Below are 57671 nucleotides of genomic sequence, written 5' to 3'. Positions count from 1 at the left end.
AATTGATAACGGTTACCAAGCAACAATAATGGCGCCGACCGAAATTTTGGCAACCCAACATTATCACGGAATCGTAGAGCTATTAGAAGGAACAACGATAAAAGTTGAATTACTTACAGGATCTAGTAAAATAAAAAAACGTCGTGAAATTCACACTGGTTTAGAAAACGGATCTGTGCATATTTTAATAGGAACGCATGCCATTTTAGAAGATAAAGTACAGTTTAAGAATTTAGGTATTTCAATAATTGATGAACAACATCGTTTTGGAGTAGCACAACGTTCTAAATTATGGGAGAAAAACCCGATAACTGCAATTTCTGAAGAAAAAGGAAAAGCAGTTCGTGAAAAATATCTAGAAACACATCCTTCGGAATATAAATTATTAAAAGAGATTGCGTTAAAGCGTAAAAATAAAACAACCAAAGAAGAAAGAGCTTTATGGGAAGTTTTAAGCACTAAAAAAAACACTTTTAAATTCAGAAGATATTATATTATTGATGAGTTTATGGTCGATTTTATCTGTTTAGAGAAGAAGTTAATTGTAGAGGTTGATGGGAAATACCATGTTACACCCGAACAGATAGAAGCTGCTAACTTAAGAACCACAATTTTAAATGAATTTGGGTATCAAATTATTCGATTAAGCGAAAAAGAAATTACAGAAGATTTAGAAAGTATTATATCAAAGCTAGAAACTAGTTTAAAAAATCTTCCTTCGGTAAGAGTTGATAAATCTGTGCCACCGCATGTTTTGGTAATGACCGCAACACCAATTCCGAGAACATTGGCAATGTCGGTTTATGGAGATTTAGATATTTCGGTAATTGATGAATTGCCTCCTGGTCGTAAAGAAATTAAAACAGTACATCGTTATGACAGTAACCGTTTAAGTGTTTTTAAGTTTTTAAAGGACGAAATAAATAAAGGACGTCAAGCATATGTAGTGTATCCGTTAATTCAAGAATCTGAAGCGATGGATTATAAAGATTTAATGGATGGTTACGAGAGTATTGTTCGTGATTTCCCGTCTCCAAAATATCAAATTAGTATTGTGCATGGGCAAATGAAGCCTGCGGATAAAGAATACGAAATGAATCGTTTTGTAAAAGGCGAAACTCAAATAATGGTAGCAACTACAGTAATTGAAGTTGGAGTAAATGTACCGAATGCATCGGTAATGGTTATTGAAAGCGCCGAACGTTTTGGGTTGAGTCAGTTACACCAGTTACGAGGTAGAGTAGGGCGTGGTGCAGAACAAAGTTATTGTATTTTATTATCGAGTTTTAAATTATCTTCTGATAGTAAAACTCGTTTGCAAACTATGGTTGAAACTACTGATGGGTTTAAAATTGCAGAGGTAGATTTAAAACTCCGTGGTCCTGGCAATATTATGGGTACGCAACAAAGTGGCGTCTTAAACCTTAAAATTGCAGACGTTGTAAAAGACGGCGCTATTTTGCACAAAGCACGACAAACAGCTAGTCGTGTTTTAGAGGAAGATGCAACTATCTCTAAGCCTAAAAATGCTAGTTTATTAAAAGTATATAGTCAAATACAGAAAAAAAACGGACTTTGGAGTAATATTAGTTAAGGCCTCTTATTTTTTGGAGATAAAAATAAATTTTATTCTTTTACTAAAGTGTCTATAAAGCTCTTAAATTCATTTTTAAAATCAATGTATTTTTGTCCGGTAGCTGGTCCGTTAAAACCTGTATGTATTTTACTTACTTTACCTTTTTTATCAATAAAAACAGTTGTTGGGTAGGAAAGTATATGGTTTAACATTGGCAATTTTTCAGCAGCTACTTTTTTATTAACACCTTTGTATTGGGCTAATAAAATAGGGTAGGTTATTTTTAATCGTTTTTTTAATCGATTAATCTTTTCGAAAGCTTTTTCAGGAGTTTTATCTATTTCGAAGGCGAGTGCTACAAACTGAACATTTTTGGTTGAATTCTTTTTTAAATAATCTACATAATACTTAGTTTCATCTAAACAGTTAGGACACCAGGTACCCATAATTTGTACTACAGTAACCTTGTTTTTAAAAAGCTCATCAGAATAAGAAACCAATTTACCAGATTCATCAGGGAAAGAAAAATTGAAACCATCGTAATCTTTGTTTAAAGTGGTAAGCGTATTCTCACTTGGTAATTCATAATTTGCATTTAATTTTGCTGTAAATGGTTCTTTCCAATGATTACCAGAGTAGAAATTACCTGTTAGTGTTGAGTCAGTTACTTTGGCGGTAAATAAGAAAGCATGTGCACCATCAAAAGTAGATAATTTTAAGGAGTCTCCATCTACGACCCCCTCTAAATAACGATAATCACCAGTAGTTGTTCTAAAAGTACCAACTACTTTATTTTTACTTTGAGTAAATATACCTTTTGCAATATAACGGTCTTCTTTTTTATTAGGACTAAAAATTGTTTGCCAGTTTCCTGTAATATTATATAATGGTTTTTTCGTTGTTTTAAATCTTGATGTATTTTGTGTTGTAGCTTTGAGTAAAACAGATCTGTTTAAAGAAGGTTTAACAAAATAACCTTTTAATGACTTATCATCAGAAATTTTGGCGACAATATAACCTTCAAAAACGGGAGTTTGTATATAAATAGAATCATTTTTATATGTGATTTCATCTACAATAATAACTTCATCAGCATTAGATATTTCAATTAAATTACTAGATTTAACTTTAAATGTAAACGGTATTTCTTGATTATCTTGTGTTTTTAAGCTCGCTCTATAAGTTGTTAATTCTAATAAGTTGCTATGTTTTTTACAAGAAGCAATACATAAAAGTATAGTAACAAAGGCAAATATTTTCATTTTAATAGTCATGTTAAAAATGTATTTAGGTTTCTCTTTTTTGAAGAAAGACAATATTTAAAAAGAAGAATATAATTTTTTATTTAATAAAACGTTATTTTGTTTAATTATAATCAAATATATTTATATCAAACTTTAAACTCTAATATTTATGAAAAAACTATTTTTTTTAGCAACATTCTTTGTTTCTGTTGCATCGTATTCTCAAATTGAATTTATTGAAACCGCAAGAGTTGAAATTGTAGGTAGGGTAGAATTTGTTTACTTAGAGAAGTTAGGAGACGAAGCATATAATTTATTTTATAAAAATATAAATAATCCTATAAACGAGTATGTTTCATTTACGTTTAAGAATGTAGATAATGATGCTGATAAATTACACGCAATAATGGTTAGAGGTTTTGAAGAAGCAGCAGGAAGTAAATACCAAATAAAAGCAAATGGTGATGTTGTTTACTTAAAGTACGAACGACATGAAGGTGTAATTAAGCTACAAATTGAACAGTATGTTAGTAGAGAGCCAGATGTTTTAACAGAATCTAGATTGTTAACATTAGATGAAATTAACAAGTTATTTAAAAAATAATAAATATTAAATGTAAATAAAAAACCCGCTATTATAGCGGGTTTTTTGTGTATATAAACGAAAGTAAATGTTATTTTTTTACTTTATTTTTAAATTTATCAAACTTGTTAGCTGTTTTCTTTGGCCAGCTATTGTTAGATGTATCAACATCTGCAGTTTCAAAATCAGGGTCTACAGTAATATTTGTAACTTCTTTAGCAGAAGAAAATACTCGGTATACTTTTGCATCATCGTTCATCCAAATTTGTGCAGGAAAAGTTTCACGCTTTTTAGTTCCATCAGCATATGTTAATTCAACTATAATTGGCATTGCTAAACCTCCTGGCTTTTCAAATTCCACTTGATACATAAACTTAGGAACTTCTTTTAACTTAGCTTTTTCATCGCTAGATAAAGTATTTAAATGCTTTTCTAAAACTGAAGAATTAGCATCTTCTTTATTAGTTGTTAAAAACATTAATTCCCCTAAGTTGTTAAAATACTGTGGGTATTTTTTAATTAAACCAGCTGTTCTTTCATTTGGCTTATCAGTTAAATACATTGGCTTAACTTCTTTAATTCCTATATCAGTATAGTCAGTTGTATAAAACCATCCTCTCCAGAACCAGTCTAAATCCATTCCAGATGCATCTTCCATTGTTCTAAAGAAATCAGCAGGAGTTGGGTGTTTAAACATCCATCTTTTAGAGTAAGTTCTAAAAGCGTAGTCAAATAATTCTGGTCCCATAATAGTTTTACGTAACATATATAAACCAGCAGCTGGCTTAGAGTATGCATTTGGTCCGAATTGTTTTACATAATCTCCTTGAGACATAATAGGAGAGATATTACTTTGATCTCCGCCCATATATCTTGTAATATCTTTTGCTGGGTTTGAAGCAAATAATACTGGATCATATACGTCTTCAGCTAAAATTTCAACAAAAGAATTTAAACCTTCATCCATCCAAGTCCACTGACGTTCGTCAGAATTTACAATCATTGGAAAAAAGTTATGTCCAACTTCATGAACAATAACACCAATCATTCCTTTTTTAGTTCTGTCAGAATAAGTTCCATCAGGATTTGGTCTACCAAAGTTGAAACAAATCATAGGATATTCCATACCTTGTCTTTCTGAGTGTACAGAAACAGCTTTAGAATAAGGGTAATCGAATGTTAATTTAGAATATTCGATAAGTGTTGTAGCAACGGCTCTTGTAGAGTGCTCTTCCCATAAAGGATTTCCTTCTTTAGGATATAAAGAAGTAGCCATAACTGTTTTACCATTAATATTTGTTGCCATAGCGTCCCAAATATATTTTCTTGAAGAAGCAAAAGCATAATCACGTACACTGTTTGCTTTATAGTGCCAAGTTTTTGTTTTTGTAGCACGACCTTTTTCTGTTTCTTCAGCTTCAGCTTGTGTAACAATCATTACAGGGTTTGCAAACGATTTTCTAGCTTTTTCTAAACGGTTACGTTGTTCTTTAGTTAAAACATCTTTTTCGTTTTGTAACTCACCAGTAGCTTCCATAATATGATCTGCAGGAACTGTAATTTTAACATCGTAATCTCCAAATTCTAAAGCAAATTCAGAACGACCCCAAAACTGCATGTTCTGCCATCCTTCTACGTTATCATAAACTGCTAAACGTGGAAAAAACTGTGCTATTGTATAGTTTTTATTTCCATCAGGAAATGTTTCTAATCCAGAACGACCTCCGTCTGCATTAATATCGTTGATTAAATAGTTCCACTTAATTTTAAATTTAAATACTTCACCAGAAGCCAAAGGCGTTGGTAAATTAATACGCATCATAGTACGATTAATTGTATGAGGTAAATCTCTACCGTCTTCATACTTAACAGCTTCAATTTTGTAACCAAAATCTTTAGCTTCATCCATATTACTGCTTACAAACTGCTTTGGTGTTTGAAAACCACTAGCTCCTTTAGATTGTGCTAACGGAGTTTTAGAGTCTGGTGCACGCATATTTTGATCTAACTGAACCCATAAATATTCTAAAGCATCTTTAGAATTGTTATGATATGTAATGGTTTCATTACCATAAATTCTATTATTTTGCTCGTCTAAACGAATGTCCATTACATAATCAACTTTTTGTTGTGTGTATTGGTGTCCAGGAGCTCCAGAAGCAGTTCTTTGGTCGTTTGGAGTTGCTAATACGTCTTTTAGTTGACGGAATTTGTTTTGATCGGTATGACCTTTTTGAGGCTCTTTTTTGGGTGTTTCTTGTGCAAATATTGATGCAGAAACAAAAAGGGCTGAAAGTAATAGCGTAGCGTATTTTTTCATTTTTTGTTTGATTTAGTTAAAATATGCGGGAAGTTACTAAATTTTGAGAAGTAGAAAACGGTGTTTGTTAAAATTTTAACAAACCTTTATACAATTTAGGTGCAAAAAAAAGCGGTACAATTATCTTGTACCACTTTTAACTTTAAATATGTTTATTTTAACCTTTAACTTTATTCTTAAATTTATCGAATTTAGTTGTTGTTTTTTTAGGCCAACTATTGTTAGATGTATCTACATCTGCAGTTTCTAAATCAGGATCGATTGTAATATTTTGTACTTCTTTTGATGAAGAAAATACTTTTGTAACTTCCTTATCATTGTACCTCCAAATTTGTGCAGGATATGTTTTCTTTTCTTTTGTTCCGTCTTTATAAGTAAACTCAACAATAATAGGCATTACTAAACCACCTGGTTTGTTATAAGTAATTTCATAATGATATTTACTTTGTTTTTTAGTAAAACCTAAACCATTAGAAGTGTCTTCTGTAAAATTAACAGAATCATCTTCATTTGTAGTTGTATAAAATTTCTTTACTTCTTTTACACCAATATCAGTAACATCGGTTGAGTAAAACCATCCTCTCCAAAACCAATCTAAATCCATTGCCGAAGCATCTTCCATAGATCTAAAGAAATCAGCAGGAGTAGGGTGTTTAAATTTCCATCTTTTAGAATAGGTTGCAAACGCATGGTCAAATAATTCTTTTCCCATAATGGTTTCTCTTAAAATCCATAAGGCAGTTGCAGGTTTACCGTAAGCGTTGTTACCAAAACTATATACATTATCTCCTTTAGACATAATTGGTGCAATTCTGGCTTGATCTCCGCTCATATATTTTACAATATTCTTCGGATATCCTCTTGTTATAGGAAAGTCTTTGTCGTAATCTAATTCAGCTAACATTTCCATGTAAGAGTTTAAACCCTCATCCATCCATGTCCATTGGCGTTCATCAGAATTTACAATCATCGGGAAAAAGTTATGTCCAACCTCATGAATTGTAACTTTTACCATTCTATATTTTACTCTATCTGAATAACCTCCATCAGCAAGATCTGGTCTTCCTGGATTGAAACAAATCTGCGGATATTCCATTCCCATTTGTCCGTCAACAGAAATTGCCTTGTGATACGGATAATCAAATGTATATCTCGAATATGTTTTTAACGTTTGTGCTACAGCTCTTGTAGAATGATCTCCGTATAACGGATTTGCTTCTTTAGAGTATAAAGATTCAGCCATTACTGTTTTACCATTAATATCAACAGCCATTGCATCGAAAATAAATTTTCTTGAAGTTGCAAAAGCATAATCTCTTACATTGGTAGCTTTAAATTTCCAAGTTTTTGTTTTTTTAGAACGTCCTTGCTCAATTTTTTCAGCTTCTTTCTGAGTTCTAATAATAACAGGTTTGTCGAAAGTTTTTCTAGCGGTTTCTATTCTCTTTAATTCAGTTTTAGAAAAAACATCTTTCTTGTTAAGTAAAACACCAGTTGCACCTAACATATGATCTGCAGGAACAGTAATATTTACATTAAAGTCACCAAATTCTAAAGCAAATTCACTTCTTCCCCAAAACTGATCATTTTGCCAACCTTCAACATTATCATACACACATAATCTTGGGTAAAATTGGGCAATTACATAATTATTGTTATTATCTTCAGGAAAATGTTCGTAACCAGATCTACCACCTTGAGTTCTGTGGTTATTGATGTTGTACCACCAATTAATATTAAACTTAAATGTATCGCCAGAAGCTAATGGGTGGGCTAAATTAATACGCATCATTGTTTGGTTAATGGTGTGCGATAATTTTGTTCCGTCTGCATTGGTAACGCTTGTAATTTTAAATCCACCATCAAAAGCTTTTTCAGGATAAGTTCTTTCAAATCTACTTTTACTTAGTTTTGTTCTGATTTTACCTGTACTTACATCTGGAGTTTTAGAATCTGCCGCACGCATATTTTGATCTAACTGTACCCATAAATAAGTTAATTCATCTGTAGAATTATTATGGTACGTAATAGTTTCATTACCGGTAATACTTTGTTTATCGTCATTTAAAACGATATCCATTGTATAATCAACTTTTTGTTGTGTATATTTTATACCAGGAGCTCCAGAGGCTGTATGTTGGCTATTTGGTGTTGGTAATTCTTGTTTTAATTGTCTGAATTTGTTTTGATTCGTATGTCCTTCTTTAGTAATTTGCTGAGCAAAAGCAGTAACTGCAACAAAAAAAATAGAGAAAACAAATAAAATATTTTTTTTCATTCTGTGTAAATTATTTAATAGTTTTTAAAAATAAGAATTAGTAACTGGTATTGTTAAATAATGTTAAAATTTTAACAAACCTTTATCATTTTTTTTGTCTAAAAATAGACTCTTTCGCGCCTTTTTTATCGACGTTTTAATTAAGTTTTGTTGCTCAGGAAAATGATTTATTAATACATCGTTTTGTATTTCGATGGTTTTTATATTGGTAATGTTTTCAATCTCTAAATAGAAATAAACAATATCACCATCGTATTCTTTACCAATAAAACGATAGGTTACATTGGCATCGTTTATTTTAACTTTAAAATGTTTTTGTAAATAGTTAAAGAAAAGTTCATCTACTTTTTTTAGCTCATCTTTTGTAGTTAGTTGTAAATCTACGTTATAGTCTTTATTAATGGCATTTTCTATATCATCAATAAAAACATTCATAATCATTTGAACAGATTGTGTTTTTTCTTTGTATTCTATTTCTGTTAAAGAAATATAGTATTTGTGAACACTAAAAGAGAATAGTGGAAGGATAAATAATAGTATAAATATTTTTTTCATAACTTTTTATAGACCAATTATTGCGCCAAATTACTAATTATAATCGTTTGAATGTAGTTTTTTAAAGGCTTCGGATTTCTTTTTTAAAAACAGAATCATATTTATGTCCCCGGAATTGTAAGTCTGATTAAAATCTTCATCCGCAGTACAAAAATAAATAAACTTATAAACGTCTGATTCTTTGATATTATACTCCTTTACAATATGTTTAGAATACGTGTTTTTTAAATTTTTTACTTTTACCTCTAAAGTTTCAATAGATTTTAGTTTTCGGAGTTTAGTTATCCTTCCGGAAATACTGTTAAGAATATAATCTAAAGAAACAGAAGTTAAGCCTATCGGATGACTTCCACCCATTGCAGTATGAAGTTTCCTTTCAGCAGGCGTTATTATTCGAGATCCGGCATAAGGAAGTTTTAATGTTTCTGCATTTATTTCTTTCTTGATTTTTATGTTTTTGCTATCCGAAGATAAGTAGCCCAAAAGATTATTTTTTTTTAAGGCTATTTCATCTAACTCATACAATGTTTTTTCTAATTCAAAGCTGTTTTTTTGTATTCCGAAATACTTAATTTTCACAACAAAAACAGCTGTTTTATAACCCATGAAAGATATTTGCAAAGAATCGTTTACTTTTGCTAAAACTCTAAACTCGCCATTTTCATTGGTAAAAGTTCCTTGTTTAGTATGTAAGTTAACAACATGCGCGTTATAAACACCGCCAATCTTATCTTTTACATCAGCATACAAGAATTTTCGATTTTCCTGAGATTGTGTTTTTAAAAAAGAAATTAATATAATAAGAAAGATTAACCGTTTATTCATTCGGGTGAATTTATAATTTTTAAATAACTTTTACTTTCTTGTTGCAATATTTTTAACATTTCTAAGACTTTACCATCTTTATATAGTCCTTCTATATTTAAGGAATTACAGTAAGCTAAAAAATGGTAATATTTTTCTTTTGGAATTTTTAATTCACCAAAAAAGAATTTTTCACCAAACTGAGAAATTAACATGTTAGGAAAATTCTCTTTATATTTAATTTCTTTTCGAACTCTTCTTTTTTCTGCAGCATATTTATCGGGACCAGAATTAAAACCACCACCTACACCAGCAAATTTAGCTGTAGGATCCGTTTGTTTTTGCATGTTTGGCGCTTTAGAGCGATCTATAGCATCAACAGTAGTACTAACCACTTTTTCAAAATCTATCATCGAAAAATCTAAAGCACTTTTAGATTTGTCTTTTCCAATATCTTTAGGTGTTTTTTTTGCATCAACATCTAATGAGCCTATTAAATCATGTTTTTTTAATATAATTTCATCAAGCTCAAGAGCCTCTTTTTCTAAAATAATTTCATTCTTAAGTAAGCCGAAATTCTTAATTTTCACCTTAAAAAAGGTTGTTTTATAGCCAACAAACGATATTTGTAAGGAATCATTAACTTTTGCTAAGATTCTAAACTCACCTTCTTCATTAGTATAAGTTCCTTGGTTTGTTTTAAGATTAATTATATGTGCGTTAGAAACTGCTCCGATTTTATCTTTTATTGTAGCATATAAAAATTTTCGATTTTCTTGTGCAAAGATTTTAAAAGAAACGGTTAAAAAAAATAAAAGTAGGAGTAGTTGTTTTTTCATAGATTTATTTTTGAGTAATCCGAGTGTTTTCTTCATATAAAAGATACGGAGAGTTTTTACTGTTATCCAATAAAATAGTGGTAAGTTCTAAAAATTTATCTTTTCTATATAAATTGATAATACCTTTTGAGATACAAAATTCTAAAAAAGTATTGATGTTTTCTTTTGTTATTTTCAGCTGATGAATAAAGAAGCCATCGGTAAAGTGCTTTCTTATTTTAAGTATATTTTTATCTTCTATCTTTAATTTTTTTAAAACCTTTTTTTGTTTTGTATTCCCGTTTAAAGCATTTATTAGCCCACCTAAACTAACAGATAAACCTGAGTTAATAGCTACCGTTTTTTCATCATTAATCTGTTGATTTTTAGCGTACGGTAATTTTAATGTTTGGGCATTAACAATCGGGCCTTTGTATATTAGTATGTCTTTGTCAACTTCAAAAATACCTCTCTTTTTTTTAAGAACAATTTCATCTAACATATAAGTTTTACTATCTAAATGAATATTAATCTGTTTAGATCTTAAATCATCCTCTGTAATAACATGTTCTTTGTATTCGAACTTTACGTGAGAAATTATTAAAACATCACCTTTTGCAGCAAGAATTTCAAAACGACCTTTTTTATCAGAAACCGAACCGATATCTAATTTAGGATTGATAATATGTACGTCTTCCAAAGCTAAACTATCTAAATAAATGGTTCCGGAAACAATTTTAGCATTGTTTTGAGCAACGATAATTAGTGATGTTAAACAGCATATAAAAAATAAAAACTTTCTCATTTTACAAAGAAACTACCTACTTGTCTTAAAAATGTTTTAAAAGGATGGTAAATTTTTGTTAATTTGATGTATGAAAAAACTTATTATAGCTAGTACATCAACGATTCACGGCAGTGGATATTTAGAATATATATTACCAACGCTTACTACTTTCTTTAAAAAAGCGAATACTATTTTATTTATTCCTTATGCAAGGCCTGGCGGAATAAGTTACGACGAGTATACCGCTATTGCTAAAAAAGCTTTTGCTACGATAGATAAAAAAGTAATAGGTATTCATGAGTTTGAAAATCCGAAGGAAGCATTAAAACAAGCGGAAGGAATTTTTACAGGTGGAGGAAATACATTTGAACTGGTAAATCAACTGTATAAAAACGATGTAATAATCGCTTTAAAAGAGGTTGTAGAGAACGGAGTACCTTATTTAGGAACCAGTGCCGGAAGTAATATTTGCGGAGTAACGATGATGAATACCAACGATATGCCAATTGTATATCCGCCAAGTTTTAAAACGTTAGAATTTATTCCGTTTAACATAAATGCACATTATTTAGACCCTATTGAAGGTTCTACGCATATGGGTGAAACCCGTGAAACTAGAATAAAAGAGTATCATGTATTTAATACGACTTCAGTTTTAGGCTTACGAGAAGGAAGTTGGTTAGAGGTAAACGGAGATTCAATAGTTTTACGAGGAAGTTTACCTGCTCGTTTATTTCAAAAAGATAATACGCCTGTTGAATTGTCAACAAATAAAGAAATAAGTTCGTATTTTTAAGATTGTATATCAAAATTTGACGTCAACCTAAACTTGTTGCAGGTTCTCATGACAATAAATATTTTAGTATAAAATGAGTAAACTCATTAATTTATGAAAACTACTTTACACATATTTGTTCTTTTTATTTCTGTATCAATTTTTTCTCAATTTAAGTATGATGTAAATAAAGAGAACCCGTTTGGAAAATACAATCCGAAAGCACCAAAACAAGTAAAAGACTATAAAGATTTAATTGGTAAATGTGATTGTATTTCTGAAAATAAAAAACCTGATGGAACTTGGGCCAAACCTGTAAAAATGACATGGGAGTGGAAGTATATAATGAACGGAACTGCTGTGCAAGATTTAACTTTAAAAGAAGACGGTAATCACTCAGGAAGCATTCGCCAATATAATAAAGACAGTTTAAATTGGTATGTGCATTATTACAGTTCTAAAGCAGCTACACCAAAACTGAGAGCTTGGAAAGGAAACAAAACTAAAGAAGGTAAAATTGTGCTTTATTTAGATCAGAAAGCGCCAAACGGAACCGCTGGTTTCTCTAGATTAACTTTTTATGATATCGATAAAAAAGGTTATAAATGGATAGGTGAGTGGGTAGATAAAACGGAAACAGTAGTGTTCCCGTTTTGGAAAATATCTTGTACTAAACCAAAAAAGTAAAGTATTAGTTTAATTCTCTTCTTTTACAAGCGAGTAATGTGTTTTTTAGTAACATGGCTATAGTCATCGGACCTACGCCACCTGGAACAGGTGTTATAAATGCTGATTTTTCTGATACTTCATTAAAAGCAACATCACCAACTAAACGAAAACCTCGTTTTTTAGAAGAGTCGGCAACACGTGTAATTCCAACATCAATAACAGTAACATTATCTTTAACCATGTTGGCCTTTAAAAATTCAGGAATACCTAAAGCAGCAATAATAATATCAGCTTGTAAAGTAATTTCTTTTAAGTTTTTTGTTCTACTATGTGTTAAAGTAACAGTTGCGTTACCTATTTTTCTTTTCTGAGCCAATAAAATACTCATTGGGCTACCTACAATATGACTACGACCAATAACGACGACATTCTTTCCGCTAGTTTCAACATTATAACGATCTAACAATTCTAAGATTCCAAACGGCGTAGCAGAAATAAACGTAGGTAAGTTTAATGCCATTTTACCAACATTTGTTGGGTGAAATCCGTCTACATCTTTATCCGGATTTATAGCCATTAATACTTTTTGTTCATCAATATGATCGGGTAGTGGTAACTGTACAATAAAACCATCAATATCATTATCGATATTTAAAATGGCAATTTCATTAAGTAATTCTTCTTCGGTTGTTTCTTCAGAAAGTCTAATTAAGGAAGATTCAAAACCTACACGGTCGCATGCTTTTACCTTTGCGTTAACGTAGGTTAAACTAGCGCCATCGTTACCAACAATAATAGCCGCTAAATGAGGTGTTTTTTTATCTTGATTTTTTAAATCTAATACATCAAGAGCAATTTCTTCTTTAATATCTGCAGATGTTTTTTTACCGTCTAGTAAAATCATTGTGTTGTTGTGTTGTAGTGATTGTTAAACTTATGTGTAAAAAAAAAGAGAAGCCACAGCTTCTCTTTTATATTATTTCATTCCTTTCATCATTTGCATCATTTTTTTTCCGCCACCGCCTTGCATCATTTTCATCATTTTGCTCATCTGATTAAATTGCTTCATCAATTGGTTTATTTCTTGAACAGAAGTTCCAGAACCTTTAGCTATTCTTTTCTTACGACTAGCGTCTATCGAAGTAGGTGTACTTCTTTCTAGCGGAGTCATAGATTGTATAATGGCTTCGATACCGGTAAAGGCATCATCTTCTATTTCAACATCTTTTAGGGCTTTTCCTGCACCAGGAATCATACCTACAAGATCTTTCATGCTACCCATTTTTTTGATTTGTTGTATTTGACTTAAAAAGTCATCAAAACCAAATTGATCTTTAGCAATTTTCTTTTGTAATTTTCTAGCTTCATCTTCATCGTATTGTTCTTGAGCTCTTTCTACTAAAGAGATAACATCTCCCATACCCAAAATACGATCTGCCATACGATCTGGATAGAATACATCAATTGCATCCATCTTTTCACCAGTACCAATAAACTTAATTGGTTTGTTTACTACAGATTTTATCGATAAAGCAGCTCCACCACGTGTATCACCATCTAATTTGGTTAATACAACACCGTCGAAGTTTAAAATATCATTAAAGGCTTTTGCTGTATTTACAGCATCTTGCCCTGTCATAGCATCTACAACAAATAATGTTTCTTGCGGATTAACAGCTTTGTGAATGTTAGAAATTTCATTCATCATTTCTTCATCAACAGCTAAACGACCGGCAGTATCAATAATAACTACATTCTTACCGTTTGCTTTTGCATGCTTAATTGCATTTAAAGAAATTTCAACAGGATTTTTATTTTCTACTTCAGCATATACATCAACGCCAATTTGTTCTCCAACAACTTGTAGCTGATTAATAGCGGCAGGACGATAAACATCACAACCTACTAATAAAACTTCTTTAGATTTTTTAGTTTTTAAAAAGTTAGCCAATTTACCAGAAAAGGTAGTTTTACCAGACCCTTGCAAACCAGACATTAAAATTACACTAAGAGAACCGCCTAAGTTAACACCAACAGTATCGCCACCCATTAATTCAGTAAGTTCGTCTTTAACCAACTTAACCATTAATTGACCTGGGTTTAACGTTGTTAATACGTCTTGACCTAAGGCTTTTTGCTGTACCCTTTTAGTAAAATCTTTAGCTATCTTAAAGTTAACATCGGCGTCTAATAAAGCTCTACGAACTTCTTTTAGCGTTTCAGCAACATTAACTTCAGTAATTTTTCCGTGTCCTTTAAGCGTGTGTAACGCTTTATCTAACTTTTCACTTAAATTATTAAACATGTATCGGCTTCATTTTTAGAGGCACAAATATAGTAATTAGACTTTAGATGTTAGACTTTAGATGCTAGATTTTTAGTCTTTTTTAAGAAAAAATAATTGATAAATAAAATTAACGAAATGAGTATTATGATAAAATTTTGTCAATTCGAGTGAGTTTTACGATTAAATGAATAAAACTTGTGTCGAGAATAAAATTTTTAGATTAAAATATTAGCTCTTGATACGGTTTTTTAAGAACGATAAATATTGATTAGATTAATGCTTCTCTTTTAAAATATTGGTGTGATGCTCAGTATGATATCCTGTCCACATAATAATTTCTCTAATAGGCATTTTACCCATTAATGGATGTGGAAGAATTAAAGTGTTTAAATCCTTGTCTTTCCAACGTTTCGTTTTATGTTGTAGTTTTTTGTTTTGTACTTGAAGCGTTGCTAGTAATTGTTTAAATTCAGCTTTGGAAGGAGTTTCGACAGCAATATTAAATTTTTTGGATCTTTCTTGATTTTTAGAAAGTTTCTCTTGATAACGTTTTGCAACTTCATCATAAGAACGAACTTCTCTATTGGCGCTTCCGAATTTATATTTCAATAAAAATTTAGGATAACTCAATGCTTTATTCACTTGTTTTATTGAGGCTACTAAATGAACAATATGCTGCCCTGTAGTCCATTTGTCTTCAGGTCCCTTTTTAAAAGAATCTTCTGGTTGTTTATCTATCCAATTAAATAATTCTTGATGTTTTTCTTCTAATAAAGAAATTATAGCTTTTTTTTCCATTGTAAAATAGGTTTTTTAGGTAAATCTGAAATTTGTTCAGGTAAAGGGATTTGTTTTTTATAAATCGTCTGTAAAATGTTTACGAGATTTTTTTTGCTGAATTTTTCAGCATTGCAATCTTTAAAGTTATCTTTTACTACAAATAAAGATTTTCGGGTTTCTCCAATTTATAATTCAGCTAAAAACACAATTTGACTTATACTGTAAGATGAATTAAATACATAAAAAAAAGAGCTGATTATATCAGCTCTAATGTACTATTTTAAATTGAATTATTTTTTAGGAATAAAATTTAGTGCAGCACCGTTAATACAGTGACGAATACCAGTTGTTTCTCTTGGACCATCTCCAAAAGCATGTCCTAAATGACCACCACATGTATTACATTTTAACTCGGTACGCGCATGGCCTATTTTATAGTCAACATCTAATTCTACATTCTTTTCTATAGCGCTATCAAAAGCAGGCCAGCCAGAACGAGAATCATATTTGTTTTTAGATTTATACAAAGGGGTGTTACAAGCGGCACAAACATATAATCCTTTTTTATAATTATTATTTAATGGACTAGATTTTTGGCGTTCTGTACCAGCTTCTCTAAGAACGTAATATTGTATTGGTGTTAAAATACTTTTCCATTCTTTAGCTGTTTTCGAAACTTTATAAGATTTTTTTTCTTGGGCAATGCCGGAACAATTAACAAGTGTTATTAAAAATAAAGCTATTAGAATTTTTTTCATAATTACTGAATAATAAAATCAACAATATCAGAAGCTACCTTTTTGTTACGAAGTATTTTAGTATGACCCAAACCTTTGGTAATTAAAAGTTTTCCTTCTTTAGTATTTTGACGAATATTTATTGCACTACTTACAGGAACATCGCCATCATTAGAATCATGAACTATTAAAATAGGAATATTTATATTTTTAGCAACAATACTCGATGAGTGAATATCTATATCTGTATTCCATTTTTTATCAAAAATATTTTTCATTTTAGAGGCAACAATCGACTTTACTTTTAAGTTTTTAGTAAAGTTTAAAATAACGTCAGAAATTTTATCAGCAGCACCAACAGTTACTAGCTTATTAATTTTAAAATTATCAGCCACACTGTTGTATAAACACATACCACCAAAAGAATGCCCTACGGCAGCATCAAAAGGTCCAAACTGATTGTCTATTTCGGTAATTGTGTCTAAAAATTCGGGCATCATGGTTGTTTTACCTTCAGAATTACCATGAGCAGGACCATCAAAAGAGATAACCATGTATCCTTTTTCTAAAAGTTTATCAGCAATCATAAACAACTGTGTACTTCTTCCAGCCCAACCGTGCACTAGCAAAACTTTCTTTTTAGAATATCCGTAAGATAAAATTTCTGCTTTTTTAGAAATATTAGGAATGGTTATTGTACTCTTCTGGGCGCTTTTTAGCATTACTTTTTCTCTTTTCGGAATAGTAAATTTTATAGGAGTGCTAAACAACTTTATGCCAAACTTAGCTGTTAAACAGGTTGAGAAAAACTGAGTAGTTTTTGCTACTAATATAATTGGTTTAGGAATAATTAAACTAGGAGGAAATAATATTGAATTTTTAAAATTCATGTAAATAATTTTTAAGATAAAGATAGAATTTGTAAATTTAAGCAAACAAATTGTTTATTACTTTTGTGACACTATTTTTTTTAGTGTGTCTTAACTAAAACAATCAATAATAAATAAAATCAATAATAAATGAAACGAATTGTAGCCTTAGGAATTGTAGCAATATTTTTAATACAATGTAGTACAGTGCCTATTACGGGAAGAAAGCGACTTAACTTTGTGAGTGATGCACAAGTACTACCTGCTAGTTTTGCACAGTATAAAGGATTTTTAGCGGAAAATAAACTATCTAAAGATGTGTCTAAATCTAACGAGATTAAAAAAGTAGGTAAAAATATTTCAGAAGCTGTAGATCGTTTCATGAGAGCAAACGGAATGAAATCTGAAGCAGATTCGTATAAATGGGAATTTAATTTAGTAGAAGATAAAACTGTAAATGCCTGGTGTTTACCAGGAGGTAAAGTTGTTTTTTATACCGGTATTTTACCAATTTGTGCTAACGAAGATGGTATTGCTGCGGTTATGGGCCATGAAGTAGCACATGCTTTTGCAAAGCATGGTCAAGAACGTATGTCTACTGGGCAATTACAACAATTAGGTGGTGCAGCAGTTGCTTTAGGTACTAGAAATAGTAAAAATTCAGCTATCTTTAATACTGCTTATGGTTTAGGAACTCAAGTAGGTGTAATGTTACCTTTTAGTAGAAGTCATGAAACAGAAGCAGATAAATTAGGTTTAGTGTTTATGTTAATGGCAGGTTACAATGGTGCAGAAGCTGCCGAGGTTTGGGTAAGAATGAGCCAACGAACAAAAGGACAAAAAGCTCCAGCAGAATTTATGAGTACGCACCCTTCTAATCAAACACGTATTGAAACACTTAGAGCGTATTTGCCAGAAGCAAAAAAATTAGCAGCAAAATTTAATGCACCTGGAAAATAATAAGAGAGTAAAATATTTTACATTATATTGCAAACCGTTCATTTTATGAACGGTTTTTTTATTATAAGATATTTCATACATGTATAAGAGAGGAGATAAAAAATTAATTAATGCATGGGCATTTTACGATTGGGCTAATTCGGTATATTCATTAGTCATTAGTACTGCTGTTTTTCCGTTATATTATAGTGCTATAACAAAAGGTAAAACAGTTCGTTTTTTAGGAATGGATTGGGAACACCCAGATAGTTTGTATAGTTATGCATTGTCATTTTCTTTTTTAGTGGTGGCGCTTATTTCTCCAATTTTATCAGGAATTGCTGATTACACAGGAAGTAAGAAAAAATTCATGAAGTTTTTCTGTTGGATGGGAGGTTTATCTGTAATCGCATTGTATTTTTTTGATGGCGTAGATACGGTATGGATTGGTATCTGGTTTACCATTTTGGCAAGTATTGGTTTTTGGGCAAGTTGGGTTTTTTATAATGCTTATTTACCCGAAGTAGCTATGCCAGAACAGCAAGATAGAGCAAGTGCAAAAGGTTTTATCTACGGATATATTGGTTCAGTGATTTTATTGATAATAAATTTAGGAATGATTATGTTTCCTGAAACATTAGGAATCACATCAGGTATGGCATCTCGACTCTCTTTTGTGATGGTTGGTATTTGGTGGATTGGTTTTGCTCAAATAACCTTTCGTCGTTTGCCAGGAGATATTTATAATAAACAACCTGATAATGATTATATATGGAAAGGCTATAGAGAGCTTAAAATTGTATTTAAAGAAGTGTTAAATTACCCTACATTAAAACGGTTTTTATTAGCTTTTTTCTTTTTGAGCATTGGTGTGCAAACCATAATTTTAATGGCTGCTATTTTTGGTTCTTCAGAATTGGGCTTAGAATCTACCAATATGATTGCTACTATATTACTGGTACAAGTTGTTGCTATTTTTGGAGCTCTAATTTTTTCTAGATTTTCAGATAAATATGGAAATTTTAAAGCTTTAAAATTAACTATTGGTATATGGATGCTTGTTTGCTTTTTTGCCTTTTCATTAGATAAATCTCAAGAAAATGTAGCACTATATTTTTACGGATTAGGAGGTATGTTAGGTTTGGTACAAGGAGCGATACAGTCGCTAACACGATCTACGTACTCTAAGTTATTACCAGATACAGAAGACCACGCAACCTACTTTAGTTTTTATGATGTAACAGAAAAAATAGCAATTGTTTTAGGAACTTCTGTTTACGGAGCATTATATGCAATTACCGATTCTATGCAATGGTCAGTTTTGTGTTTAGCTATTTTCTTTTTAATATCATTCATTATTTTAAGCACACTAAAGAGAACTAAATACGTAGCTTAATTTTAAAATGGAGTAGGAGAAGTAAATTGTACTTCTTTTTTGCTAATAGGATGCCTAAAACTTAAGTTTTCTGCGTGTAAATATAACCTGTTAGCTTTTGTCCCATATAAATCATCACCTAGAATTGGTATGTTTAAACCTAAAAGATGTGTTGCATGTACTCGTAACTGATGTGTGCGACCTGTAATAGGATAAAAATATACTTTTGTTTTGTTATCTATAACTTCTATAACCTCCCATTTAGTAAGCGCTTTTTTACCGTATTCGTAACAGACTAATTGTTTAGGTCTGTCATCTAAATCAACTCTTAACGGCAAGTTTATTTCACCCTCTTTTTTTTGTAAAATACCATCTAATAAAGCAACATAGCGTTTTTTTATAGTTCTTTTGATGAACTGCGCTTGTAAATTTTTATGAATAATTTCGTTTTTAGCGATCAATAAAATGCCGGAAGTAGACATATCTAAGCGATGAACAATCAATGGGCCGGTAGCATTTGGATATTTCTTTTTAATTCGACTATACACCGAGTCTTTAACTTCTTTTCCTGCTACAGATAATAATTCGTGTGGTTTGTTAATTACAAGTAGATACTCATCTTCAAATATAACCTCAATTTCTTTTTTAGCTTGAAGTCGCGCTATTAGTGGATTCTCATCAACAGTTAATCCTTGCAACATATGATGTAAAATAGGTTTGCATTTACCTGTACATGCCGAATAATAATGTTGGTGTTTTCGAATAGCTGTAGCCGATGGTTTTCCCCACCAAAATTCTGCCATGCAAATAGGAGTGAGGTTGTTTAAAAAAGCGTATTGTAGTAATTTCGGAGCACAACAATCACCAGCGCCTGCAGGAATATTTTGAGACGAATCTTTAAAAATAGTTAGTAAATTCTCCTTTTCATTATTAGCATTTAAGAACTCATATTGTTTAAATATTTTTTGCTGACCAGCAGCTGAAAGTTCTTTTCGTTGTTGCTTTAGTTGCTGTACTTGTAGCAGGAATTCACTGTAATCTTCTTGTAGAGAAGCTATTTGAGTATCTAAATAAACTTCATATTCACGTAAATAAAACTCCTCATTAATATTAAGCTGATTGTCTTGTTTATACAGCTCTTTTCTTAATTTTCTGCGTGCTTTAATTACCTTTTTTTCTTCGTTTAAAAGAGTTTCATTTCTTGATGCCCTTTTTAAATATGTTTTTTTAATTTTTAAATAATCAATATTACTTTCTAACTCAGAAAGTTGAAGATTAATTTGATTGTTGTTCTCTTCTGTTTTTAAGAACACTCCGTTTTTAACTAAAACATCGTATACTGGTGGTACAAATTTTTTATGATGAGTAGTCTCAGCAATTTTACCTGAAAAAGCAGCTAAATAGCCTACTTCTCCATCATTTTTTTTAACGACCAATACTCCAAACATTTTACCCAAAGCATCTTTGGTATTTGGGTTTTTTAATCCAAAATTATGATTAAAATCTGTTTGATTTTCTAAATATTCTTGCAGTTCTTTAGCAGCTATTTTAGCTAAAAAATGTGGTGTGTAGTTATGCGGGTAATCAAAGTTTTTAGGTTGTGATACTTTACTTACTTGAGCAATAAAAGAGATGAATTTATTCATGATAAAAAAAATAAAGTGTTGCTTTCACAACACTTTATAAAGTTAAGACCTATATATTTTATTGTATAAGTCTTTATAAATTTCTTTGATAATTTTACGTTTCATTTTCATGGTAGGAGTAAGGTGACCTCCGTCAATAGACCATTCTTCAGCAGTTAATTCAAATCGCTTAATAGTTTCCCATTTTCCAAATTTAGAGTTACAAAGAGTAACTTCTTCTTGAATACGTTCAATTACTTTTGCGTTATTAATTAAATCAGTATTATTTTCGAAATTAAGATTATGTCTTTTAGCCCATTCTCTTACAAAATCGAAATTTGGTTGAATAAATGCAGCTGGCATTTTTTCTCCTTCACCAATAACCATAACCTGTTCTATGAAACGAGATTGTTTTAATTCACCTTCTAATAATGGCGGAACGACATATTTACCACCTGATGTTTTAAACATTTCTTTAGTACGACCAGTAATTTTTAAAAATCCATCTTTGTCTAGTTCTCCTTTATCACCGGTATAAAAATAACCATCTTTTATAACTTCAGCTGTTTTTTCAGCATCTTTATAATACCCTAACATTACATTAGGCCCTTTCACTAAAATTTCACCAGTTTCAGCAAATTTTAATTCTAAGCCCTCTATTAATTTACCTACAGTCCCAGCTCTAAATCCGCCGTTTCTAACATCATTTACAGAGATAACAGGAGAGGTTTCGGTAAGACCATAACCTTCCATGACAGGCATTCCTGCAGCAGCAAATATTCTTGTTAAACGTGGTTGTAAAGCGGCAGAACCTGAAACCATTAATTTTAACTCACCTCCTAAGGCAGCTTGCCATTTAGAGAAAATTAATTTACGAGCTACACTTAATTGTTTCTCATACCACCATCCGTTAGCTCCGTAAGGTTCATATTTTAAACCTAAATCGATAGCCCAAAAGAACAGTACTTTTTTAATTCCTGTTAAATCAGCTCCTTTGGCATAAATTTTATCATAGATTTTTTCATAAAGTCTAGGAACGGCAGTCATTACATGTGGTTTAATTTCTTGCGCGTTTTCACTTAGTTTATCAATTCCTTCTGCAAAATAAATAGAAACACCACAGTATTGATATAAATACAATATCATGCGTTCAAAAATATGACAGATAGGTAAAAAACTTAATCCGCGTTCTTTTCCATATAATAGAGGAACTCTCTTTTCGCTAGCTAAAACATTAGAAACAATGTTTCCGTGAGAAAGCATAACTCCCTTAGGTCTTCCAGTTGTACCAGAGGTATAAATTAAGGTTGCTAAACTATCAGAAGTAACTGCATTTTTACGTTCTTCAACTTCGTTTTGATTACTTGTATCTTTACCTAATTCTAAAATTTCTTTCCAACTTTTTTCATTGGCAATATCATCAAAAGTAAAAATATCTTTAAGCTTTGTATTTCCTTTAATTTGATTTATTTTATCTAAAACATCTTCATCAGAAACAAAACAATAAGTAGCTTCAGAATGATTTAAAACATATTCGTAATCTTCTTTTGAAATGGTAGGGTATATAGGTACATTTTGTGCACCTGTTTGTAAGATACCTATATCGCAAATATTCCATTCAGTACGGTTATTTGTAGATATTACAGCTATCTTATCATTTGGTTGTATGCCTAAACGCAATAAACCTCTACTAATGGTGTTCGCTTTATCTATATATTCATTGGTAGATATTGATTCCCATTTACCATTGTATTTGGTCGTAAGAGCTTTTTCTAAATTATAGGTTTCTTGTTGATAATAAGGGAAATCAAAAAGACGGGTAATTTTAATCGACATAAAGTTAATGTTTTTGCGCCTTGCAAAATAGGAAAAATACCCCGGTTGCACAAGTTTAAGCTTAGTGTTTGATTTATTGAGAATTATATATTTTATTATGTAAATTTTTGTATTTATCTAAGATAATTTTCCGTCTCATTTTCAATGTAGGAGTTAAATGACCTGCATTAACAGTCCATTCATCCACAGTTATTTCGAAGCGCTTTATTTGTTCCCACTTACCAAATTTCTTATTGCGATAATCTATTTCTTTTTGAATTCGATTAATTAGTTTTTCATCAGTTGAAACATCAATGAGTATATGGTTGTGCCTTTTGGCCCATTCATTTACAAAGTCGAAAGAAACCTGTATTAGAGCAGCAGGCATTTTTTTACTTTCACCAATAACCATTACTTGCTCTATAAAACGAGATTTTTTTATTTCACTTTCTAAAACTGCCGGAGCAATATATTTACCGCCCGAGGTTTTAAAAATTTCTTTTTTTCTATCAGTAATTTTTAGAAAACCTTCATCGTCCATTTCTCCTATATCACCAGTATGTAAATATCCGTTTTTAATAGTTTCATTTGTTTGCACCGCGTTTTTATAATACCCCATCATAATATTAGGGCCTTTAACTAAAATCTCACCATCTGCAGCAATTTTTATACTAACATCTTTAATTGCTTTACCAACAGTACCTATTTTAAAACCTTTATTACGCATATCTGTTACAGAAACAGCGGGTGACGTTTCTGTCATTCCGTAGCCTTCATAAACAGGTATACCTGCGGCAGTAAACGTTTTTATTAAGCGAGGTTGCATTGGTGCACTTCCGGCAAGCATAAAATCTAATTTCCCGCCCAAAGCTTCTTTCCATTTAGAAAAAATAAGTTTTCGGGCTATTTTTAATTGAAATTCATACCACCATCCGTTTTCTTTATAGGGTTTGTATTGCTCTGCTAACTTTAAAGACCAAAAGAACAAACGTTTTTTTAAACCAGATAAATTACTGCCTTTATCAACTATCTTATCAAAAACTTTTTCTAATAATCGAGGTACAACTGCCATAAAGTTAGGTTGTACTTCTTTTAGGTTTTCTCCGATTTTATCGATGCTTTCGGCAAAATAAATTTCAAAACCCATGTATTGGCAATAGTAAGAAGCTGCTCTTTCGAAAATATGGGAAATAGGAAGGTAGCTAATAGCTCTTTTATTATGTTGATGTAAATCTAGTGATTCGGCTACTGCAAAAATATTGCTAACTACATTTTCATGAGAAAGCATAACACCTTTAGGCGTGCCTGTTGTACCTGAAGTGTATATTATTGTTGCTAAATCTGTGGCTTTTACCGAATCTTTTTTTTCGTTAACAAGATGTTGGTTCTCTTCATTTTCTCCTAAAGATAAAAAAGAGGTCCAGCTATAATCTGTAGCGATATCTTCGAAAGTAAAAATTTTTTTAAGCTGTGTTTGATCTTGAACAGCATGTACTTTTTTGTATAAATCATTATCTGAAACAAAGCAAAAAACACTATCTGAATGATTTAAAACATATGCATAGTCCTTTTCAGAAAAAGTTGGGTAAAGCGGTACATTAATAGCGCCTATTTGTAATATACCAATATCTAAAATATGCCATTTTGGTTGATTGGTATTTGTAATAACGGCTATTTTATCTCCAGGCTTTATTCCTAAGTTTAATAAAGCGCTACTAACGGTGTTTGCATTTTTAATATAATCTTTTGTAGATGTATTAATCCAAGTATTCTTTTCTTTTGAAACAAAGCATTTTTCTTGAGGGTATTGGCTAAGTTGATAATAAGGAAAGTCGAAAAGACGTGTTACTTGTATTGGTTTATGCATATAAATTGGTTTGGCATAAATCTATAAAAAATAAGTTAAACAAACCGTTGTGATTTTTATTCAATAACAAAACAATGATTTGTTTAACCTAAATTAGGAGTTTAAATAATTTTTTAAATCCTGATAAGTACTAATTTTAATAGCTTTTTTTTCTTTTTCTAAAACTGATTTAATTTGGTTTGGAATGCTTAGTTTAATATTTAAAGTATTTTCAACTGTTTCTAAAAACTTAACAGGGTGTGCAGTTTCTAAGAATAAACATAGTGTATTAGGGTTTTCTTGCAGGTATTCTTTAGCTCCTAAATAGCCAACCGCTCCATGAGGATCTGAAATATAACCACTGTTTTTATAAATGTTTTTCATTGCTTCACGTGTTTTATCATCAGTAAAAGAGAATGAAGAAAAAACATTTTTTAAAGCATTGATATCATTATTAAATAGCTCTTGAATACGAACAAAGTTACTTGGATTACCAACATCCATAGCATTTGAAATTGTAGCCTTAGATGGTTTCGGATCATATTCACCGTTTACTAAGTAATTAGCAACAGTATCATTTATATTTGTAGCTGCAATAAAGTGTTTGATAGGTAACCCTAATTTTTGAGCCATAATACCTGCACAAATATTTCCCAAATTACCACTTGGCACAGAAAAAGCGAGTTTTTTTTGCTGTTTGTGTACTTGTTTATAAGCAATAAAAAAGTAAAACATTTGTGGTAACCAACGAGCAACGTTAATAGAGTTTGCTGAGGTTAATACGCGACTAATATCAGTATCTAAAAAAGCCGTTTTTACCATTTCTTGGCAATCATCAAAAACACCATTTACTTCTAAAGCGGTTATATTACGGCCTAAAGTAGTTAATTGTTTTTCTTGAACATCACTTACTTTTCCGCTAGGATATAAAATAACAACATCAACACCTTTTACATCTAAAAATCCATCAGCGACAGCGCCACCTGTGTCGCCAGATGTGGCAACTAACACAGTAATTTGGTTTTTATTATTTCTATTAAAATAACCTAAACAACGAGCCATAAAACGAGCACCAACATCTTTAAAAGCCATGGTAGGACCATGGAAAAGTTCTAAAGTACTAACATTCTCTTCTATCGAAATTACTGGGAAATCAAAAGATAAAGTTTCGTTTATAATTTGCTTCAATATTTTAGTAGGAATTTCATCTCCAACAAATTGTTTAATAACTTCATAAGCGATTTCTTCATTGGAATAATCGCTAATGTTATCGATAAATTTTTTAGAAATAGGAGTGATGCTTTCAGGAAAATACAATCCTCTATCTGGAGCTAATCCGTTAACAACAGCTTCTTGAAAGCTAACTTTTGATGATTTATGATTAAGACTATAATAGTTCATATCGTTAGTTTTGTGCTAGAATTTTAATTCCTTCCGTGTTAATTTTTGATGTAATAATTGAAAAGTCAATCGATTTATCTGAATATGATTTTTTCATTGCGTCATATACTTTTTGAGTATTTTCATCTCCTTTGCATAAAGCAAAGATTGTGGGGCCAGAACCTGAAATTCCAGCGCCTAATGCACCTGCTTTTATGGCTTCATTTTTAACCAAATCGAAATGTGGAATTAAATGTTTACGCACAGGTTCTACAATAATATCTGTTAATGAATTTGATATTAAATTATAATCACTAGAATGTAAACCACTAATCAATCCACCAACATTTGCCCATTGTGTAACTGCGTTTTTCAATGATACTTCTTTTGGCAAAACATCGCGAGCATCTTTTGTTTTTACTTCAATTTCTGGATGTAAACAGACCAACCTTAATTCTTCTGGAACAGGAATTTTGATAATATCTAAAGGATTGTAACTTCTAACTAAAACAAATCCACCATAAATACAAGCAGAAACATTATCAGCAATTGGAGCTCCACAAGTTGCTTCTTCACCTAACATAGCAAATTGAGTAAGTTCTAATTGTGTGAAAATATTCCCTAATAATTGATTTACTCCAAAAGCTGCACCAGCAGCACTTGCAGCGCTACTTCCTAATCCGCTACCTGGTTTATAACCTTTATGAATTGTGATAGCTATTCCGAAATTTACTGGATGTTTTTTAAGCATTGCTAACGCAACAATACCAACAGCATTTTTATTAATATCATAAGGCAAATCTGCTCCAGTAATTTTTATAATCTTTACATCAACATCTTTTGTTTTTGTAAAAATCATAGTATCACCTAAGCTTTCAACAGCTAATCCGAGAGAATCAAATCCACAAGAAACATTGGCAACAGTTGCAGGCGCAAATATTTTTATTTCATTCATTTTTTTGGCAATTAAAAACAAGTAGGTATTTGTATAAATAGTCCTTTCTTGATTTGGTTTTTTATAATTTCTATTATTTGAAAATAACTATTAATTATTACCTATTCGAATTACATCGGCAAATATTCCAGAAGCAGTAACATCTGCACCAGCACCAGCACCTTTTATCTGTAAAGGATTCACAGGATATCTATCAGTAAAAAAGAGTACAATATTATCACTACCTTCTAAATTATAAAAAGGATGATCTGACGGAATGTGTTGTAATCCAACAGTTGCTTTTCCTTTAGAAAATTCAGCGACGTATTTTAAACGGCAATTTTTATCGTTTGCATCTTTAAATATTTGTTGAAAATGAGCTTCAAATTCTGTTAAACTTGCGTAAAATTCTTCATTATTTAATGTGTTTAAACTTTTTTCTGGTAAAAATGAATTGTTTTCAATATCAGACAATTCTAATTCATAACCACTTTCACGAGCAAGAATTAATATTTTTCTAGCTACATCAATACCACTTAAATCAATTTTGGGGTCAGGTTCTGTATATCCTTCTTTTTGTGCTTCAGCTACTACATCATGAAACGTAGAAGTGGTATTAAAGTTATTAAAAACAAAATTTAAACTACCAGATAATACAGCTTGAATTTTTTGAACTCTATCACCAGAAGCTACTAAATTTTTTAGTGTATCAATAATAGGTAAACCAGCACCAACGTTTGTTTCATATAAAAAAGGAGCATTGTATTTTTTTGAAACTTTTTTAAGGGTTTTATAGTTTTTTAAATCTGATGCACAAGCTATTTTATTACAAGTAACTACAGCAATATTATTACGTAAATAATTCTCGTAAACTTCAGATACTTTTTGATTTGCGGTATTATCAATAAAAACTGAATTTCGAAAATTGCAACTTTTAGTTTTATTGAAAAAACCTTTTAAAGTTGTTGGTTCTCCATTCGCTAAAGAATCTTTCCAATTATTTAAATCTATACCATTTTCATCAAAAACCATTTTTCTAGAATTAGCAATACAAACAACACGAATATTCATTTTTAAATGATCTTTTAAATATTGCTGTTGTTGATGTATTTGAGCTAAAAAACGCTCACCTACATTACCAACACCAGTTACAAATAGGTTAAGTTGCTTTACTTTTTCTTCAAAAAACTGTTCATGTAAGGTGTTTAACCCTTTTTTAGCATCGTTACTATCTATTACTGCTGATATATTTTTTTGTGATGCTCCTTGTGCTATAGCTCTAATGTTAACGTTATTTTTACCTAAGGCACTAAACATTTGTCCGCTTAAACCTTGGTGGTTTTTCATGTTGTCACCTACCAAAGCCAAAATAGCTAAATCTTGTTCAACAATAACAGGTTTTACTTTATGTCGCTCTATTTCAATTTCAAAAGTATTGTTAATTGAATTTTCAGCATTTTTTGCATCTTCATCATAAATACCAACACAAATAGAATGCTCTGAAGATGCTTGTGTAATTAATACAATATTTATGTCTTGGTTAGAAAGCGTTTCAAACAAACGTTTAGAAACCCCAGATACACCAACCATTCCGCTACCTTCTAATGTTAGTAATGCAATGTTTTCTATGTAACTAATTCCTTTTACGGGGTTAATACTTTTTGATTTTTTTGTTATTAATGTACCTATATCATCTGGATTAAAAGTGTTTTTAATTAGAATAGGAATTTCTTTTTCTAATGCTGGTTGTATGGTAGGGGGGTAAATTACTTTTGCACCAAAGTGCGATAACTCCATAGCTTCTTGATATGATATTTGCGGTATTGGAAAAGCTTGTTTTACAACACTTGGGTTGGCAGTGTACATACCACTAACATCTGTCCATATTTGTAATTCATTTGCGTTTATTGCAGCAGCATAAATTGCAGCTGTATAATCAGAGCCACCTCTTCCTAAAGTAGTCGTTAAACCGTTTTCTGATTTTGCTATAAACCCAGGTAAAATAGTAACTTGATGTTTGTTGTTATTAAAATAATCTATACACTTTTTATTAGTAAGTGTAAAATTAACCTGAGCTTTATCAAAAACATTAGAGGTGCTAATTAGTTCTCGGCTATCTTTATAAGTAGTATTTAAAGTGTTTTTAGCTACTTCTGAAATTATGTAAGCAGATAATAATTCACCAAAGCCACTGATAGTTGCCATTGTTTTGGGAGTAACCTCATTTAACAAAAAGCATCCTTCTAAAAGGGTTTGTAATTGATAGAATAAAACACCTACTTTTTCTTGAACTTTATACTGTACTTGGTGGTGTATTAAATCGGTGATAACTTGTAAATGATCTTGCTTTATTTCTTCAAAAAGAGCTTTATAATTTAAATCGTTATTTGCAGCTTTATTTGTTAAAACTATTAATTTATTAGTGGTTTTTCCAAAAGCAGATACTACAACGGCTATTTTTTCATTAGCAGCTGCGTTTGATATAATTTGAACGACCTTATTTATGGTTTGACTGTTAGCTACTGATGAGCCTCCGAATTTTAAAACTTTCATTTTAAAAGGGTATAAAAATTAATTATAGAATTTTAATTGCTATTTACTTATTTTTCAGGTTTTATGAAAAATAAATAAATATATAGGACGATATGTATAAGAAGAAGATAACCCCTAAAGGGTTGTAGTGATTGTAGTAATAGTTGTAGCAACAAAAGATGTCGTAAAGTTTACGATAGCTAAAGAGTTTATATTTCTTTTATTGTTTAACACAAAACCAAATATAAACTTTTTTTTTAATAAAAATGAAAAAACTACATATTATGCAGTTGAAATGATTAATTAAGTAGCTTTAAAATATACCCAATGATTATTTTCTTTACAAAAAGAAGAATTTTCGTGTATCATATCAACTTTACCATTTTCTATAAAAAAGGCTTTAAATTCAACCGTTCCCATTAAATCAGTTTGTGCTCCTTTTGTAGTATTTAACACTTCTAATTTAATCCACTCAATAGATTTGGTCCATTGTGAAATTTCTTTATTTTCTTTGTCAGAAGGTCGAATACTTGAGTGGTGACTTTTTTTTAAGTAGTTAATATTAGCCAACACAAAAGCACTGTATCTCGATCGCATTAACATCTCAGCAGTTAAAACGGTTTGTATGTTTTGATGTGCTTTTTTACAGCAATCACTATATTTTTTAGACGGATTACAGGGGCATTGCATAATAAGTAATTAATTTAAAAGTTCATTTTCTTTTATTCTGAAACAACGTTCTTTACCTAAATACAACGGATTACCATGTTTTTCAGACCAAAATCCATCTAAAACATCTTTAGAGATACAACGATAAACAACAACGCCTTTATAAATGTTTTCATCAGCTCCTTGATATTTAAAATTAATAACCAATATATTATCATTAAAAAATCCGGTTCCAATTTGGTCTTGCTCATCATTAATAAGCCACTTCGCAATAATACGATTATTAACATCTAAACTTAAAGATAATACACCTTTGTATGAGTACTCTTCGGCTTCTTGATTGTTACCAATAATAGTATAATCTCCAACTAAATCTTGAATGGTCATTGTTTTTTTAATGTAAAGTTAATAATAGCTTTTTAAACTTTTTTACTCTTGGTGTTATTCAATAACCTTTTTTACGCTACCACATTTAAGCATGGCATCGCCAAAATATGGATTTAGTACTTTTTCTTCTTTACTTAACCAATACGCACCTTTATCACTATTTGCCATAGGACAAAATTGACTATACACTTTTTCGTTTATTCCAAAAGTTTCAACAGCACTTATTAAGTATAACGATAAATGGTTAAAATGACTTCTTTGTTCTTTTATATCGGTGGCTTTAAGAATTAAACTAAGTGCTGCTTTAATTTCCTTTTCGAAAGACATCCATTTTAAATGTGTATCGTTTGTTTTAAGTAATTTCATATCAACCTCAGTTAAATTAGCTAACGTTTTTTTTGTAGCTTCAGTAGCAATAGTAACATCACCTTTAATTAAAGCATCTTTTAGTTCGATATAATTATTAAAAACAACTTTTAATTGTTCTTGAAATTCAACAGGCACTTTAAGTCGCTCATTTTTTGTGGTATTTAACGGCGCTGTTTTATGATGCTTTTCATGATCAGTATTTTTTTTATTCATCATCGATTTTTTTCCTTGTAATTGTGCAGAAGCATCAACAGTAAATGTACCATTGGTTACAACTTCGTCTCCGTTTACGAGTCCATCAATAACCTCATATTGTTTGCCGATTTGTTTACCGATTGTAATTTCTTTCATTTCGAAAATTGGCTCATTAGGGTTTGTTTTTAAATACACTACAGAGCGTTCTCCTGTCCATAAAACAGCCGATGCAGGAATCATTAAATGTTGTTTCTTTTTAGAGATTATACTCTTAATATTTCCTTCAACAAACATTCCTGTTTTAAATTCTCTATTTTTATTATTTAAAACCACGCGAAGTTTAACTGTTCTTGTCTTAGCGTTTAATGTTGGATCGATAAAAGCTACTTTATTTTTATTCTTTTTATTTGGATAAGCATTGGTGGTAACCGTAATATCTTGTCCTTTTTTAAATAAAGAGATTTGATGCTCATACACGTCAAACAAAGCCCAAACGGTAGTTAGATTTGTTATTTTTAATAAAGCTTGTCCTTGTTTTACATAGTCGCCTTGTGCTACTAGTTTTTCAGATACAGTACCAGAAACGTTTGCATATATAGGAAGGTTCTTTTTTACTTTTTTTGATGCTTCAATTTGATTAATTTGACTTTCAGAAATTTTCCAAAGCTTTAATTTATTGCGTACAGCTTTATACAATTCAGATTGTGATTCTTTTAATGTTGAAGCTGTTATTAACTCTTGTTGGGCTGCAAATAACTCAGGTGAATAAATAGTAGCTAATAGTTGTCCTTTTTTCACTTCTTCTCCTATAGAGCTAATATTTAAACGTTCTATTCTTCCTGAAAAATAACTAGCTTGTATTACGTTTGCATCTTCATTTTCACCAATCTTTCCTGTTAATTTAAATGTAGCGTCTTCATTAAGATTATTACCAACAACTGATGTTTTAATGTTAGCCAACGCCATGGCGTTTTTAGTTAATTTAAACTCATCAGCATTTAATCCTTCGGCACTTGTTTCAGCAGGAATTAAATCCATACCACAAATAGGGCAGTCGCCAGCTTCGGGTTGCATAATTTGTGGATGCATAGAGCAGGTCCACTTTTGGTTCGTTTCTTTAGCTGATTGAGAATTCTGTTCGATTTTATCATTAGATGAACCACCAAAAAGCAACCACCCTAAAAGTAACCCAAAGGCTAAAATTGCACTATAAATTAAATACTTCTTCATTTTAAAATATATTTAATAGCATTAATAATGTCATTACAATCATAATCGTATTTTCTATAAACGTAGCTTCTGTCATCGGCAACTTTAAAGCGGTTCCTAAACAAGCACATTGTATTGATTTTTTATCTAATAATGTTTTTGTTACCCCAATTGTTGTTATTCCTAATACAACAAGCGTAATGATTAAAGCGACGTTTATTTCAAATCGCATCAAGAGCATTAAACCTAAAACTGTTTCGATAAAAGGATAAATCCATCCATAAAAAGGAATACGTTTTGCTAAAGGATCATACATTTTAAAAGATTCGGGAAATCCTTTTAAATCTAACATTTTAAAAAAGCTAAATACAATGTAAAATAAACCCATAAAATCGAGCATAAATTCACTCCAACTCCAATTTTTATAATGTAATAATACACTTGCAACGGTGATATAAAACAAGATAAGCAGCAATGGTTTTAGTTGTTGAAGTTTCGTTTTTTCTTCTTTATTTTTAAAGCTTAAAGGTTGAGAAGAAACTAAGGATTTTTCATCTTCTTTCATTGAAATAGCATATTTAGAAGGTAATGCTTTTTGCAATTCATCTAAAGCTATATGACTACTCATGCTAACATCTACTTCTCCTTTTTCAAGATTAACAAAAGCTGATGTTACTTTTTCTAAAGCGTTTAAATTTTTTTCAACAGATGCTTTACAACCGCCACAAGTCATTTTAGATACTTTATATGTGTGCTTCATTTTTATTAATTTTAAAATTCAAAAAAGATATAAACTATAGGTAAAATCTAGCAACATCTTTTTCAATGCAATGTTGCTAGATGTAACATTAATTAATGCTTATGTTCGTTAGCATTATGTTCTTCTTTTTTTACGTAATCCATTCCGCATTTTGGACATTCACCTTCCATTTCGCTTCCGCTACCTTCACAATGCATTGGGCAAACATACGCAGATGTATGTTCTTTACCTTTCTTAGCTACTTGTTCTGTTTCGGTAGTTTTAGTTTCTTTTTTTGCATCTTTACAAGATGTTGTTGTTAGCATAAGACCTAATACGAATACTCCTAAAATTGTTTTTATTGTTTTCATTTTAAATTGATTTTATAGTTAATAATTAATTGAATTTTAATTTGTTAAATAGTTAATAATAATAGTTTGTAAATAATATTTTTTGATGGATACTATTTGATTCATATGAAATTTTAATTGCAATTCTTGAATGTCTAAAACATCCTTAAAACTTATTGTTCCTGTTTCATAGCTTTTTACCAAAATCGTTTCAGCATTTTTAGCTTGTTTTAAGTTTTTAGTTTGCGTTTTATAACTAATTCTAGCTGAGGTTCTATCCTTTAAAGCTTTGTCTAAAATTGTTTCTAAATTATTGAATCGCTCTAGTTTTTGAACCTCTATTTTTTGTTGTTGCAGTTTGTTTTTCTTGGTTTTTGATTTATATTTCTTGTTGAAAATTGGAATAGAAATAGAAATCATTGGCATAATAATATCTTTCCCGTTGTCATTGAAGTTCATTTCCGAGCGCTTTTCAACATTTATATAATCCAAACCAAAACCAATCATTGGACTACTTTCTTTTTGATTCAGTAATTCTGATTTTTCTATAGATTGATAAAGTTTATCATACTTCAGCAATTCAGGGTGTAATGCTAAATTTTCAGAATTTATTTCAAAATCTTCAGAAGGTAAATTCAATTTATGTATAACATTAACTTTAATAGCTTTATCCTGATTTAATAGTTTATTAAATTTAGTTTGTTCGGCCAAAAATTGTTGCTCTAAGATTTCTAATAATTGTTGCATTTCATTCTGACGCATTTGCAATCGCAATACATCTACCACTGATGCTTTACCAACTTCAACAGATGTTAAGGCTAATATTTCATAGGTTTTAAGTAGTTTAATATTTTCAATTAAAATATACTGTTTTGCTTTATTAGCATATAAATCATAATAGGATTGTGAAACCGAAGAAATTAGTTTTCTTTTAGCAATAACTGTATCCTCAAATTTAACATCAGCCAAAGTACTTACATAATTTTCTCTTGCTGTAATGCTTCCAAACCAAGGCATCATTTGTTTTACTGAAATCTTAAAACGTTGTGCTCCTGTTCTTGTTTCTGGCTCACTTACAAAATAACCACCACCAAACTCAGTATTAGGTATTGTATTTACTTCATTCATCTTTTCGGAAGCAATACGATACTGCAACTCAAATTTTTGAATTATCGGGTTGTTTTCGAAAGCTTTATCAATATAGGTTTCTAATCCTTGACTTTGAGTATTTAGAACAAAGAAAAAAGAACCAAGAAGTAAGAGAGCTTTGTGTATAATGTATATATTTTTCATGGTATATTTTTTAATCTATTTTAGAAGCTCTTTTTTTCTCTAATCTCTTTAGTTTTATCTCTTCTCTCCAGCTATATAAAACAGGTACAATAAAATAGGAGGTAACATCAATTACCATTCCTCCAAAAATAGGAATTGCCATGGGTATCATAATATCACTTCCTTTTCCTGTGGATGTTAATACAGGTAATAATGCTAAAATTGTAGTTACGGTAGTCATTAAACACGGACGAATACGTTTCTCGGCAGCATGCAAAGCAGCAACTCTAATACTCTTTTTATCAGCAGGTTTCTCGCGCTGAAAAGTTTGTGTTAGATAGGTTGCCATCACCACACCATCATCTGTAGCAATACCAAATAAAGCAATAAAACCTACCCAAACTGCCACACTTAAATTAATGGTTTTCATATTGAAAAGCTCCCGCATATTCTCGCCAAAGAGATTAAAATTAAAAAACCAATCTTGGCCATACAACCAAATCATAATAAAACCACCTGCAAAAGCAACGGTAATTCCTGTAAATACCATTAATGATGTGGTTACAGATTTAAACTGAAAATAGAGAATTAAAAAGATGATAGCTAATGCTAACGGAACCACTACAGATAATGTTTTTTCTGCTCGTAACTGATTCTCATAAGTTCCTGTAAATTTATAACTGATCCCTTTAGGAACCGTTAATTCTCCTGAGGCTATTTTTTGTTGAAATAAAGCTTGTGCATTTTCAACAACAGCTACTTCTGCAAAACCATCTATTTTATCAAACAAAACATAACCAACTAAAAAAGTGTCTTCACTTTTAATAACTTGCGGACCTTGCTCATAACGAATCGTAGCCAATTCGCTTAAAGGAACCGGATTACCTTTTTCTACAGGAATATAAATATCTTTTATATTTTTGGGATTACCACGTAGCTCTCTAGGGTAGCGAACACGAACAGCATAACGTTCTCTGCCTTCAACTGTTTGTGTTAAAGACATACCACCAATGGCAACTTTTAAGACGCTTTGTACATCTTCAATAGAAATTCCGTAACGCGCTATTTTTTCTCTGTTGATATCAATTAATAAATAAGGTTTACCAACAATTCTATCAGCAAAAACAGCTTCTACTTTAACACCTTCAGCTTGTTTTAAAAGACTTTCTAACTGCAAACCAAAAGCTTCAATTTGTTTTAAATCTTGTCCTTTTATTTTAATTCCCATAGGTGCTCGCATGCCAGTTTGTAGCATAACTAATCGCGTTTCAATAGGTTGTAATTTAGGCGCAGAAGTAACACCTGGTAATTTAGTAACTCTTACAATTTCATTCCAAATATCATCTGGATTCTTAATTACTGGTCGCCAATTACGATAATATTCTCCATCAGTATCTTCGATAAGTTGATCGTTTGTCACATTGAGTGTAGTCGAAATGTTTGTCGTTTTATTATCGGCTGTACTCGAACTGACAGCTATATTTTTATTATGGATTAGGCTTCCATCTTTCAATTCAAAAAAACCATCATTATTCACTTTATAACGCTGTCTTTTTCCTTTGGCATTTCGCATGTATTCTGATTTATACTGAATCACGTTTTCATACATCGATAAAGGAGCTGGGTCTAAAGCAGATGCTGTTCTACCTGCTTTTCCTACTACAGTTTTAATTTCTGGAATGGTAGCAACAGCCATGTCTAATTGTTGCAATACACGTTTGTTTTCTTCTACGCCAGAATGTGGTAAAGAAGTAGGCATCAGTAAAAAAGAACCTTCATTTAAAGATGGCATAAATTCTTTCCCTGTATTATTCATTATCCAAGCTCCTGAAATAAGAACGGCTGTTGGAATGATTAAAAACAATAATTTGTTGGCTAAAGCCCACTTTAATATTTGTCCGTAATAGATTCTTAAAACAGAAAATACACCTAAAATTCCGAAGCAAATAATAGCGACAAAAACTAAGTTAATTAAAATGCTACGATCGAAACCTAAAGGTCTCCAATATGCTGCGAGTAGAAATACAATAGCAGCCGATGAAATAATGATATTTACTAGGTTGACTTTTTTCTTATCAAGTTTGCCTAGAACACCAAGTAAACCTGTAACTCCAAAAGCAATTACAACAATACCTAACCAATGACCACTTATAATAATAGCAAATCCTGCAATAATTAAAGCTCCATTTATAATATGTTTAAACGAATTTTTAAGTGTTGTTTTTCTGAATAAATACGCTGCAAATGGCGGAATTAAAAACAAAGCAATTACTAAAGAAGCTGCTAAGGCCATTGTTTTTGTAAAAGCTAAAGATCTAAAAAGTTTTCCTTCGGCACCAATCATTGTAAATACAGGTACAAAACTTATAATGGTTGTTAAAACAGCTGTTAAGATAGCTCCTGAAACTTCTGATGTAGCATTATAAACTACTTCGTTTATTGTATATGTTGTACCGTCATTACGAAGACGTAATTTTTTATCATCGAGATGCCGAATCATATTTTCGGCAAGTATAACGCCGACATCTACCATCGTTCCAATAGCAATTGCAATACCTGATAATGCTACAATATTAGCATCAACATTAAATAGTTTCATGGCAATAAAAACCATTAAAATAGCAACAGGTAATAATCCAGAAATTAATAGCGATGCTCTTAAATTAAAAACCATCACAATAATTACTAAAATGGTAATCAATATTTCTAAAATCAATGCTTCGTTAAGGGTATCTAAGGTTTCTTCAATAAGTTCAGTTCGGTCGTAAAAAGGAACAACTGTTAATTGAGAGGTGCGTCCGTCTACCAATACTTTAGTAGGTAAACCACCTTTTAGTTCTGCAATTTTTTCTTTTACATTGGTAATTACTTCCATCGGATTAGCTCCGTATCTAGCCACTACAACACCTCCAACAACTTCTGCACCTTCTTTATCTAATAAACCTCTTCTGGTTGCTGGACCTAAAGATACTTTAGCAATATCTTTAATTTTAATGGCGGTATATTCTTCGGATGTTACCACTGCATTTTCAATATCTTCAACTGATTTTACGTATCCTAAACCGCGAACTAAATATTCAACTTGATTGATTTCTAAAGTCTGTGCACCAATATCTTGATTACTACTTTTAACAGCTTTTACAACTTGATTTAAACCAATATTGTATTGACGTATTAATTCTGGATTTACATCAATTTGATATTCCTGAACATAGCCACCAATAGAGGCAACTTCAGAGACACCACTTGCAGATGATAAGGCATATTTAACATAGTAATCTTGTATACTTCTAAGTTCATGCAAATCCCAACCACCGGTAAGATTACCTTTTTCATCACGACCTTCTAAAGTATAACAGTAAATCTGACCTAGTCCTGTGGCATCAGTTCCTAATGCAGGGTTTACGCCGTCCGGTAATAAATTGCTTGGAAGTGAATTTAGTTTTTCTAAAATTCGACTACGGCTCCAGTAGAACTCAATGTCTTCTTCAAAAATAATATAGATACTCGAGAAGCCAAACATAGACGAGCTACGAATGGTTTTTACACCAGGAATACCAAGTAGGGAAGTGGTTAAAGGGTAGGTAATTTGATCTTCAATATCTTGAGGAGATCTACCATCCCATTTGGTAAATACAATTTGTTGATTTTCACCAATATCAGGAATCGCATCTACAGCAACAGGGTTACTTGGTAAAAAACCAATATTCCAATTAAACGGTGCGTTTACAGTACCCCAACCTATAAAAAGAATAAGTAATAATACTGCTACGAGTTTATTTTCTATTAGAAACTTAATGCTTTTATTTAGCATACACTTAATATTTAAAACAATTAGATAATGGTATTTATAAGAATACCGAATACAAGAAATTATCCTAATGATAAAATCATAGGACAATGCAGTTTATTGTTTTAAAAATTAAATTAAGTACGTCTCGTCTAATTTAAATAACTCCTTTGTGACGAGTGGTGGTTTGTATGCTTTAAAAGGAGAGATATCATTATTAAATCCTTTAAAAAGGTTAATATATGTATATAAAAAAGAAGTAATAAATTGCTGTTGCTCAAAGCTAAGAGAATTAAAAGATGCTTGTAAGTTATCTTTACCTTCAAAAGCAATTTGTTTATCGTTACAACAATTTTTCTTTGTAATAGAGCATTCTTTAATAGGTGCTTTTTGCATTTTCATTCCGCATGTTTTTGCTTTGCGAAATAATGCAGTATCGACTAAAGTATCGCCACAAAAGTGCATATCTATAGTAAACGACATTGTAGATAGTAAGACTATCAAAGCCATTAAAAAAGATATTGTTTTATGGGGATTTTTTTTCATATGAATAACAAAGATACTAAACGTTTAGTAAATAGTATATTAATAAAAATGTAAAGATAAATAGTGAAAAAATATAGTTGTTACTTTCCGATACAATATGTAATACCCCTTTTGTTTAAAGGGTTTAAGGTGTGTTGGGGTGGAGTAGTGGTGTAGTGTTTTGTCTTCTTTTGATTGGTTTAGTCAAGTAAAAGAAGACAAATATAAAATTATATCTTTTTTATATTCAATTCATAACGACTACTTTTTAAAGTTCCTGATTTTGTTAAGGCACCTTTATCTACCATATCTTTTAAATCTCTTGTAGCGGTAGAAGCAGATGTTTTAGCAATTTTGGTGTATTTTTCGGCGCTCAATCCACCTATAAAACCAGTATATCCAGCTTCAAATACTCTTAACAATACTTTATGTTGTCGTTCGTTTAGTTGATTTTTATATCGTTCAAAAAACTTTGCTTTTTCTACAATAAAATCTACACGTTTTAAAGTGTTTTCTTGAGCGCTTAAAATAGTTTGGCTAAAGTATTGTAACCAATTAGTAATTTCTAAAGTTGAATTGTTAGTTTCAAGTGATGTATAATACATTTTTCGATTACCTTCTATAATGTGTGATAATGAAATTAATGTAGGTTGTTTAGAACTGATGGCAATAGATTTTTCCGCCAATGCTCTAGCAATTCTTCCATTTCCATCTTCAAAAGGGTGAATACAAACAAAATATAAATGCGTGATACTAGCTTTTGTAAGTGGTAATAAACTTGTGTTATTAGGATGATGAACTTGATTGAACCATAGTATAAATTGTTCCATTTCAGTAGGCACTTTGTTCGATGGAGGTGCTTCAAAATGAACAGTGGGTCTATCAAGTCTTCCAGAAACAACTTGCATTGGATCTGCATGTGTTCTATAGCTTCCAACATTTGCTAAATCTCTTCTACCATTGGTTAACATTTTATGCCAATCAAATAGTAGATTATGACTTAATGGTTTATTGAAATTATGATACAAATCAACCATCATTTCAGAAATACCAAGTTCTGCGGGTGCTATTTTTCTTTTATCCGTAGCAAAACCAAGATTTTTTTTAATTGAAGATTGTACACTTTCTCTATTTAGAATTTCCCCTTCAATTTCTGAAGTTTTTATAGCCTCTTCACTAAGTATTTCTACTAATAAATCATCTTTAGAAATTCCTTCTATGTGTTTTATGGCACCTAATACAAGTCCTGAGTTTTTAGAAAATTGCATTTCTAATTGTTCAAGATCTTCTTTGTTATAAGTAAACTGTGGCCAATTTTTGTGTAACCAATTCCAATTTTTATACGCCATGAGCTATAAATATGATTTATATAGCTCAAATATAACTAAAAATTGAGCTATAATTTTGATTTTATAGCTCATATTTTATTTTGAATTAACTTATATGTGTTTTAAACCAACTTAACAAAATGAAACAAGCAAAGATTTGAGATAAGGAAGAGCAACGACTTAGTGAGGATTTTGCACAGTTGAATGAGGTAAGGTTATTTTAATTACTTTGTGAATCTATTTTACAGAAGCTCTAAATCGATTAAAATACGTTTGCCAATCGCTTCATCTAAGATGTTATCTTCACTGAAAATAGTTGTTTTTGAAACTTACATTCATGGTGTTTTTCTTTACTTTCTATTTTATTAAATGTACCAAAATCTGTTTTTGAAAATTTCTAATAATATAACGTGTAATATATTACTCAAAAACACTATATTTGTGTAATTATATACACGTTATGAGTAAAAAAACATCAATCATATTACCGAAATTAGAACGTCTATTAGAAGAAATGGGAGAGCAAATAAAGTTTGCTCGTCTAAGAAGAAAACTAAGTACAGAGCAAGTGTCAGAAAGATCTGGGATTAGCAGAAAAACGCTGTATTCGGTAGAAAAAGGGAAGGGGTCTGTAAGCATTGGTGTTTATCTTAAAGTGCTAAATGTACTCGGTTTAGAAAAAGATTTTTTAAATATAGCTAAAGACGATGTATTAGGTAGGAAGCTTCAAGATATTGGCTTGACAACAAAAGAACGTGCTCCGAAAAGAAAATAAAAATGAAAAAAACTATTTACATATATGCTGATTGGTTAGCGGTAGGAGAGCCAGTATTAATTGGAGAATTATATTCGGAGTTATTAAGAGGTAAAGAAGTGTTTTCTTTTGCTTATAATAATGTATGGCTAAAATCTGATTATGCTTATCAATTAGATATAGATTTGGGTATGTTTGAAGGTATACAGTATTTGAATGATGATAAATCTAATTTTGGTTTGTTTTTAGATTCTTCACCCGATCGTTGGGGTAGAGTGCTAATGAAAAGAAGAGAGGCTGCACTCGCTAGGAAAGAGGAAAGAAAAGTAAACAAATTATTTGAGACAGATTTTTTATTAGGTGTTTTTGATGGACACAGAATGGGGGCTTTACGTTTTAAATTAGGCGAAGATGGTTCTTTTTTGAATGATGATGAAAAATTAGCAAGTCCACCATGGACATCGATAAGACAATTAGAACAAATAAGTTTACGTTTAGAAGAAGATGATAGCTTAGATGATCCAGAATATTTAAAATGGTTGCAAATGTTAGTTTCTCCTGGTTCTTCTTTAGGAGGAGCAAGACCTAAAGCAAGTGTTTTGGATGAAAAAGGAAATTTATGGATAGCTAAATTTCCTAGTAAAAACGATGGCGATGATATCGGAGCATGGGAAATGGTAACGTATGAATTGGCAATTCAATCAGGTATTGATATGGCAGTTTCAAAAGCTCAAAAATTTAGTAGTAATCAACATACATTTTTAACAAAACGATTTGACAGAACTACTGAAGGAAAAAGAATTCATTTTGCATCCGCTATGACATTATTAGGATATACGGATGGTGCAGATGCTTCTTCTGGAGTTAGTTATTTAGAGTTGGTAGATTTTATCATAAAAAACGGAGCGAATACAGAAAGTGATTTAAAACAATTATGGCGTAGAATTGTTTTTAGTATTTGTGTATCAAACACAGATGACCATTTAAGAAATCATGGTTTTTTATTGACGGATAAAGGATGGGTTTTATCTCCTGCTTATGATATAAATCCTGTTGAAACAGGAGTTGGTTTAAAATTAAATATTTCTGAAGATGATAATGCTTTAGATCTTGATTTAGCATTAAGTGTTGCTCCTTATTTTAGAATTGAAAAAGAGGAGGGAGGCATTATAATTAATGAAATTAAAGGTATTGTTTCTCAATGGAAAAAATATGCGAATACATACGGTATTTCACGATTGGAACAAGAGAATAAGGCGGAGGCTTTTATGTAATTATATGCATAGAAGTATAAAACTATACTTTTGTTAAAAATTATATTCAATTACATATAATAAATAGCTTATCAGAGTTTGTTAAAGAGCGTAGAAAACAAGTTGATTTTTTAATGACGCGACTTTGTGTGTTTTAATATAGAAACGAAGGGGTTTGCTGTAAGTTGCCTTCGTTTCTATTGGTATACATTTATACAAACTTATAATTATATAAATATAGCTCTATTTTATTTGATGTTTCTTATAATTTTCTGCTTGTGTAAATATTTCTTGATATACCTCGTCTTTATCTACAGGCGGATAACCAAATTCGTCCAGTAATAAAATTAAACCAACTTTTAAAGCGGATTTTATGTCATCTCTTTTACTCCAGTCTGGAAATTTAGCTTGACTATCGACTAATGTTTTTACTTTTTTCGCTAATTCAATTAGTTTTTCTTCGGGATACGTAAAGTCATATTTTTTACAAAGTTCTAATAAGATATCATAAAATGCTTTTTCTTCAAAATCAATTCCAAGTTCCTCACCAGAATCAAATTCATCACGTACTTGCATAATCATGTCAGTTAAAGCATCCGCTATTTCATCGTACACCTCACTACGTAAAATATCATTTTCGCTACGGTCATTATAGTTAGCAACTAATGCTTCCATTTTCTTGGTAAAATCAACACCTTTTACTTGGTTTACCTTTTTGATTTCTCCAATAGCTTTAGCAAGTAGTTGCTGTAAGAGCTTTATTTTAGTGTTGGGCATTTTTATTTTATCTAACTTGGCTAAATAGGCATCGTCAAAAATATCTTGCTGACTATCCGTTTCTTCACCAATCTTAAATATTTCTTCTACACCATCACTTTGCAAAGCATCTTTTATCATTTCTTGCACTTTTTTATTCATTTGTGCTGTATCTGGAGCATTTCCCTTTGTAAGTTTAAATACAATGGAACGAACTGCTAAATAAAAGTGCGTATAATCTCTTTCTATTTGGGTAAGTTTTTCACTTCCAGCACAAATATCATAGGCAGCTTTTAAGCGTTTAACTACGCCCATAAAACGAGTTTCTAGCTCTTTGGTTATTTGAGCATATTCGGAAGCTCTATTTAAAGTGTTTAATTGGTCTAGTGGTGTGCCATTAAAATATTTAGAACTATTAAATTTATGAAATAGTTTACCCAATACATCTAGTTGGTCTCTAACAGCAGATAATGAGGCGTCTATGTCTTCAAAATTATCTTGGTCGCCTTTGTTGTACTTAGCTAATGCCAAATTCATTGCTTTTTTAATACCAATATAATCGACAACTAAACCTTTGTTTTTACCTGCAAATTTTCGATTTACACGTGAAATTGTTTGAATTAAATTGTGTTGTGATATCGGTTTGTAGATATACATACTATCTAAAAAAGGAACATCAAAACCTGTAAGCCACATATCTACTACAATAGCAATTTTAAAGTTCGACTTTTCGTTTTTAAACTGACGGTCTAGTTCCTTACGATAATCTTTAGATCCCAACATATCATACATTTCTTTTGGGTCGTCTTTACCACGTGTCATTATCATTTTAACACGTTGCATTGGTTTTATTTCTTTCCTCTCTTTATCGGTTAATGCTGCTCCGTCTTCTGCTATCTTTATTTCTGCCCATTCAGGTCGTAAGGCAATTAAATTTTGATAAAAAGCATAGGCAATAGTTCGACTACTGCATACAAACATTGCTTTTCCTTTTACGGTTGCTCCTTCATTTACTCTATTTTCATAATGGGTTACAAAATCGTTGGCTATTTTTCTTAAAATATCTGGGTCGCCCAAAACAGCATTCATATTGGCAGATTGCTTTTTACTTTCTTCTACCTGATATTCGTTTGCACCTTCATCAGCAGCTTCATTATAATAGGCTTCTATTTTAGCCAATTCACTATTGTTTAAAATTACTTTGGCTGCTCTACCTTCATATACAATACGAACCGTAATTTCATCTTTTACAGATTCGGTCATAGTGTAAGCATCTACTACTTTTCCAAAGACATCAAGTGTTGCATCTATTGGTGTTCCTGTAAATCCTACGAAAGTGGCATTAGGTAAAGAATCGTGTAGGTATTTTGCAAAACCATAGGTCTTTTTTACACCTTTTTCGGTAACGGTAACTTTTTGGTCTAAATTGGTTTGACTACGGTGGGCTTCATCAGAAATACAAATCACATTGGTTCTTTCAGTTAGTATAGCTAGGTCTTCCGTAAACTTATGAATGGTGGTTAAAAATACACCACCAGATTCGCAACCTTGTAATTTTTCTCTTAACTGTTTACGGCTTTCTACGCTTACAATTCCGTTATCTCCAACGTAGTTTTTGGCGTTTGTAAATTGAGACGATAATTGGTCATCTAAATCAGTTCTGTCTGTAATTAAAAGTATCGTTGGATTTCCAAAATACTGGCTCTTCATTAATAAACGCGTTAAGAAAAGCATTGTAAAGCTTTTTCCGCAACCTGTAGCTCCAAAGTATGTTCCTCCTTTTCCATCGCCACCAGAACCATCTTTATTTTTTTGAGCCAATTTTATATTATCATACAAAGCTCTTGCTGCGTAATACTGCGGATAACGACACACAATTTTCTCGTCCTTTTTACTACTATCTGGTAAGTAAATAAAATTGCGAATAATATCTCGTAAACGGTTTTTATGCAATATTCCTTGTACGAGAGTAAACATAGAATCTATACCATCTACCTCTTTTGCTAAACCTGCAACACGTCTCCAAGCATAATAAAATTCATAAGGCGCAAAAAATGAACCTGCTTTGTTGTTTATACCATCAGAAATCACACAAAAAGCATTGCAAATAAACAGTTGTGGAATGTCTCTTTTATAGCGAACCGTTAATTGCTCATAGGCGTTGTGTATCGTGGCTTCTTCTCTAATAGCCGATTTAAACTCAAAGACTACTAGAGGTAAACCGTTGATATATAAAATTCCATCAGGAATACGTTTTTGGTTGGCTTCAGTAATTTCTAATTGCGTTACAAACTTGTAAATATTTTTGTCTTTCTCGGTGTAATCTACCAAGTTTATATAAATATCTTTTTGAGTATGATCTTCTCTTTTTATGATAAAACCATCCGACAACCAAGACATAAAACGCTTATTACTTTCATATAAATCAGAAGCAGGCAAGGTTTTTATTTGTAAAATAATACTATTTGCTTCTTGCTCTGTTAAATTGTCTGCCTTGTATTTTTGAAGTAAAAAAACACGTAAATCATCTGCTAAAATAACTTCATCTTCGGCACGGTTTAACGTATTGCCAAAATGATGTGGATATCCTTCAATGGCAATTAACTCAGCAAATGCAGCTTCTAATTGTGCTTCTGTAAATTTTTGACTCATGCTTTTTCCTTTTATAGACTTTCGTAATATGCTTTCAATTTTTGAGACATTAATTTTCGTCTTTCTTCTAAAAACTTAATGTAATCTTTATGTGTTGCTTCTGTTATAAATGATGGAATATCGTTTGTTTTAATGTTTTCTATTAAACTATTTTCTGCATCTATTGTGCTTATTTCATTTACATCAGCGTTTACTTGATCTTTAATTTTACCTAAATATTCGGTAGGTGGCATTTTACCCACTTTAATATTTGTTGCTTGTTCTGTATACACAAAATTGGCAACTTGGTTATATGCTTTTTGAGGATACCCATTGTTGATTAAATACTGTTTTGGGAAGATATGATGAATGTCTCCTCTTTGTTCTATTAGACTTTTAATTGTCATTGATTTGGACAAGAAAGCAACCGCATTACTATTTACCTGTGAAGCTAAGTATAAGGTATATGCATTGTTATTTACACTAGAACTTTCTAAATCGTTTATTAATCCAAAATCCCAAAAGCCTTCGCCTAAATGCGCTTGTTCCATTTGTACTAAATAAGCAGCAATACCTTTTTCATTTATTTGCTTAATGTCTTCATCTATTCTCGATTCTGCTGAACCTGAATAACGACCAATAAATATCGATAATATCAACCATCTTTTTACATAACCTTGTATTTCTGGCTCACTCACCCCTTCATCACGAAGTTTTAAGTATAAAGCATAAGCAAAGTTTAAACTGTTTTGAGATGAAATTAACTTTCTGCTAATTAAGCCTGTAGATTGCAATATCATTACAAACCGTTGGTAATTGGTTTGATTTACAAAGGCTTCTAAACCATCTGATAATTTTTGGTAACTAGCTGCTGCAATTTCGTTTTCGTAGGTTCTAGTTTCAAAGTTTCTTCCTGATAATAAGGCTACTAAATCGCTAAATTTACCACGACTGAATTTAAAGGTAAACGCCACACGAAGCATATCAATATAATCAGGGCAATACAAATCGTCATTATTTGTAGCTATCCATTTTATGCTTTTATAATAATTGCTTTCAGCAAAATTGGTGTCGTTATCTACAATATGTTTGATAAAACCTTTATCTACCAATAAACGGCAGAAGTAATCTACCATTTTACGCATTTTGTTTCCGCCGTGTTGCTCGTCTGAAGCAATTTTAGACATTACAAAATCGGCATTACTTAAAACCACCCCTTTTTGATTGATACGAATAAAGATTTCTGTAACGGTATCTATATCTAAACTAGCATCTAGCTCTATAATACCAACTTGTTTACTTTTTATTTTTTTTAGATTTTCAATGCGGTCTTCTATGATATCTTCATCTGCCTCTGGATTATCTTTTAAGTATTGACGAATGGCTTTTGTGATAGAAATTTCATCATTTACAATAGGGTTGATGTTGTTAATCCATTCTGGACTTTTCTCATAGGCTTTATTCAATACCTCAAACCTTTCATTCAATGGGTTAAAAGCAATGCGAATATTAATTTCTTTATAGTTTTTATTTAATACACGTTGCCCAACAATGGCGGCTGTTAAGGCTGTAATACGTTGTTGCCCGTCTATTAAAACTTTTTTACCTGCCGATAATTCTCCGTTCTTTAATTTTACATCAGGATTACGCCAAGTAATAATATAACCGACAGGATACCCTTGATACAAAGAATCTATTAAATCTCTAACCTTTGCTGCTTTCCAAACAAATGGACGCTGAATTTCTGGTATGGCGATATCGCCAGATTTTATCCAACTTAATAAAGTTTCTACAGGTTGTTGGTGTACGCTATATTTTGCCATTTTTTTTTATACTTTTATTTCTTCTTCAATTATATTGTTTTCCCACTCATTTTTATCTATTGTAGGATGTAGGTAGTTAACTATATCAATAAATATTTTACCAAAATCATTTTTAATATTAGTAACTACATTGTCAGCAAAGTTTTCAAATTCTTTAAATGTAATTTTATATTCTTTAATTAAATAATGATGAAATTTATGGTGAATACCTCCTTTATTTAAAGTTATAAATTGTGGATGAGTTTTAAATTTAGTGTTTAGTTCTTCTATTCTTGCTTTATCTTCTCTGTATAATTCTATTATTATAGAGTAGGAGAGTTCTTTTCCTTCAACAATGTTTCCTGCAATGATTGTAAAATAGGTGTCTAATTTGTTTTTATCATCCCAAATATTTTTCCAGCCTAATTCATTACCAAAAGTTTGCATCCCTAGTTTTTCAGCAATTAAATAGTATTGATCATTTAAAAATTTATGACCTTCTTTTTTTGTTTCGCTTGCTGCATTAATTTGTTTTGCATTTTCAAAATAGAATTTAGCAGAATCATTCATATGATATGTGTAGGTTATTTTTTCTATTGTTTCAAAGAAATCTGTAAGGTAAACTTTGTAATTTTCTTTTTTTATTACTGAGATGTCTATTAGTTCTTTTACTTTAGAAATCCATTCCCAATGGGTAATGTTTATAAATTTACCATCAACTTCTTTAGGAATATAATGAGGCGATAAGGTCAATAATACGCCTCTTTTTCTGGCATCACTTACTTTTATAAAATCCCAATATTCAGGTAAGTCATTATCTAAACGATGATAGATTTTGTTTTCTATTATAATGTGATTTTCATTTAATAAGTCTCTAATAACAATATCTATTCTTCCTGTATTTGTAGTGTATTCTGTAATTACCTCTATGTTGGATAATTGGGTTTTAAGCTGTGTTTTTTCTGTAATAATAGCAAGTAGTGCGTTTAAAAAAGCATATTTTATTTCATCTTCATCACAAGATAAAAAGTGTGCATAAATGTTACTATTAATAGTTTCGTTAGTTGTTTTTTTGATAACATCTAAAAAACCTACGTGCTCATTTACAACAGGAATTTCATCCGATTCTTTTAAGAAATCCTTCAAACTATTATAATCTACGTTTTGCATTATTTTATTTTTAATTTCTCAATAAAGAACATTGCTGATTGCTATATCGCCTGATTTTATCCAACTTAATAAAGTTTCTAATTGTATTTTGTTAGACCTCATAATGAATATTAATTATCTAATAAATATTGATCACATTCCTGAATTATTGAATCAGGAATTATTTCATACTCAGTAGGGTCTAACTGACTTATCATTTCATTTTCAATATGATACGTTTCATTTATAAACTTCCTCAATACACTATTTACATCCCTTAATGAATCCGAATAAATCAATCTAAACAATTGGAGTTTTATATACCCATTTTGGTTTGAGTTATATAAGTTTTTTAAATCTTCTTCATCTTGAATTCGTGCAAGCAAGCTTTCATAATTAAATGTGGAAATAATATCAGTAATTTGAGTAACACCTCTATCGAAGTCAACTGAATCCATATTGTCATTTTCTGGTGGCTTTCTAAAGTCTTTGATGTTTTCAGTTTCTCTTTTATGAAAAAGGTTAGAAAGAACTTCATATCCATCAACCGTATTATCAATTATCTCATATTTTCTTCTCAAATAAATTAGTTTCACTAAGAGATCTAATTCAGAGTTATTTAAAACTTTGTCGCAAATTTGTGAAAAGGTAAAAATATCATCTTTAGTAATATCTTTTTCTAGTAGCAAACCATTTTTAGTGGATAGAAATTTAGATTTAGATAAAGTTCCGAATTCCCTTAGAACTTTGACAGTATCAATTACAGGGTCGAAATCGTGAGTAAACATAATTACATTCTTGTTTTTTAAACAATTCTCACCTCTAAAAAGCATATGCATAATTGCATATTTTTTATTTTTATCAAAAGATGAAATTGGGTCGTCTAAAATTATTAAATCAGGATTTCTTGATAAAGATTCATACATAAATAATACCAATGCAAAAGCATTTTTTTCTCCAAAACTTAAATGTTGACTTCCTTTTGAGATTTTTTCTTCTGACTCTATATGTTTTAGTTTCAACTTATAGTCGATACCTTCTGTATTTTCAATTTCAACGACATATCTATACCCTGCATTTTTTAAAAAAGTATTAATATCTAATTGATGTTTTACTATCAACTTTCCAGTTTGCACTCTTTGTTTATTAATTTCCCCTTTCAATATTCCAATCTGCTCTAAAACTGTTTCAAGTGAGTTATTTATTGATTCAACTATCTCCTCTGATTTATCAGATTTAAAGTGATTAAATAAATCTAGATTGATTTTTAAATCTTTAATCATTTTTTCAACATCTAGCCCCTCCCCTTGAAATGTATTTGGTGATATGTTTTTTAGAGTTTTTAGTTTTTTAAGGAAATCATCAATCTGTTGTTTTATTGTAAATAAGAAATTAAGTTCTTCGTCTTCTAAACCAGATTGCTTTTTTGTAATTCCATCAATGGTTTCTTTTGTTGCTATTGTAAAATATTCCCCTAAATTTTTAATAGCATCAATTATTCCAATAAAATTTTTAATAACATTTTTGTCGTATGTTTTTGAAACCGACTTTATAGTGTCTTTGGTTTCTAATGTAGAAGAAGTGCAATAAGGGCAATTATCCGATATATCTATAAAATTTTCGCCTCTAATTTGCCAATCTAACCAAGTAGTACAATTTTCATTTTTAAGAAAAGAACTATATCCAGAAAGTGCTTCGGGTATATGCTCAATCTTATTTCCTTCTGCTAATCCTTTATAAATACTAGATGTTTTAGACAAACCAGTCTGCGTTGATTTAAAGTTTTTTGCTAAGTTTTCAAAATCACTAATTATTTGATCAAGCTCTTCATTATTGGAAAAAACATTTGTAATCTCTTTTAGAAGCTCTTTAATTTTATTAGTAGATTCAATATAGTTAGGAGTTTTAACAAAAATCTCAAAACTATTAGCTATTAGTTCATCTTCTTTATATAAAAATTGATTTAAATATTCTTCGTTAAATATAAATACACTTGTAATTTCGTCTGGTTTAATTACCGTGGGTTCTAATTCAGTTTCTGTTTCTCTTAATTTAAAAGGAGTAAGTTCAACCAGTTTATCTGAAGATTCTATGCTATATTTAATAGCTTTTGTGATTGTACTTTTGCCTGTTCCATTTATTCCGAACTTAATATTAAGTTTGGATGGTTCAATATTAATTTCACCACTATCTATATTGTTACAATTATTTATTTCAAATTTCATAGCATTATTTTTCTTAATAAATTGTTTCCTTTTCAGACTCAACTTTTGTCATTTTTGCTAATAACAAACTTTGGAGTTCTTGCAGGGTTTTGTTTTCGTCTCTTCGATTGTATAATTGTTCAAAATGAAGAGTTAAATAAGTCTGCCATTTGTTTTCAACAATACCTGTAGCTATAATTAATAATCTCCTTTCAATATGCTCTTCAAATGTGATTTGTGGAAATGTTCCTGAACGGCCTTCAGCAGCTTGATGTAGTTCCTTTATTGTTTGAGGATATATTAAGTAATGATAAATTCTTTCGCTATTAAACTTATCTGTAAGTAACCTTAAAACCATTAATTTAGTTGAAACGACATAATCATCAGAATTAATTCTGACTAAAGCATATCTTTTATTTGCTGGTCTTATTTCACTGTAAAGAATATCATTCTTACGAATTGATTTTTTTGCTTGACCTGGCATTTTTTCAACTTTCATATAATTTCTGTGAAGAAAATCTCCATCAAGAATATCTGAGGTGTTAAAAAAAATAAGTTCTTCTTTCTGGAAGTCGTGTTTTTTAGAATGACTTTCAATAATTCCCCCCAACTTTTCCACACTCCACCCAATAGGAATATCCTTCTCCAATTCCTCATTATAAACCATTTCGCCACCCGAAGATTTATAAGGTTTATTCTTTGCATTAGGAAACTCAAAATCTACAAACCAATGTTTGTATAAAGCTTGTGCAGTTTCTTCTAGGTTTTGGTTGAGTTGGTTGTTTAGTTTTATGCGGTTGGTAACGGTATTGTATTCAGCTATTATTTGTTGTTGTTTTTCTATGGATGGAATTGGGAGTTGAGTATTACACATTTCATCCCAATCAAAAGTTTCTCTTGCACTTCCGTGCGATTTAAAACGAGCATATCTATCAAATTCTGGCCTTCTAAACCACATCATTAAATATTCAGGCAATACTTCTTGTTCATCTATAACTTCAAAAACTGTATAGGCTTGAGAAACAATTGCTGTTTCGTGTTCTTCTAATAAAGCAATAGAAATTTTATCTCCATTTCTAGATGTTACAGGACCATAAGCAAATTGGTTTTGCTTAATGATTTTGTACGTCTTCATATTTGTACCAATAGTATTGGCAATAGAAGGCATTAATACTTTTCTAATACTTACACCTAGTAAAGTAGTTACTTCTAATTCTTTATTTCTAATATTTACTGATTGTATATAATCACCAAGGGTTTTATAACTCATAGCCCAAGGTTTTAAAAACGTTTTGTAAGTCGGTTTTAGATTCTGTCTCTTTTGCTAAAAGGTCTTTTAAATCGGTTTGTAAACCTTTCATTTTGGTATCAAAATCTATGTTTTCATCTCGGTTTACAAAATCTATATATTTACTTGGCACTAAAGAGAAATCCTTTTTTTCTACTTCTGTTTTGTTTGCAGAATAGCAATATTCAGGAATATCTTTATAAGTAGATTCATCGGTTTGCCACGTATGAAAGGTTTGGGCAATGTCTTGTATTTGCATTTCCGAAAACTGAATGTATTTTTTCTCGAAAGGTTCGCCTTGTTGGCGTAAATCCATAAAGAGAATATCTTCTTCACGTTTGCGGTAATTACGTGTTTCTGTTCCCTTGCTTACTGTTTTGTCTTTTTTGTTTTTGTTTAAAATCCAAAGCGTAACAGAAATATCAGTCGTATAAAACATACTTCTTGGTAAAATAACAATAGCTTCTACCATATTATTTTCAATTAGTTTTTTTCTAATTTTATATTCTTCTCCACCACCAGAAAGAGCACCGTTTGCTAATATAAAACCAGCCACTCCGTTATCTGATAGTTTAGCAGCCATATTTAAAATCCAACCGTAATTGGCGTTCGATTTTGGAGGTACATCATAGCCTTTCCAACGTGGGTCGTCTGTGAGTTCGCTTTCGGCTCTCCAATCTTTTTGGTTAAAAGGTGGGTTTGCCATTATAAAATCTGCTTTTAAATCGGGGTGTTGGTCTTGTCCAAAAGTATCGGCAGCTTTTTCGCCTAAATTGGCAGCAATACCACGTATGGCTAAATTCATTTTAGCCAGTTTGTAAGTAGTGTTGGTGTATTCTTGTCCGTACACAGAAACTTCTTTTTTGTTTCCGTCGTGGTTTTCTATAAATTTAACAGACTGTACAAACATACCCCCAGAACCACAAGCAGGATCGTAGATAATACCTTGGTAAGGTTCTATCATTTCGGCAATCAAGTTTACAATAGATTTTGGCGTGTAAAATTCTCCTTTTCCTTTCCCTTCTTTAATGGCAAATTTGGCTAAGAAGTATTCGTACACACGCCCAACAATATCGTTTTGTTTGTCGGCAATGGTGTTTATCTCGCTTATTTGGTCAATTAAAGAAGCCAATTTGGTTTTGTCTAACCCTAACCTAGAAAAGTAATTATCAGGCAATGCACCTTTTAAAGCAGGATTATTTTTTTCAATATTATGTAAAGCTGTATCTATTTTAAGTGCTAAATCGTCTTGTTTGGCATTGGCTTTTATGTAGTTCCAACGCGACGTTTCCATTAAAAAGAACACGTTTTTCATGTTGTAGAAATCTTTCATTTCTACATATTTTTCTTTGCGTTCGGCTATTAATTCTTCTTTACGTTCTTCAAATTTATCGCTGGCAAACTTTAAGAAGATAAGTCCTAATACTACGTGTTTGTATTCGCTAGATTCTACAGAGCCTCTTAGTTTGTCACAGGCTTGCCATAATGATTCTTCTATCGATTTTTCTTTAACTTGTTTTTTAGCCATTTATATAAGTTTCGTGTAGTTTTTCTTATTCTTTGAAGAGTTCTAAAGTAGTAAAACGAATTGATATATAATTATGGAAATCCATAATTATATAAAACTATGATTATAGAAATATAGTAACATATTTATATGTAGTAATTTAGTTTGTTTTTCCGTTTTAAAATCAATCTGATTTTTAGTGCTATATAGTTTTCTAAGATAAAATCAGATTGATTTTAAAATGAGCCTGAGCGGCAGGCGTCACATACGGATTGTTTTATATTAAAAATCAATATTCTTACCCATATTATTTAAGAAATCTGTAATTCCCTCTTGCAATGAAATAGGAAGGTTAGAAAGCCTTTTTTGAGAAGGTCGTTTATCTAGTTCTTCTTGTGGAGTTAAGGTTAAGTATAAGTTTTCATTAGAACGTTTCCATAAGCCAAAAGTATAATCAACGTTAGGTTCAATAATAATTTTTTCTTTAAATTTTACGCTTCCAGCATATTGTGGGCTGTCTGGATGATTTTGTAACTCGTTAATGGTTAATTTTAACTTTAAAGTATTTGTAACATTATCAATAGTTGCTGTGATATCAGAATGTTCTTCCGTAAAAACTAATTCTTCTTTAATATCTTTTAAAGCATCTAAATGCTGTATCCCCGTTATGTAATTGCTCCAGTCGTCTCTATTTAAAATTATTAAACCCTGTTTTTCAATATTTTCTAAGGCTCTAATAAGCTGATAAAAATTACCTTTACCAAGTAACTTACCATAATAGTTTTTTATTTGATTAAAAGATTTTTCTAAACAATGTACTAATAGTGCTCTTTCGAATTTTGAAAGATTGTTCCAGTTTTTGTTTTCAATAGCTATTTTTAAGTTATCAACTAGCTCTTTGTTTTTTCTTCTATTTTCTTCTTCAATTTGTATTTGTTGTAAATCAATGCAATGGTTGCATTTAAAAGGTTTTTCCCACTTACCTTTGGTGAGTTTAATTGTTTCTTTAAATTTAGATTGACTTTTTACAGTATGCTTTTCGTAAGAATTACAATTTTCACATAAAACATATAGAGAAAGCTCACTGTATTTAGCTTTTAATTTTGTTAGCTTTCCTAGTGTAATGTTGTAAGTGTTTTTTAGTTTTTTAACAGTGTTTGTAAATTCTAAATCTTCAATATCCCAGTAAAACTGAAGAATTTCTTTTTCTAAGTCAGAACAGTTTTCTGAAATTTCTAATTGAATGTTGGCGATTTTTGGGTATTGATTTTCCATGATATAAAATGAATAAAAAAAGCGTGGAACTGAATCTTATCGGTCTTAGTGGTCTCGCCAGAAACCTTCCCTCCAAATAAGAACAGCCCACGCAGTAGCATGGGCGTCTTAGTTTTGATGTTGGAGGGTTTATAAACCTGGCGAGTTTCTAAAACCAAATCAAAAGCTAAACGCTTTATAAATTAATATGTCTTTTTTACATCTGTAAATCTTATGCAAGATACTACAGAAATTTTAAAGTTTAATTTGTTTTTAAATAGTTTTCTAATGCTTTATTAATAATGTTTTTAATAGTTTCATCTTCGTTTAAAGCTTGCTGTTTAATCCGTTTTAGTAAGTTTTTATCTAAGTAAAAAGAAAACTGAACTTCTTCGGTTTCTTTCACAGAAACAGGAACTACTTTTTGTATTGTTTTTATTTGATTGCTAGCTTTCGCTTTATTAATCAAATCATTAAAATTTTGTTTTTCCATAATGCTAGAATTGTATTTTTATATAAGTATGTATTTATAGAGTTATATGAGTTTCGTTAATACTTCTTTGGTGAGACTATCTAATTGTTTTTGAGCATTTTTATCAGTTTTTACACCCCCAACTAAAACAGATCTGGTAAATGCAACGAGATCAGAAACATGTGTTTTAGCAATAGGGATATTATATTCTTCTAAGCCGATTAAGATGTCAAGTGTTAAAGTTGTATTAGCCTTAATCATATTAAAAACAACTAGAGAGTTAGAAGACTTGTTTTTTCTTTCAATAAGTTCTAAGGTGTTTTTAATGGCTAATAAATCTAAGACCCCAGCTTTAGTCGGAATAATGATTAAATCCGCTAATTCAATCAATTCAGGTAGTTGATTGGATAGGTAAGGAGGAGTGTCGATAAAAATGAAATCATAGGTTAGGTTTTTTATTTTTTTTATTTCTCGATTATAGGGTATAATCTCAAAATTGGTTACTAAATCTTTAATTTGACACAGGCTTCCTTGCATGTCAAAATCTAAAATAGCTACAGAGGCATTTTCTGAAATATTCTGAGCTAAATTGTATGTAAGTGTAGATTTACCTACACCACCTTTTTGATGTGTGATCAAAATTATTTTTCCCATATTATTTTTTTAGGTTTTTTTGCCATTTTTGATAATGCTTAGATGTTTTGGGGTTCTCATTAAAATACAACTGTATGTGGTTTTTCATAGCGTTAATACCTTCGATGTAACTCGTTTCTTTTGTTTCTATATTTTTTTGATATTGATAAAAACTAAATGAAATACTTAAAATAAAGATTATGAAAAACGAGCTGAATAAAATGGTCATCCAATTTGGAATAATGACTGTTTTATTCAGTTTGTTTTGAAGACTTGTAAGTTCATAATAATGTAACTCATAGTTGTCGTCTAATTTTTTTGAAAATTCAGAGAAAGCAGTTTCAATTTGAGAAGTATCTATATTGAAACCTGTTGTTTTAATTTGTTCTGACTCTTTCTGTAATTTATTTACTGCTTTTTCAAATGTTGCTATTTCATCAATAAGTAAAGCGGTTACTTCTTCTATTTTTGCCATAATATTATATTGTTAATGCTTTGTAAGCATATTTAATAATTGTTTTTGCTATTTTATAATAATTGATATTCAACTTATTTATAGACATGGTTCTGTGTATTTCACTGCCTTTAAGGTTTACATTTTTAAACTGATATCGAAACCCTTGTAGTTTTTGAGATTTTTTATTAATAACAGGGTTTACCTTAATATTATGCTTTCCCATTTCTTTGACATAGTTTTGGTATTTTTCAGGATGATAAGTGCTAAAGGATAATTCGTGTTTATTTTGAATAAATTTTCTAATATCTTTTACCTTTTCTAGCTTTTGTTCATTAACCTGTTTTACAGTTTGCAACTGTAGTTTTTCAGCCACTCTTTCAGCTGTTTTCTGAGAACGTTTACCAATAAAACTATCGTTATAAGCTTTGCCTTCAAAATCGATTCTGTTTACATATAAATGAATATGCTTGTGGTTTTTGTCATTATGAGCAAAAGCAATAGCTTGATGGTTTTCTAGTTTCATATCTTTAAGAAATTCATTTGTTATTTTATTTAATCCATCAGTATTTAATTTTTTCCCATCTTCAATAGTTGGACTAATGACAAAACTGAACGTATTTCGTTCGCAGTTATCATTCATAGATTGTATTGTTTCAAATTCGTCTGTAATTTCTTTAGGAGTTTCTCCAGCTAAATTTTGTGTAAAAACTATTTCAGCATCTTTTTCTTGATTCCAACCGTACTCAATAGATGCTTTTGTGTGTGATATTGATTTTCCTTTTCCAATCATTTTTTAAAATTTTGAAGATGTTTTTTTATTTCATCAGCAGTTTGAAATACTTTTTGATATAAATCTGGATGCTTATTTTTAATTAAATTCCCAATGCTTTTAAAATTATTATGATGGGTAATTAGCATTTTATAAATAGCTATTTGTTCTTCTGTTAATCGCTCAATAATAATTTTATCATTTGCAGATTTTCTACAAAATTCACTTAATGATAAGCCTGCTTTTTTAGCCTTAACTTTTAAAAGTTTTTTCTCAAAAAGAGTACATCTAAATTCTATTTTTTGATTCTTCATTTTTTCTTTAACTTTTGCGACCGAAGGGAGAAAAAGCAAGATATGTCCTGACAAGGACACATCTTGA

General features: G+C 30.7%; 47 protein-coding genes (1 of these 47 running past the window's edge). 8 read left to right on the top strand and 39 right to left on the bottom strand.

The genetic code is table 11. The features are described 5' to 3' along the window. On the top strand, positions 1–1594 hold the 3' portion of the coding sequence (locus tag AC28QF_RS02085) for a DEAD/DEAH box helicase (RefSeq protein ID WP_488200010.1). The gene continues 935 nt to the left of window position 1, outside the view; only the last 1594 of its 2529 coding nucleotides appear in the window; the start codon falls outside the window, past its left edge; its stop codon occupies positions 1592–1594. A 32-nt stretch (positions 1595–1626) separates the two neighbouring features. Here the strand turns inward: AC28QF_RS02085 and AC28QF_RS02080 are convergent, their stop codons facing one another. After that, a complete protein-coding gene (locus AC28QF_RS02080; protein WP_488200011.1) occupies positions 1627–2838 on the bottom strand; it encodes a peroxiredoxin family protein in 1212 nt (403 codons plus the stop codon). A 151-nt stretch (positions 2839–2989) separates the two neighbouring features. Here AC28QF_RS02080 and AC28QF_RS02075 point away from each other — a divergent pair, with 151 nt between their 5' ends. After that, a complete protein-coding gene (locus tag AC28QF_RS02075) occupies positions 2990–3424 on the top strand; it encodes a hypothetical protein (RefSeq protein ID WP_488200012.1) in 435 nt (144 codons plus the stop codon). Positions 3425–3494: 70 nt separating this feature from the next. On the opposite strand, the gene AC28QF_RS02070 is transcribed toward AC28QF_RS02075, so the two are convergent. The 6 genes from AC28QF_RS02070 to AC28QF_RS02045 all read right to left on the bottom strand — a co-directional run bounded on the left by AC28QF_RS02070 (position 3495) and on the right by AC28QF_RS02045 (position 10983). Next, positions 3495–5723 (bottom strand): M1 family metallopeptidase, encoded by a 2229-nt coding sequence (locus tag AC28QF_RS02070; RefSeq protein ID WP_488200013.1) that lies wholly within the window; start codon positions 5721–5723, stop codon positions 3495–3497. Positions 5724–5880: 157 nt separating this feature from the next. Continuing rightward, entirely contained in the window at positions 5881–8001 is a 2121-nt protein-coding gene (locus AC28QF_RS02065) for a M1 family metallopeptidase (RefSeq protein WP_488200014.1), read from the bottom strand. 63 nt (positions 8002–8064) lie between these two features. Next, positions 8065–8556: a DUF6702 family protein gene (locus tag AC28QF_RS02060; protein ID WP_488200015.1), complete on the bottom strand. Its 492-nt coding sequence runs from the start codon at positions 8554–8556 to the stop codon at positions 8065–8067. Positions 8557–8589: 33 nt separating this feature from the next. Next, positions 8590–9381: a carboxypeptidase-like regulatory domain-containing protein gene (locus tag AC28QF_RS02055; RefSeq protein ID WP_488200016.1), complete on the bottom strand. Its 792-nt coding sequence runs from the start codon at positions 9379–9381 to the stop codon at positions 8590–8592. Beyond that, the gene (locus tag AC28QF_RS02050; protein WP_488200017.1) at positions 9378–10199 is read right to left on the bottom strand and encodes a carboxypeptidase-like regulatory domain-containing protein; all 822 of its coding nucleotides are present in this window, start codon (positions 10197–10199) and stop codon (positions 9378–9380) included. Before AC28QF_RS02050 ends, AC28QF_RS02055 begins: the two co-directional genes overlap by 4 nt. A 4-nt stretch (positions 10200–10203) precedes the next feature. Then, entirely contained in the window at positions 10204–10983 is a 780-nt protein-coding gene (locus AC28QF_RS02045; RefSeq protein ID WP_488200018.1) for a carboxypeptidase-like regulatory domain-containing protein, read from the bottom strand. A gap of 70 nt (positions 10984–11053) precedes the next feature. Between AC28QF_RS02045 and pepE the strand changes: the two genes are divergently transcribed. Beyond that, positions 11054–11761 carry a dipeptidase PepE gene (gene pepE, locus AC28QF_RS02040; protein ID WP_488200019.1) on the top strand — a complete coding sequence of 236 codons (708 nt, stop codon included), beginning with the start codon at positions 11054–11056 and terminating at the stop codon, positions 11759–11761. Positions 11762–11854: 93 nt separating this feature from the next. Then, a complete protein-coding gene (locus AC28QF_RS02035) occupies positions 11855–12427 on the top strand; it encodes a hypothetical protein (RefSeq protein ID WP_488200020.1) in 573 nt (190 codons plus the stop codon). Between the two features lie 4 nt (positions 12428–12431). On the opposite strand, the gene folD is transcribed toward AC28QF_RS02035, so the two are convergent. From folD to AC28QF_RS02010, 5 genes are all read right to left on the bottom strand, one after another. After that, positions 12432–13313, bottom strand: a complete 882-nt coding sequence (gene folD, locus AC28QF_RS02030) for a bifunctional methylenetetrahydrofolate dehydrogenase/methenyltetrahydrofolate cyclohydrolase FolD (RefSeq protein WP_488200021.1) — start codon at positions 13311–13313, stop codon at positions 12432–12434. A 72-nt stretch (positions 13314–13385) separates the two neighbouring features. Then, complete coding sequence (ffh, locus tag AC28QF_RS02025) at positions 13386–14714, bottom strand: signal recognition particle protein (RefSeq protein ID WP_488200022.1); 1329 nt, start codon at positions 14712–14714, stop codon at positions 13386–13388. A 255-nt stretch (positions 14715–14969) separates the two neighbouring features. Continuing rightward, complete coding sequence (locus AC28QF_RS02020; protein ID WP_488200023.1) at positions 14970–15494, bottom strand: DinB family protein; 525 nt, start codon at positions 15492–15494, stop codon at positions 14970–14972. A gap of 272 nt (positions 15495–15766) precedes the next feature. Beyond that, complete coding sequence (gene msrB / locus AC28QF_RS02015) at positions 15767–16234, bottom strand: peptide-methionine (R)-S-oxide reductase MsrB (RefSeq protein ID WP_488200024.1); 468 nt, start codon at positions 16232–16234, stop codon at positions 15767–15769. Positions 16235–16236: 2 nt separating this feature from the next. Next, positions 16237–17103, bottom strand: coding sequence for an alpha/beta hydrolase (locus AC28QF_RS02010; protein ID WP_488200025.1), 867 nt, complete (start codon positions 17101–17103; stop codon positions 16237–16239). A 129-nt stretch (positions 17104–17232) separates the two neighbouring features. On the opposite strand from AC28QF_RS02010, the gene AC28QF_RS02005 reads away from it, so the two are divergent. After that, positions 17233–18042 (top strand): M48 family metallopeptidase, encoded by an 810-nt coding sequence (locus AC28QF_RS02005; RefSeq protein WP_488200026.1) that lies wholly within the window; start codon positions 17233–17235, stop codon positions 18040–18042. Positions 18043–18121: 79 nt separating this feature from the next. Next, complete coding sequence (locus AC28QF_RS02000) at positions 18122–19417, top strand: MFS transporter (protein ID WP_488200027.1); 1296 nt, start codon at positions 18122–18124, stop codon at positions 19415–19417. A gap of 2 nt (positions 19418–19419) precedes the next feature. Here the strand turns inward: AC28QF_RS02000 and AC28QF_RS01995 are convergent, their stop codons facing one another. The 15 genes from AC28QF_RS01995 to AC28QF_RS01925 form a co-directional block, all read right to left on the bottom strand. Then, positions 19420–21042: an RluA family pseudouridine synthase gene (locus AC28QF_RS01995; protein ID WP_488200028.1), complete on the bottom strand. Its 1623-nt coding sequence runs from the start codon at positions 21040–21042 to the stop codon at positions 19420–19422. 42 nt (positions 21043–21084) lie between these two features. Beyond that, positions 21085–22857, bottom strand: coding sequence for an AMP-dependent synthetase/ligase (locus AC28QF_RS01990; protein ID WP_488200029.1), 1773 nt, complete (start codon positions 22855–22857; stop codon positions 21085–21087). Between the two features lie 73 nt (positions 22858–22930). Then, positions 22931–24703, bottom strand: a complete 1773-nt coding sequence (locus AC28QF_RS01985) for an AMP-dependent synthetase/ligase (protein WP_488200030.1) — start codon at positions 24701–24703, stop codon at positions 22931–22933. A gap of 93 nt (positions 24704–24796) precedes the next feature. After that, complete coding sequence (thrC, locus tag AC28QF_RS01980; RefSeq protein WP_488200031.1) at positions 24797–26083, bottom strand: threonine synthase; 1287 nt, start codon at positions 26081–26083, stop codon at positions 24797–24799. Between the two features lie 4 nt (positions 26084–26087). Continuing rightward, positions 26088–27017 carry a homoserine kinase gene (locus AC28QF_RS01975; RefSeq protein WP_488200032.1) on the bottom strand — a complete coding sequence of 310 codons (930 nt, stop codon included), beginning with the start codon at positions 27015–27017 and terminating at the stop codon, positions 26088–26090. A gap of 90 nt (positions 27018–27107) precedes the next feature. Further along, positions 27108–29549 (bottom strand): bifunctional aspartate kinase/homoserine dehydrogenase I, encoded by a 2442-nt coding sequence (gene thrA, locus AC28QF_RS01970; RefSeq protein ID WP_488200033.1) that lies wholly within the window; start codon positions 29547–29549, stop codon positions 27108–27110. 282 nt (positions 29550–29831) lie between these two features. Next, positions 29832–30218 carry a YchJ family protein gene (locus AC28QF_RS01965; RefSeq protein WP_488200034.1) on the bottom strand — a complete coding sequence of 129 codons (387 nt, stop codon included), beginning with the start codon at positions 30216–30218 and terminating at the stop codon, positions 29832–29834. Between the two features lie 9 nt (positions 30219–30227). Beyond that, the gene (locus AC28QF_RS01960; RefSeq protein ID WP_488200035.1) at positions 30228–30584 is read right to left on the bottom strand and encodes a hypothetical protein; all 357 of its coding nucleotides are present in this window, start codon (positions 30582–30584) and stop codon (positions 30228–30230) included. Positions 30585–30638: 54 nt separating this feature from the next. Next, the gene (locus AC28QF_RS01955) at positions 30639–32378 is read right to left on the bottom strand and encodes an efflux RND transporter periplasmic adaptor subunit (RefSeq protein ID WP_488200036.1); all 1740 of its coding nucleotides are present in this window, start codon (positions 32376–32378) and stop codon (positions 30639–30641) included. A gap of 1 nt (position 32379) precedes the next feature. Further along, on the bottom strand, positions 32380–33117 hold the full coding sequence (locus AC28QF_RS01950; RefSeq protein WP_488200037.1) for a heavy-metal-associated domain-containing protein: 738 nt from the start codon (positions 33115–33117) through the stop codon (positions 32380–32382). 92 nt (positions 33118–33209) lie between these two features. Then, positions 33210–33467, bottom strand: a complete 258-nt coding sequence (locus AC28QF_RS01945) for a heavy metal-binding domain-containing protein (RefSeq protein ID WP_488200038.1) — start codon at positions 33465–33467, stop codon at positions 33210–33212. A gap of 36 nt (positions 33468–33503) precedes the next feature. Then, on the bottom strand, positions 33504–34739 hold the full coding sequence (locus AC28QF_RS01940; protein WP_488200039.1) for a TolC family protein: 1236 nt from the start codon (positions 34737–34739) through the stop codon (positions 33504–33506). 10 nt (positions 34740–34749) lie between these two features. Next, positions 34750–38532: an efflux RND transporter permease subunit gene (locus tag AC28QF_RS01935; protein ID WP_488200040.1), complete on the bottom strand. Its 3783-nt coding sequence runs from the start codon at positions 38530–38532 to the stop codon at positions 34750–34752. Positions 38533–38640: 108 nt separating this feature from the next. After that, positions 38641–39054, bottom strand: coding sequence for an HYC_CC_PP family protein (locus AC28QF_RS01930; RefSeq protein WP_488200041.1), 414 nt, complete (start codon positions 39052–39054; stop codon positions 38641–38643). 209 nt (positions 39055–39263) lie between these two features. Further along, complete coding sequence (locus tag AC28QF_RS01925; protein WP_488200042.1) at positions 39264–40382, bottom strand: Fic family protein; 1119 nt, start codon at positions 40380–40382, stop codon at positions 39264–39266. A 439-nt stretch (positions 40383–40821) separates the two neighbouring features. Here AC28QF_RS01925 and AC28QF_RS01920 point away from each other — a divergent pair, with 439 nt between their 5' ends. Beyond that, a complete protein-coding gene (locus tag AC28QF_RS01920; protein ID WP_488200043.1) occupies positions 40822–41136 on the top strand; it encodes a helix-turn-helix domain-containing protein in 315 nt (104 codons plus the stop codon). Between the two features lie 2 nt (positions 41137–41138). After that, positions 41139–42389: a type II toxin-antitoxin system HipA family toxin gene (locus AC28QF_RS01915; protein WP_488200044.1), complete on the top strand. Its 1251-nt coding sequence runs from the start codon at positions 41139–41141 to the stop codon at positions 42387–42389. Positions 42390–42611: 222 nt separating this feature from the next. Here the strand turns inward: AC28QF_RS01915 and AC28QF_RS01910 are convergent, their stop codons facing one another. The 12 genes from AC28QF_RS01910 to mbpA all read right to left on the bottom strand — a co-directional run bounded on the left by AC28QF_RS01910 (position 42612) and on the right by mbpA (position 57604). Then, entirely contained in the window at positions 42612–45776 is a 3165-nt protein-coding gene (locus AC28QF_RS01910; RefSeq protein WP_488200045.1) for a type I restriction endonuclease subunit R, read from the bottom strand. Positions 45777–45787: 11 nt separating this feature from the next. Then, complete coding sequence (locus AC28QF_RS01905) at positions 45788–47578, bottom strand: GmrSD restriction endonuclease domain-containing protein (RefSeq protein ID WP_488200046.1); 1791 nt, start codon at positions 47576–47578, stop codon at positions 45788–45790. A gap of 6 nt (positions 47579–47584) precedes the next feature. Further along, entirely contained in the window at positions 47585–48727 is a 1143-nt protein-coding gene (locus AC28QF_RS01900; protein WP_488200047.1) for a PD-(D/E)XK nuclease family protein, read from the bottom strand. Between the two features lie 110 nt (positions 48728–48837). Beyond that, the gene (locus tag AC28QF_RS01895) at positions 48838–50931 is read right to left on the bottom strand and encodes a hypothetical protein (RefSeq protein ID WP_488200048.1); all 2094 of its coding nucleotides are present in this window, start codon (positions 50929–50931) and stop codon (positions 48838–48840) included. Between the two features lie 13 nt (positions 50932–50944). Beyond that, on the bottom strand, positions 50945–52180 hold the full coding sequence (locus AC28QF_RS01890; protein ID WP_488200049.1) for a restriction endonuclease subunit S: 1236 nt from the start codon (positions 52178–52180) through the stop codon (positions 50945–50947). Next, positions 52170–53726, bottom strand: a complete 1557-nt coding sequence (locus AC28QF_RS01885; protein WP_488200050.1) for a type I restriction-modification system subunit M — start codon at positions 53724–53726, stop codon at positions 52170–52172. The genes AC28QF_RS01890 and AC28QF_RS01885 overlap by 11 nt, the downstream gene beginning before the upstream one ends. Before the next feature lie 261 nt (positions 53727–53987). Beyond that, positions 53988–54980: a hypothetical protein gene (locus tag AC28QF_RS01880; RefSeq protein ID WP_488200051.1), complete on the bottom strand. Its 993-nt coding sequence runs from the start codon at positions 54978–54980 to the stop codon at positions 53988–53990. Between the two features lie 241 nt (positions 54981–55221). Continuing rightward, positions 55222–55452, bottom strand: coding sequence for a hypothetical protein (locus tag AC28QF_RS01875; RefSeq protein ID WP_488200052.1), 231 nt, complete (start codon positions 55450–55452; stop codon positions 55222–55224). Between the two features lie 42 nt (positions 55453–55494). Further along, positions 55495–56085: an AAA family ATPase gene (locus AC28QF_RS01870; RefSeq protein ID WP_488200053.1), complete on the bottom strand. Its 591-nt coding sequence runs from the start codon at positions 56083–56085 to the stop codon at positions 55495–55497. Between the two features lies 1 nt (position 56086). Beyond that, the gene (locus tag AC28QF_RS01865) at positions 56087–56539 is read right to left on the bottom strand and encodes a DUF6730 family protein (RefSeq protein ID WP_488200054.1); all 453 of its coding nucleotides are present in this window, start codon (positions 56537–56539) and stop codon (positions 56087–56089) included. A gap of 4 nt (positions 56540–56543) precedes the next feature. Beyond that, positions 56544–57311 carry a relaxase/mobilization nuclease domain-containing protein gene (locus AC28QF_RS01860; RefSeq protein WP_488200055.1) on the bottom strand — a complete coding sequence of 256 codons (768 nt, stop codon included), beginning with the start codon at positions 57309–57311 and terminating at the stop codon, positions 56544–56546. Further along, entirely contained in the window at positions 57308–57604 is a 297-nt protein-coding gene (gene mbpA, locus AC28QF_RS01855; RefSeq protein ID WP_488200056.1) for a mobilization protein MbpA, read from the bottom strand. The genes AC28QF_RS01860 and mbpA overlap by 4 nt, the downstream gene beginning before the upstream one ends. Positions 57605–57671: the final 67 nt, after the last annotated feature.

The organism is Tenacibaculum sp. M1.3A (assembly GCF_057732375.1).
Note: the sequence above shows the minus strand (reverse complement) of the source record. Positions and strands in the feature narration are given on the sequence as shown.

Coding starts and splice junctions, on each gene's coding strand:
- AC28QF_RS02020 (WP_488200023.1), bottom strand. CDS start 15,494: ATGGAAAAAAAAGCTATAATTTCTTTATTAGAAGAAAAACATCAAGAA.
- ffh (WP_488200022.1), bottom strand. CDS start 14,714: ATGTTTAATAATTTAAGTGAAAAGTTAGATAAAGCGTTACACACGCTT.
- AC28QF_RS02070 (WP_488200013.1), bottom strand. CDS start 5,723: ATGAAAAAATACGCTACGCTATTACTTTCAGCCCTTTTTGTTTCTGCA.
- pepE (WP_488200019.1), top strand. CDS start 11,054: ATGAAAAAACTTATTATAGCTAGTACATCAACGATTCACGGCAGTGGA.
- AC28QF_RS01905 (WP_488200046.1), bottom strand. CDS start 47,578: ATGGCAAAATATAGCGTACACCAACAACCTGTAGAAACTTTATTAAGT.
- AC28QF_RS01870 (WP_488200053.1), bottom strand. CDS start 56,085: ATGGGAAAAATAATTTTGATCACACATCAAAAAGGTGGTGTAGGTAAA.
- AC28QF_RS01875 (WP_488200052.1), bottom strand. CDS start 55,452: ATGGAAAAACAAAATTTTAATGATTTGATTAATAAAGCGAAAGCTAGC.
- mbpA (WP_488200056.1), bottom strand. CDS start 57,604: ATGAAGAATCAAAAAATAGAATTTAGATGTACTCTTTTTGAGAAAAAA.
- AC28QF_RS02080 (WP_488200011.1), bottom strand. CDS start 2,838: ATGAAAATATTTGCCTTTGTTACTATACTTTTATGTATTGCTTCTTGT.
- AC28QF_RS01965 (WP_488200034.1), bottom strand. CDS start 30,218: ATGCAATGCCCCTGTAATCCGTCTAAAAAATATAGTGATTGCTGTAAA.
- AC28QF_RS01955 (WP_488200036.1), bottom strand. CDS start 32,378: ATGAAGAAGTATTTAATTTATAGTGCAATTTTAGCCTTTGGGTTACTT.
- AC28QF_RS01860 (WP_488200055.1), bottom strand. CDS start 57,311: ATGATTGGAAAAGGAAAATCAATATCACACACAAAAGCATCTATTGAG.
- AC28QF_RS02005 (WP_488200026.1), top strand. CDS start 17,233: ATGAAACGAATTGTAGCCTTAGGAATTGTAGCAATATTTTTAATACAA.
- AC28QF_RS01890 (WP_488200049.1), bottom strand. CDS start 52,180: ATGAGTTATAAAACCCTTGGTGATTATATACAATCAGTAAATATTAGA.
- AC28QF_RS01995 (WP_488200028.1), bottom strand. CDS start 21,042: ATGAATAAATTCATCTCTTTTATTGCTCAAGTAAGTAAAGTATCACAA.
- AC28QF_RS01910 (WP_488200045.1), bottom strand. CDS start 45,776: ATGAGTCAAAAATTTACAGAAGCACAATTAGAAGCTGCATTTGCTGAG.
- AC28QF_RS01920 (WP_488200043.1), top strand. CDS start 40,822: ATGAGTAAAAAAACATCAATCATATTACCGAAATTAGAACGTCTATTA.
- AC28QF_RS01900 (WP_488200047.1), bottom strand. CDS start 48,727: ATGCAAAACGTAGATTATAATAGTTTGAAGGATTTCTTAAAAGAATCG.
- AC28QF_RS02045 (WP_488200018.1), bottom strand. CDS start 10,983: ATGAGAAAGTTTTTATTTTTTATATGCTGTTTAACATCACTAATTATC.
- thrA (WP_488200033.1), bottom strand. CDS start 29,549: ATGAAAGTTTTAAAATTCGGAGGCTCATCAGTAGCTAACAGTCAAACC.
- AC28QF_RS01960 (WP_488200035.1), bottom strand. CDS start 30,584: ATGACCATTCAAGATTTAGTTGGAGATTATACTATTATTGGTAACAAT.
- AC28QF_RS02000 (WP_488200027.1), top strand. CDS start 18,122: ATGTATAAGAGAGGAGATAAAAAATTAATTAATGCATGGGCATTTTAC.
- AC28QF_RS01990 (WP_488200029.1), bottom strand. CDS start 22,857: ATGTCGATTAAAATTACCCGTCTTTTTGATTTCCCTTATTATCAACAA.
- AC28QF_RS01895 (WP_488200048.1), bottom strand. CDS start 50,931: ATGAAATTTGAAATAAATAATTGTAACAATATAGATAGTGGTGAAATT.
- AC28QF_RS02050 (WP_488200017.1), bottom strand. CDS start 10,199: ATGAAAAAACAACTACTCCTACTTTTATTTTTTTTAACCGTTTCTTTT.
- AC28QF_RS01885 (WP_488200050.1), bottom strand. CDS start 53,726: ATGGCTAAAAAACAAGTTAAAGAAAAATCGATAGAAGAATCATTATGG.
- thrC (WP_488200031.1), bottom strand. CDS start 26,083: ATGAACTATTATAGTCTTAATCATAAATCATCAAAAGTTAGCTTTCAA.
- AC28QF_RS01945 (WP_488200038.1), bottom strand. CDS start 33,467: ATGAAAACAATAAAAACAATTTTAGGAGTATTCGTATTAGGTCTTATG.
- AC28QF_RS01915 (WP_488200044.1), top strand. CDS start 41,139: ATGAAAAAAACTATTTACATATATGCTGATTGGTTAGCGGTAGGAGAG.
- AC28QF_RS02010 (WP_488200025.1), bottom strand. CDS start 17,103: ATGAATTTTAAAAATTCAATATTATTTCCTCCTAGTTTAATTATTCCT.
- AC28QF_RS01930 (WP_488200041.1), bottom strand. CDS start 39,054: ATGAAAAAAAATCCCCATAAAACAATATCTTTTTTAATGGCTTTGATA.
- AC28QF_RS02065 (WP_488200014.1), bottom strand. CDS start 8,001: ATGAAAAAAAATATTTTATTTGTTTTCTCTATTTTTTTTGTTGCAGTT.
- AC28QF_RS02035 (WP_488200020.1), top strand. CDS start 11,855: ATGAAAACTACTTTACACATATTTGTTCTTTTTATTTCTGTATCAATT.
- AC28QF_RS02060 (WP_488200015.1), bottom strand. CDS start 8,556: ATGAAAAAAATATTTATACTATTATTTATCCTTCCACTATTCTCTTTT.
- AC28QF_RS02075 (WP_488200012.1), top strand. CDS start 2,990: ATGAAAAAACTATTTTTTTTAGCAACATTCTTTGTTTCTGTTGCATCG.
- AC28QF_RS01935 (WP_488200040.1), bottom strand. CDS start 38,532: ATGCTAAATAAAAGCATTAAGTTTCTAATAGAAAATAAACTCGTAGCA.
- AC28QF_RS01925 (WP_488200042.1), bottom strand. CDS start 40,382: ATGGCGTATAAAAATTGGAATTGGTTACACAAAAATTGGCCACAGTTT.
- AC28QF_RS01940 (WP_488200039.1), bottom strand. CDS start 34,739: ATGAAAAATATATACATTATACACAAAGCTCTCTTACTTCTTGGTTCT.
- AC28QF_RS02055 (WP_488200016.1), bottom strand. CDS start 9,381: ATGAATAAACGGTTAATCTTTCTTATTATATTAATTTCTTTTTTAAAA.
- AC28QF_RS01975 (WP_488200032.1), bottom strand. CDS start 27,017: ATGAATGAAATAAAAATATTTGCGCCTGCAACTGTTGCCAATGTTTCT.
- AC28QF_RS01985 (WP_488200030.1), bottom strand. CDS start 24,703: ATGCATAAACCAATACAAGTAACACGTCTTTTCGACTTTCCTTATTAT.
- folD (WP_488200021.1), bottom strand. CDS start 13,313: ATGATTTTACTAGACGGTAAAAAAACATCTGCAGATATTAAAGAAGAA.
- AC28QF_RS01950 (WP_488200037.1), bottom strand. CDS start 33,117: ATGAAGCACACATATAAAGTATCTAAAATGACTTGTGGCGGTTGTAAA.
- AC28QF_RS01880 (WP_488200051.1), bottom strand. CDS start 54,980: ATGGAAAATCAATACCCAAAAATCGCCAACATTCAATTAGAAATTTCA.
- AC28QF_RS01865 (WP_488200054.1), bottom strand. CDS start 56,539: ATGGCAAAAATAGAAGAAGTAACCGCTTTACTTATTGATGAAATAGCA.
- msrB (WP_488200024.1), bottom strand. CDS start 16,234: ATGAAAAAAATTCTAATAGCTTTATTTTTAATAACACTTGTTAATTGT.